This is a genomic window from Chryseobacterium sp. ERMR1:04, assembly GCF_001297705.1.
In the GTDB taxonomy this organism is placed as follows: domain Bacteria; phylum Bacteroidota; class Bacteroidia; order Flavobacteriales; family Weeksellaceae; genus Chryseobacterium.
In genome coordinates, this window is sequence record NZ_LIRF01000005.1 from 576,713 (window position 1) to 634,383 (window position 57,671).

The window sequence follows — 57,671 nt, forward strand, 5'->3', positions numbered from 1 at the left end:
TTCGCCTTTTGTGATCATTCCGTTTGATAAAGCGCCTATAGCATTGGATTGGCTGTTGGTGGGCACCCCATCGATAACAATCAGTGGAAAACTCCCATCATAACGTAAGCTGTTTTTACCCCTGATCTGAACATCAAAGCCACCACCTGGCACTCCGCTGTTTTGGGTTATGTTGACACCAGACATTCTTCCCTGTAAGGTAGAAAGGACATTGTTTACAGGCTGGTTCTCTATTTCTTTTGCTGTCACCTTAGCAATACTTCCGGTGCGTTCTTTATCCTTTACAGCATAATAACCCGCATTCAGTGTAATTTCCTCGATTTTGGTTTCCCTAATAGAAAACGCTATGGTATCTTTACTTTTTTGCTGTATAGCCAACTGGGGAGTACTTTCCTCAATATCTGAAACAGCAGATACTTTCTTGATTTTCTGCCGGATTATAATGATATTATTAAAGATAAGTCCCTCAAAAGGTAAGCCTTTTAGTATTTTATTAACGCAATCTACTAGGCTTTCATTGCTGCATTTTACTCCCTGAATCTTATACTTTTCTAGCTCATCAGTAGAATAAGCATATGATTTGATCTTATTTTCAACCAGAAAGCTTTCAATTGCTTCCGCGGCTGAAATTTTTCCAGCCAAATAATTGACCTTCATTTTAGAAAGGTCTTGTTGCTGTCCTCTGAATAGACTTATCCCCAATATTAGGAATAGGACAGCCGTGCAAATATTTTTCATATTTTTGCATTGTATTAAAATTAGTAACTCAGTGAAGATTTTGTTTATTAGTTTGGTACGTGACCGGCGGTGGGACCCGTCGGTCTTTTTGTACTTCGCTTACAACTATCTATCAGGTATCATGGCTGGTGTCATCAAGCACCATAGCCTATTTTTCCAGTTCAAAAATTGAATCATTTTTTTGTTTTATATTTAAATTAAGCTGTATTGCAAGTGATTGTATAAGTGCTTCAGCAGTAGCATTAGGAAGGCTTAAGGTGATTTTAGCATTTTCCAGATCTTCGGGATAGTGTAGTGTTATCCCATAGGTTTTTTCTATAACCTTTACCACATCACTGATAGGGCATTTATCGAATGTAAAGGCTGCGGATTTATCTTTTATGGGTGCAGACTTCTTGTCCACTGTTTGGGTAACAGAAGCGACTTGGGGAATCCCCAAATTGCTGAATGTTTGTTGAGGTTTCAATACGATAGGCTCTTTGGAACGCCCTTGTTGGTAGACCATTACTTTTCCTTCATACAGATCAACATTGAAAGTCTTGCCATCTTGCGTTACCTTAAAAACAGTTCCGAGTACTTTTGTTTCATATCCTTTTCCATGAACAATAAATGGATGTTCCTTTGATTTTGCCACATGAAATACTGCATTACCTTCCAGAAAAACATCTCTGGTATCAGCAGGAAATGATTTTTCAACGGTCAGTTTACCGCCTTGTGCAAGGATTACAACAGAGCCATCAGCAAGTTTAATTTCAGAATTTTGTAGTTTGGCCAAATAAACATCAGGTTTGAAAGTGGCGTTGTAACCAATTAAACCAGCAATAGCCAACATAATTGTTGCAGCAACAGTACTGTAGATTCTTAATCTCCTCAGTTTCTTTTTTCGTTCGTACGTATCTATTTTACGATACAAATTTTCAAAGAAATGGTTTTCTTTTTCAGGCGTGAGCGATTTAACAGGGTTATTGAGAATATCTTCCCAAATCTCTCTGTCTTCTTTATTGTCAAAATGGGGCAATTGGTTGTCTTTCTCTTCCATAATATCAGGGCTATATTATATACTCTGAAGAAATAGGAAAAAGGACAGTGATTTTAGGTAAAGATTAACTCTTTTTAAGACTATTTAACTTTAATTAACGGTTTTGTGGCGGTTTTTGAGAAAGGACATTGCTTCTAAGATGTGATATTTAACTGTGCTTTTTGGAATATTTAATTCAAGGGCAATCTTTTCCTGAGTAATGCCTTCGAGTTTATGCATTTTAAATATTTTCCTACGTAATGGAGGGATTATAAGCACAATGCTTTGTTCAAGTTCGGTCAGCAAGCGGTCTTTATTTTTGGCTGAGTTTAGCTCATCAAATGAAGTATCTGCCAGATTGGAAGAAATATTTTCACGGGGAGGCTGTTTTTTTGAAGCTCTGTAATATTCAGCTATCTTATCCTTACATGTGGTAAAGATAATGTTTGCAGTATTTGTACTGCCCAAGCTTTTCTTGTATATCCAGAGGTGCATAAAGACATTTTGCAACACATCGAGTGCATCTTCTTCATTCTGTATCTTTTTAGAAATAAAAGAAAATACCTGATGGTTGTATTGGTGAACAAGGTTTTCATAGGAACCTTTTTCCGTGTTGATATGTCGGCGAGACAATTTCACATGGTCGTTTTTAGTTATTACAAATTTATATTTTTTTTAAATACGAAATTAAGTCTGTGCTTCCCATAGTTGGGATGGACTTATGGTTTTAAATGTTTTTCAATTCTGTTTAGATCCTGTTTAATGGAAAGGAACATTTCTTTGGTACTGTTGTCTGTAAAATCTAAAATATCATAATCTTTGAGCAGGCTATACTGATATTCCCAAACTTGAAGAAGGTCGTAGGCAGAAATTTCATAGGGTTCAAAATAGGTGTTATCTGATTTAACCCAGATAGAATTTTCTTCAATACTGGTCAGTTTCTTATAAACAAAACCACCTCGTGTTATAAGCAGGTATTTTTTCCCTACTTTCATTTCACTGATTTGTTCAACATACTTACCAATGATATAGGTACCATCCTTGAAGGGGGGCATGGAATCACCTTCGGCGGGGAATCCCCGATATATGCCATTGCGCAGGAATGGGAGAGAAATGTGTTGGAGTCCGCCTATATATTCTGGGTCGCTAAATCCGTTAACATAGCCCATCTGCGCCTTATAAGGCACTATTTGTATTTTATTTTCCCCTGTACTGTCCACGGTAATGGGTAGTAAGATCCGGTTGTCAGAAAGTTTCATCAAACTTTCTAAGGGATATTTTCTTAATTCCAATGTCAGCAAAAGATCTATACTTACTTTAAAATACCTGGATATTCTGACCAATGTATCATTTGGTGGCTGTGCATGAGCACTTTCATATTTCTCATAAGCACCTCGTGAGATCAAAAGTGCATCTGCAACTTTCTGTTGAGAAAGTTTAGTCTGCGCCCTGAGATATCTTAAGTTTTCTGATAAAATTGACATTGCGATAAATATGAGCAACAAAGTTAAGTCTTTTTGCTAAATATATTAGCAATTTTGTTGAGTAAAAATGAAGTGAGATGGAAAGAGCAATAGTACATATGGATTTGGACACGTTTTTTGTGTCCTGTGAACGAAAGAATAATTCGGAACTAATTGGTAAGCCTATCATTATTGGCGGGGAGAGCGGGGCGTCGTTGCATCCTGTTCTTACGAAAGCCGTTATTTTGGGGTACGGTCTGCTATGCCGATAAAAATGGCTTTGAAACTTTGTCCAGAAGCCAAAGTGATGAAAGGGGATATGGATCTATATTCTAAAATGTCCCACGAAGTCACTGAAATTATCGGGGAAAAAGTGCCGTTAATGGAAAAGGCAAGTATAGATGAGTTTTACCTCGACTTGTCGGGAATGGATAAGTTTTTTGGATGTTATCAGTGGACACAGGAAATTGCATCATCGGTAACCAAAGAGACAGGGCTTCCGATCAGTTTTGCCCTTTCCAATAATAAAACGGTTTCAAAAATTGGCACAGGGGAAGCTAAGCCAGATGGTCATATGGAAATAAAGGAAGCCATGATCAGACCTTTTTTAAATCCATTATCCGTGCGGAAAATTCCAATGGTCGGTGCGGAAACCTATAAATTGCTTTCCCGTATTGGAATCAGGACCATCCGAACCCTTTCGGAAATGCCAACGGATGTACTTCAAAAAATACTGGGAAAGAACGGACTGGAACTTTGGAGGAAAGCCAATGGAATTGACGACACCCCGATTATTCCATATTCGGAGAGAAAATCTATCTCATCGGAACATACCTTTTCTCAAGACTCGATTGACATTATAAAAATCAAGTCCTTGATAACAGGAATGGCAGAGCAACTTGCCAATCAGCTGCGTGCGGAAAAATGGCTTACCTCAACCATTGTAGTTAAAATCCGTTATTCCAATTTTGATACTGAGACCAAACAATGCCGTGTAAGTTACACCTCGGCAGATCACACCATTTGTAAATATGCCCTAGAACTTTTCGAAAAGATTTATAGCCGCAGAATGCGTATTCGGTTGATTGGGTTAAAACTGGCTGGCTTGGTGCATGGCGAATACCAAATGAATCTTTTTGAGGACACACAAGAGATGATGAGCCTTTATCAGTCAATGGACAACATTAAAAATCGGTTTGGGAAAAACGCAGTGGGTCGTGCCTCTGGGTTTAATTTTCAAAGCGCTGTTAAATAACCATTGTTATGTATCTTAATTGCCATACTTTCCACAGCCTGCGCTACGGAACAATTTCTGTAGAAGCCTTGGTACAGTCTGCCTCGGAATTGGGACTGGAAACACTATGCCTGACCGATATTAATACGGTCACAGCTATTTATGAGTTTTATAAATTGTGTAAGCAGGCAAATATAAAACCTGTTGTGGGCATGGAAATCAGAGAGGATGATGAACTGCTGTATATTACGCTGGCCAAAAGTGCAGAAGGTATAGCGGAGATCAACCAGATGTTGACCTCTTTTAACTGTGATAATATTCCACTACCAAAAACCAATCCTATTTTTAAAAATGTAATCACTATTTATCCGGTTGAAAATATACCCGAAATCTTTTCAGAGAACGAATACATTGGAATCCGGCCTGAGCAACTGAATCTTTTATACCGCGCGGAATGGAAACGCCTCTTGCATAAAATGGTGGTTTTGCAGCCTGTTACCTTTCAAACGAAACAGGAATATAACCTTCACCGTGTACTAAGGGGTATTGCTTTCAATACAATAGGAACAAAATTGGAATCTCATCAATATTGCAGAGAGGATGAGGTTTTAAAGCCGCTAAATGAACTCTTGAACCGCTACCAAGACTATCCACAGATTACTGAGAATACCAAAAATATTCTTGACGGGTGTAGTTTTGAATTTGCGTTTTCCACTCCAAGAAATAAAAAACACTATACCGGAAGCAAGGAAGAGGATTTGAAGCTCATTACCCGCTTAGCTTATGAAGGATTGGCGGAAAGATATGGGCTAAATGACGATGTTGCCAACAGGCGCGTGGAGAAAGAATTGAAAGTTATAGATGAACTTAATTTTTGCGGTTATTTTCTGATTACCTGGGATATCGTACAATACAGCAATTCAATGGGCTTTATGCACATTGGAAGGGGGAGTGGAGCCAATAGTATTATTAGTTATTGCCTTGGTATTACCAACATCTGTCCGATAGAACTTGATCTGTATTTTGAACGGTTCCTGAACCTGAACCGGAAAACGCCACCCGATTTTGATATTGACTGGAGCTGGCAGGAACGTGATACTATTTTAGAATATATTTTCAAAAAATATGGCAAGAACCACGTGGCCTTTTGCGGAACAAATGTTGAGTTTAAATACAAATCTATTTTTAGAGAGGTTGGAAAAGTATTCGGTTTACCGAAAGCAGAATTGGATGTGCTGGCTACTCAGCCTGAAGCAAACCATGATAAAAATTCTGTGGTCAAGCAAGTTTATAAGTATGGAAAGATGATGGAGAAATTTCCTAATCAAAGGAGTATGCATGCCTGTGGGATACTGATATCAGAAGAGCCGATTACCAATTACTCCGCACTGGAGATGCCTCCAAAGGGTTTTCCTATTGTTCAGTTTGATATGCATGTTGCAGAGGATATAGGGCTAGAAAAATTTGATATTTTATCGCAAAGGGGTATTGGTACGATCAATGATGCTGTGAAACTCATAAAAACAAATAAAGGGATTGATGTTGACATAAGAGATAACCACCTTTCCAAAGATGAAAAGGAGTGCAATAAATTTTTGAGCCAGGGTAAAACCATTGGCTGTTTTTATATCGAATCGCCCGCCATGCGTGGTCTGCTCCGACGATTGAAATGCGATAATTATAAAGTGCTGGTCGCGGCATCCTCAATCATCCGGCCTGGGGTTGCGCAGAGCGGAATGATGAAGGAGTATATTTTCCGGCACAACAATCCCGATCAGTTTGAATATTTCCATCCTGTATTCGAACAGCAGTTAGGGGATACATACGGGATTATGGTGTACCAGGAAGATGTGATTAAGATTGCCTTGCATTACGGCGGACTACCGGCTGCAGATGGCGATGTTTTACGCAGGGCCATGAGTGGCAAGGGCAGGTCGCTTGCCGCGCTACAAAAAGTAAAAGATCACTTTTTTGAATCCTGCAACAAGCTTGGGCATCCTGAAAATTTAAGTACAGAAGTGTACCGTCAGATTGAATCTTTTGCGGGATACTCTTTTTGTAAAGCGCATTCTGCATCCTATGCGGTGGAGAGTTATCAGAGCCTTTACCTCAAAGTTTACTACCCGATAGAATTTATGGTTGCAGCGATCAATAACGGGGGAGGTTTTTACCGCACAGAGGTTTATGTTCACGAAGCACGGATGTCGGGTGCTAATATCTTACCTCCTTGTGTCAACAAAAGTGACTGGGAAACTACACTGTACGGAAAGGATGTGTATTTAGGCTTTATGCATCTGCAAGCGTTGGAAACTAAAACAGCTTTATTGATTACCGCTGAGCGAAATCAAAATGGTAGTTTTAAATCACTGGAAGACTTTATTAAACGGATTCCAATAGGGGTAGCTGCCATGCAGATCCTTATATTTATCGGTGCTTTCCGTTTTACGGGAAAGCAAAAAAATGAACTTCTGCTGGAAGCCAGAATGCTGCTAAACGATTTTAAGCCGGAAAGAAGGATGGCGGCATTGTTTGAGGAACCCGTAAAAGAATATCAGTTTCCTGAACTCAAAAGAGCAGTTTTCGAGGATGCCTTTGATGAAATTGAACTTTTGGATTTTCCTGTTTCCTGTAACCCTTTTGATCTGCTGGTCACAAAGTACAGGGGTTCGGTAATGGCTAACAATCTTGTACAATATCATAAGAAGCAGATTAAGATGCTGGCGTACCTGATTTCACGTAAACACGTCCCTACTAAAAGGGGAACCATGTATTTCGGAACATGGATTGATGCAGAAGGCAATTATTTTGATACCGCCCATTTTCCCGATTGCCTCGAAAAATACCCGTTTAAGGGTGGGGGCTGTTATCTACTACTTGGAACCGTAGAAGTAGATTTTCATTTTCCAACCATTACCATTATTAAAATGGAAAAAATGCCATTTATTCCTGATCCGAGGTATGCTTATGATAATGATAAACAATATGAAGCGCACCAACGAATTAAGGAGGATGTAAGCATGACGCATAGATTGCCCTATCCGCAGGAACATGAAATTGGATTGGCCAGAATGAAAATGGATTAGAAATTTTAATCATTTTCATTCCCTGATCATGATTTTTTTTAATCTTAAATACACTAAAAAAGATTTTTAATCTATGATATTTCTGGTTTCGTTAAACTGGGTCATAAACCATCATCATACTGACCTAACGGCTGTTAGTAGTAGAATTACTACAGAATCTCAAATATTACTAAAAAAATGGAGTGGTTTAAAAATATAGTTTATCTTTATTACGAAAATCACCATAGCACGAAATATTAACTGTTAAAAGTTTTAAAATTATGATAAACTAAAAAGTAATTTAGATCTGAATAGGAGTACAATCAACAGTCTTATCAAATGATTTACTCCTTGAGTTTTATAATTAGTCAAAAAATATCGCCCCTGATATTCGGACTAAGAAGTCTCCCCGCCTGGAAACCAATAGCTCAACAATCAACAGACAAAATCAAGATACTTACAGATTCACTCGCTTAGGGTTTATCCTGGTTTTTTTGTCCTAAGAAAATTAAGCTAATTCAATTAAATATGCAGCCGTTATTACAGGTATAATCTGTACTGCAATTATATTTTAAGGATTAATTTCCTTGCACATAAACACAATAAGAAAAAATTATGCGATGTTTCAAAATAGTAAATCATCAAAAGATCAAGTTCCTAAACTTGGCCAAAGTTCTGATCCAATCAAACAGGTAACTGAAAATATTGGAAAAGAAACTTTAAATAAAATAGATCAGAAATTATCCGATAAAGTTCAGAAGACCGGGCAGACAATAAACCAGGCACAAACATATTCCAATATGTTTATGAATCAGGTCATCCAGCCCAACAATCCATCCATAACACCAGATAAAGTTTGGAAGAATCAGCCTGTCTCCAAAATACATAATGCCAAGGCGATTGCCGAAAATCAAATTTTAGGGATTAACCGTGTGGTTAAGCTAGAAATTGTCATTGAAGGTAAGGTAATAAAGCATTTCAAACATTTCAAATTAAAACAGAGTGCTGTAAAACACCATGAATTCAGTTTGATGCTGGCTCATGATACATTGGGCAGTGCTGAAAATCATAATCTTGAAGAGGCCCAAAATTTTTTGGGAAAACGAATTACCGTAATTTTTAAATATAAAGATGTAGAAGATGGCCCAGAAAGGAATTTTGTTGGCGTGATTACACAAGTTGGTTTCAGTCAGGAAAAAGGCAGTTTAGGGAATATTCTTCTTCACGGCTTTAGCCCTACTATTTTGCTGGATGCTGCGCCTCATATTCAAAGTTTTGGTGGCAAACAGGAAATCAGTCTCAACAGCCTTGCAGATCAGGTAATCAAAGAAGGATTGGGAGCAAGCAAATTTGACTTCAGGGTAAATGCACAGCATGGAAATATCTCTTATAGCTCGCAATATGAAGAAACCCATTATAATTATCTGGCAAGAATAGCCGAAGCTTATGGCGAGCAGTTCTTCTATGACGGTGAAGTATTGCATTTCGGGAAACTGCCACCGCAGGAAAAGCCTGTTAAGCTTACTTATGGCAGCACTGTAAATGATGTAAATATTATGATGAACGTGCAACATGTAAATCCGACTTTTTATGGTTATAACAGCAGCAAAAATGAAAAACTAGAAACTGGAAATTCAAAAATCAGCCATACATCAGACATCGCAAAACGTGCTTACGAAATATCAGAAAAAACGTTTTCGACACCTTCTTTAAGGGTAGCGCCTATAAAAGCATCTTCATTTATGGATATTGATGCTTCACAAAAAGGTACCGCCGGTAGTAAAGCCTCAGAAGTTTTTATAACCTCAGGAACTTCTACCATTCCATTTTTATACCCAGGTTGCATTGCAGATATTGAAATGCGCAAATCGGATAGTAACGAAACTAGCTATTTTACAAAACTTATGATTATAGATGTTAATCATGAAGTAGATGCAAGGGGTTACTATACCGGAACATTTGAAGCGATTGCATCAGATACCGGTTTTATCCCCCGTCCGGAGTTTCATGTACCTAAAGCAGAACCACAATTTGCAAAAGTTATATCTAATACCGATCCACAAAACCAGGGGAGAGTGCAGGTAAAGTTTGACTGGCAGAACGGAGATAGCATATCAGAATTTATCCGCGTGATGACGCCCGATGCCGGAGGCAGTGATAAGGTAAGTAAAAACCGAGGCTTTATGGCTGTTCCCGAAGTTGGAGATCAGGTCATCGTTAATTTTGTTCATCAGCATCCCGACCGACCGTTTGTAATGGGTGGCATGTTTCACGGTGGAGTTGGCGGCGGCGGCGGACAAAATAATAACGTAAAAAGTTTGAGCAGCCGAAGTGGAAATAAACTGGAACTGAATGATGGCGAGGGGTCTGTATTCCTGACCGATCAGGGCGGTGCCAATATGAAATTTGACGGTAAAGGAAATGCAACAACAAGTGCAAATATCAGTCATCATGTAACCGCCGGAAATAAGCATTCTACGAACGTTGGAAAGGGTCAAAGCGTATTAACTATGGGCGATGATGGTGTTATAGATCTGAGTGGAACCTCAAAGGTTATTTTAAAAGTTGGAAGCAGTACTATAACAATAGATGGCGAAAGTATTACCGTGAAATCTAAAACAGTAAATGTTGAAGGAACCTCTACCACTAATGTAGGAAAAGCCAAAGGAAGCCCTGGAATGATCGTGACAAGCGAAGTGAAAATTACCGGTAAAGATGTATTTATAAATTAAAAGTATGATAAACGATAAAAGAATCAAGATAAGACAACCCTTTAGGGATCAATATACACTTTCCATTGATGCTGAGGTAAATGCAATAGAATCTACTATCCTTTCTACAGTTGAAATACGATATGATTTTCAAGTGCTGAGCATAAAGGAAGATTTTGTAGAAGTAAGGCTTTTGGTGCTGGAAAGCAAAGTGGTAAAGGCAAATAATCCAATGGTTAAGGAGGTGGCACAGGTAAGCCAGGTTTTTGGGCGGATGTATAATGAACTGCACCTGCAAATAGCGCCGAGTGGCAAAGTACTTAAAGTGCTTAACACCGATTTTATTTTATCAAAATGGGCAGAGACCAAAGCAGAAATACAGAAACATATTTCAGGAAACGCAGAATTGGAACAAGCCATAACCTTACATGATGAAATTTTTAATAATGCTGATAAGGTGATGATCGCGGTTCAGGCCAACGAATTTTTCGCCATGTATTTTGGACATGTATATGATACCGATTTACCAGCGGCTAAAAAGATTTTTGGTACTAATATTTTTAATACCGCAAATCTGGAATGGAACCTTAAATCAGAATGTAATTCAACATTACCTGTTAAGGGCAAAGAAACATTGATTGTTAATACCAAGGCTTATCCGCAGTTGCCACTAAGTGATGGCTTTTGTAATGCTGCTTATCATCAATTTAAAGACAAAATTAAAATTGACCCTGTTCAGATCAAGATGATACAGGATGAGGAGCGTTTAGTAGAATATGAAAGCGGAAGACTAAGAAGATCTGATGTAAGTAAAATGGAGGAAGTAAATCCCGAAAAGCTATATCATAAATTTAAGTTTACGATGTTGAGCGATGGAGAAAAACAAACGCTTAAAAAAAACAAACACACCGAAAATGAGACAAAAGCTGCACCAGAAAATGATGAAAAAATATATGGCGTAAGATGGTCATGATATATACCCTGAAAGCATTTGTCAGAACAGTTAAATCAAGGGGTTTATCTAAAGTGAAAATAGAAAGGATTCGGATTTAAAAATATAATTATGAAACCTGCACATACAAAAAAATCATTTTTATACCCAGGAAAAAAATGGGAAAAGACTTTCCAGATATGGCGTATCAGTATTCGGATTGGGTTAACTAGAGATTTTGATACTTCGTCATTTTTTATTGAAAAGAGTTTTAAAAAAGGAGAGCACATCTTTCTTCGTCAGCATGTTTTTCAAAAAATATACAACGGAGACAAGATAAGATTGGCACATCATACACGAAAGCAAATATTGAAAAAAGTAATAAGTGGGCAATAAAAGAATCACTGAGAACGACTTTTGGCAGTGTACAAATGGCGCTGTACCCGCACAGCTGCAAGGCTCCAATAAAACCACCAAAAAAGCATCAGGAGAAAAATATATAACTGTAAACGATAAAGTAACCAGTAGTTGGATAGATTTTGGCTGTACTAAGCTCATGCTAATATATGCACTATTGGCAGCAGCTGTAGTTGTAATTGCCGCAATGACTGTAGCTACAGGTGGAGCAGCGCTGATCGCATTAGGTGCACTTGCTGGTTTAGCGGGTGCTGCCTGGGGAGCAGTTGTAGGCAGTATGCTCTGTGGCCATCTGGGTGCCAAAATAAGAAAATGGGTAGAAGTACCTAAAGCTAACAAAACTGTAATCCAGGGAATAACGCAGGTAACAGGTGATTTCAAAATGACTTGCATGATACCTGGCGGAATAGTTACCTTCAATCCTAAAATTAAAAGCTGGAATCAGGCAATTGCATTGGGTGCGTCCAATTATTTGGGAAAACTAATGGAGGGAATGATGGCTGGTGCTGCCGTAGGTATGGCAGGCGCATTATGGGCGGGAGGTGCATCGGCGTTTACAAGTGGCGGAATAAGAGGGATTGGACAGGCTGCTTGGCAATTTGCGAAGAGTTGCCCTATGAATATTGTGAAAAACATTGCGGCTTCCTTTGGGTATGCTGGCGCTGGAGCAAGCACAACAGCAGTGTGGACAACGGTTGGTACAGCAGTTGGTTTACGTACTGCTACTGCGACACAGGCTGGTTTAGGGCATTATGGTAATACTGGAGAATCGGGATGGGGAGCTGCGGGAACAGGTGTTTTTGCAATGGAGACCGGTATGTACGAATCTGGGCAGAATATGGCCGGCTCTGCATTAGGATGGAAAAAGGAGGATGGAACAGGATATTCCACAAGCTGGCAGGATGTTGCGGGTATGGCAATGCTTTTATCACCAGTACATAAGGCACCAGAAGAGCTGACTAGTAAGACAGAGCCAAAGAATAAAGTTGAAGAATCTGTAAAAGATGGTGAAGGTAAAAAGACTGATAAAGAGCAAACTGTTAGAGATGGCAATGTAACGGAAAACCAGGATAGTGAGCCAGCAGGCGAAAGAGAGGCATTCGAGATGAATGAAAGTGTCAGAGTTACTCCTGAAAGTTTGGGAATTGGTTTATTAAAAGACAGTCCGATTTTACTAGATATATACCATGCAACTTTAGAGAAGATGGCTAATTCTCCAAAAGATAATATTTACAAAAGATATATTGAAGCAAAAAATAATAATTTTGAAGGAATGACAAGGGAACAAATTCAAAAAATGTGTACAGATGTATGGAAAAATACAAGAAAAGAATTTGGCAAAGAAGCGAGAAGTAGAGGTATTACAATTGAAGGCGAAGTTCACCACTGGAATTATCCAAAATATGATAATCCTCATGATGTTTTAAATCCAAACCAATTAACTGAACCTGTTTCTCGTGATGTCCATCAACAAGCTCATGAACAAACAACATCTGACCCATCAAAAATTTGGGAAGGTCCAATTAGTAATGATCATGCTATTGTTCCTGAACCGTATAATTTACCACAACCCCGTCCAATTTCCCCTTAAAATATTAGTTTAGTTATGAAATTTTGTTTAAATTTAATATAAAATAATTACAATGGAATTGTTGAAGAAAATAGTTAATAAGTTAAATATAGATATTAATCTTCAAAATTTAATTTTTAGGAAAATTGACATACCATATCATGATGATTATAATTCCGTTGATACGTATTGGTATCAACATCCTCCTTGTTTAGTTCCTTTATTTTTAGGTTATGGAGCATCTTATAAGGGAGTTATTAATCATTTTTTTATTGATAGAAAGAATCCTTTTGTAGAGCTGGATTTGGAATATGGTTCTATAGTAGAAACTGCCTTTAATTTTAAACAGTTAGCAGTATGCCTAATTCTACCAATAATTATCTCTGAGGATGGTCTTACTGATGAAATTATTGATTTTGCAAACAAAATTAATTTTAAAGAATATCAGGAAATAGATGATTTTTCTAATCAATATGGAGATAATACAGATTATTTCAATGAATTAGTGTATTTTAAAGACAATTTGCCATTAGGTATTATTAAAGATATAACAACATACAAAGGAGATTTCCCATCTTCTTATGACAATTTTAATGAGCCACAGCTGACTAATTCTTGCTCGTTTGAAATTTCCCCCACCGTTTACGAAATTATAAAAAATGATAAAGAAACACCTAAATGGTTGATTAAAGAAACAAATAAAAAAGAGCTTTTTAAAGATTTTGTTCTTAACAACAAATTGAAGGAGGCTTGGCTAACGTTAAATAGTAAGGGTTGGTTACTGAAAGATGTCGCTGAAGGGTTAGAAATATTAAAGTCAAAAACGAATGATGAACTTTTTCATTTAATAGCTGACAATTGGATTGAAGGGTGGCAAAAATCGACATTCTTAGATAGCAATTATTAGTTGCATTGGAAAGATTCTAAAAAGTGGCGGAGATAATTACAATAATATGGTATGAGATAAAATTAAGCCACAAGAGTATTTTGATTTATATATTCAGAATACTCAAAAAAGGAAAAGTAAATATATCGAGAAAATAGAAGGATTAGATGATCTGCATTAAGGATACATAAATAGTGCTACCACATTAGATCTTTTTACAAGGAACCTATTTATAGCAAAGTATTCGGAAGGTTATGAAGTTTCACAACTACGACATGACTATGTAAAATCTATAAAATTGTTTGAATTAACTTATAATTCTACCTCTTTTTATGTTCAAATGTTGTGGATGATATCTATTGGAATAATGTTAGATATAGAAGCAGATGAATTTTCTAAACTTATAGAGTTAATTAAGAAAGATGATCCAAATGACTATTTAATAGATTTTCTCTTAAGTAAAAAAGTAAATTGGGACAAACAAGCTAAAAACTTTAAATTTCCTGATCCCTATCAGTGATTAGAGCAAGTTATATCTTTAGCGACGAGAGGTGAGAAAGAGAAGGCAGTAGAAAGACTAAAATTATATTTAGATAAAGAATGGTACAAAGGACATTCAGATACGGGATGGTACGCTAATCATAAAAGTAAACACGACACTTATGCAGGATATTGGAATTGGGAAAGTGGCGCATTGGTGCAAGTTTTAGGCTTAGATGATAGTTCTCTAAAGGATCAACAATATTACCCTTATGATATGGTTCATTGGAATGATTAGAAATTAATTTTAAGAATATTTGATTACATAAGACTACCTGGAATTTTATCAGGTAGTCTTTTTTAATACTCTGATAGCAAAAGGCGTAATATTTAAGGTCAAGAAAATGTTAAAAATGTACCTTTTACCATGTCCCAATATGCATGTGATGAGAGGAATGTGGGGGCAGTTCATTTTGATCAAAACTGCAATTATGGTTAATAACTTGATGGTAGAATTTTCATCAAACATTAGAGATTGCATCAACAAATATTTAACTTTAACTTGTTATTTGAATTAAATAAGTGAAATCCTTAACCATAATCGCTGAAAAGGAGTTGCTACTTCGGTTGCGGGATGGGGATTATACAGCTTTTGAGAAAATCTATTCCATTCATAAGGAAAAGCTAGCAGGCCGTCTCTTCAGACTGCTTAAATCATGGGAATTGGTTGAAGATATTTTACAGGAACTTTTCATAAAATTATGGAATAACAGGGATATAATAGATGGAGATAAACCGCTTGAAGCTTATCTGTACCGTATTGCATCCAATCTTGTAAACGACTATTTCCGGAGTGTCTCTAAAGACAAAAATTTGGCGGATGAATTATGGCATCGCATTTCAGAGGTTTATAATCCTTTTGAAGAAATCTCACAGGAAAGCGCCGACCAGGAACTCTTTCGTTCTATAAACAAACTTCCTGAGCAACGAAAAAAGGTTTTTCTCCTATGCAAATTGGAGAAGAAAAGTTATGCAGAAGTAAGCAAGCTTTTGCAAATTTCAGAAGCAGCAGTAAACGACCATATTACAAAAGCAAACAAATTCTTAAAAGATAATTACGATAAGGCGATTCCTTTTGCTGTTATTGTATTCTGTCATTATCTCATTAGTTAGTTTTTTTTAAGCTGATAATCAGTTAGTTGTAATTTTTTAAAATTTTTATAAATATTACAGCTATTGGTTTAGGTACCATAAGCGTATTAGTTAAAAAGCAACCTTGGAAACTAACCACTATATCAAAGAACTCTTTAATAAATATCTGGATAATACCATTAATAAGGATGAGTATGGTGTTTTGCTAAGGTATTTTGGAAAAGAAGAGGGTAGTGAGGAAATTCGGGATCTCATCTTCGAAAACTTATCTAGTGATGTTGCAGAAAATAATGCAGTAGGACTAAAAAATACTGTTGATGCGGTCCAGGATAAACTGCGAAATAAACTTCAGCCTAAAAAGAAATTAAAGCTGATACAAAAATATTGGCCATACGCTGCTCTTGCCCTTTTGGGTTTAGCATTTGCTTTATATTTTTATCTGAGTAAAACACAAGATCATTTACCAGTTCTAATAACAGATAATCAAATTAGGGTTAATCCGGGAGGCGATAAAGCTACGCTTGTCCTGGATGATGGCAGAACAATTTTATTAGATACGGTTTCAAATGGCCGTTTACTTGAGCAGCCCGGTGTAGATATTTCTAAGGTAGGTAAAGGGCAGTTACAGTATAATGCTACTGATATCGCTTCTCGATTAGTATATAATACTATAAAAACGCCAAATGGAGGGCAGTATCAAGTTATTTTGCCTGATAATACCCATGTATGGCTAAACGCGGCATCATCTATCAAATTTCCGACAGCTTTTATTGGAAATAGCCGTGAGGTTATCATCACTGGTGAAGCGTACTTTGAAGTTGCGAAAAATAAAAACAAACCTTTCAGGGTAAAAACAGCAGACCAAACAGTTGAAGTACTAGGGACACACTTTAATGTGAATAGTTATGCGGATGAACCAAGCACTGTTACTACGCTTGCAGAAGGTTCAGTACGTGTAAACCTTTCCAGTAGTGGTAATAATTTTATCCATGCTATAACTATCACGCCGGGACAACAAACTACTACAACAAAAAATAATATTACTACAGGAACAGCCGACTTAGAATCTGCACTGGCATGGAAAAATAACCAAATTTATTTTAAGCAAGCCAGTATTCAGACCATCATGCGGCAGGTTGCACGCTGGTACAATATTGATGTAGAATATATAGGAAAAATCCCTGATAGGAAATTTACAGGTGGTATATACCGTACAGATAACTTGAATGATTTACTGAAAATCCTGATGCTAAATGATCTCCATTTCGAATTAATAAATAACACACTAATTGTTAAACCTTAAATCAGTGCCTATGCAGTAGAAGTTAAATCAAATTTTTAGTATTAGTTAATGATGCCCCAAAATAAAAAGCCGGTAATGCTGTCGAGAGCATTAGCCGGCAATAGGGGTAGTCATGATAACACCGTAAAGCAATTATTCAACTAACCCACAAACAAAAATATGAAATTTTTCACATGCTTTCGGCATGCACTTATGCGTGCCCGAAGTCACCCTACAAAACCACTTCTGGTTATGAAGCTAAGCGCAATCCTCATACTGATCTCTTATTTTCAAGTAACGGCAAGCGTTTATGCTCAAAAGATATCATTGGCAGTTACACAGCAACCTATAGCAAAGGTATTTGGCCAGATACAGAAGCAGAGCGGATACATCTTTTTTTATGATGAAAACATGATTAAGGATGCCAATGCTGTAACCTTAAATGTAAAACAAAAAAACCTAACTGAAACATTGGATTTGCTTTTTGAAGGGCAACCTTTTACCTACGAAATGGTTAAGAAAACCATTGTTGTAAAAGCAAAAGCTTTTGTAAAACCCAGAGCGAGTGCTAGCCCCAGACAGCAAAAGATTACTGGGCTTGTAACCGATGAAAAGGGTGATCCTCTGGTGGGAGCAACCGTCTCTGTTAAGGATACCAATCTAAGTGTAATTACAAATATAGAAGGAAGATTTACTATTAACAATGGTCCAGAGAATGCAATAGTAGTTATATCTTATATTGGATATCAAACAATAGAAGTAAAAGCCGATAGCAATAGTAAGATAAACATAAAGTTACAATTAGTAAGCTCAAACCTGAATGATGTTTCGATTGTCTCAACGGGTTATCAAACAATTCCCAGAGAAAGATCTACGGGTTCATTTGTTCAGGTTGACAATAAATTGCTTAACAGAAGAGTTTCTACTGACATTATAAGCCGTTTAGAAAATGTTGTGCCTGGCCTTTCCTTTAAAGTAAATAAAACTACAGGAAAATCTACCAATATGAATATCCGTGGACGCAGTACCATATTTGCCAATGATCAGCCGCTTATTGTGGTCGATAATTTTCCTTATGATGGGGATATTGCAAATATTAACCCAAACGATATTGAGAGTATCAGTGTTCTTAAAGACGCGGCAGCGGCCTCAATTTGGGGAGCGAGGGCTGGAAACGGAGTAATTGTACTAACCACGAAAAAAGGTATTAAAAACGCCCCCCTTTCAGTGAATCTTAACAGCAATATAACCATTGGTGAAAAACCTGATTTATATTATAGCAGACGCTCGATGAGCTCTTCAGATTTTATTGATGTTGAACAGAAATTATTTGACTTAAATTTTTATAATTCCGATCAGACAAATGCTAATAAACCTGTTATTTCTCCCGTTGTCGAAATTCTAATAAAAAGGAAAAATGGAACCTTATCTGAAACAGATGCGAATAATCAAATTAACGCATTAAGAAAATTTGATGTCAGAGATGATTATAGTAAATACTTATACCGAAATAGTTTTAATCAGCAATATGCACTGAATATGAACGGAGGATCGAAAGATATCAGTTATTATTTTTCTGGTGGTTTTGACAAGAATCTTTCTAATGCAGTAAATAATGATTTTAACAGAATTTCCTTAAATGCACAAAGTACCATTACCCCTTTTAAAAATCTGGATGTACTTGTCGGCATTAGCTATGTTATGAACAGAACCCAAAACAATAATAGTGGGTTCAATTCCATAGCGCCTAGTTCTACCAAAAATAATATATATCCCTATGCACAGTTAGCGAGTGCTGATGGAGCCCCACTAGCTATTGTGAAAGATTATAGAAGTACTTTTACGGATAATCCGGGAGCTGGCATGCTTGACTGGAAATACCGCCCTTTAGATGAATTGAATTTAGCTAACAACGTAAGTAAACTTACAAATACGCGCATAAACCTTGGCGCTAAATATACATTTATCCCTCAACTAAGTGCCGAGGTAAAATATCAGTACGAAAAACAGTTTGTTACCGGCCGAAATCTCTATGACCAGCAGACCTATATGGTTAGAGATTTAATAAATAAATTTTATGATCCTACATCTACAATTAAATATCCTGTGCCTGTTGGGGGCATTTTAGATCAATCTCTTTCCGATCTAAATTCATATTCATTCCGTTCACAGGTAAATTACAATCAAAACTGGAATCAAAAGCATCAGTTAAATGCTATTGCAGGTGTTGAAGTGCGAGAGGTCAAAATTGATGGAAGTACAAACAGGCAATATGGCTATGATGATGTTTTGGGGACAAGTAGCAGAGTAAATTATGTTGACCTTTTTCCTGCATATTATAATACTTCAACGCGGTTATCTATTCCAGTAGGCAGTGGGGTTTCAGGTTCATTAGATCGTTTCTTCTCCTACTACGCAAACGCGGCTTATACTTTTAATAACAAGTATACTTTTAGTGCAAGCGGCAGAAAAGATGCATCAAATTTATTAGGTGTTAAAACAAATCAAAAAGGTGTACCTCTATACTCTGTGGGCGGCTCATGGATTGCAAGCAAGGAAAACTTTTACAATCTTAAGTGGCTTCCTTATTTAAAACTGAGAGCAACGTTTGGTTATAATGGAAACGTTGATAAATCTACTTCGGCCTATGTTACCGCATTGTATGCTAACAGTACGCGAACAAATCTTCAAACTGCTCAAATTACAAATCCTCCAAATCCAAGTTTAATATGGGAAAGGACAAGGGTTGTTAATCTGGGGTTAGATTTTGCCACAGCGAATCAACGTATATCAGGCACTATAGAATATTTTAGTAAAGCAGGACTTGATTTAATAGGGAACGGGCTCGTTGCACCATCGAACGGTATCTCAACATTTAGATCAAATTTGGCAAGCACCAAAGGACATGGTACTGATATCACCGTTAATACCCAGAATTTAAAGGGACAATTTCAATGGAATACTGTTGTGCTTTTCTCATATGCATTAGATAAGGTTACTAAATACGAAACAAAAGATGTCCCCTCCAATTATATCCTTTCTGGTGATATTGATCCAACACCATTTGAAGGCAGACCGTTATTTTCTATTTATAGTTATAAATGGGCCGGGTTAGATCCTGCTACTGGCGATCCGCAAGGCTATCTTAATGGAACAGTGAGTAAAAATTATGCTTCCATATTAACAACTATGAAACCAGAAGATCTTGTTTACAACGGACCATCAACTGCTCCTTACTTTGGTTCGATTCGCAATTCATTTTCTTATAAAGGATTTGAATGTAGTTTTAATGTTAGTTACAAATTTGGATATTATTTCCGAAAGTCATCAGTTGATTATGGAAGTCTTTTTAATGCGTGGTCAGGGAATGTAGATTATATAAACAGGTGGAAACAGACCGGAGATGAACAATTTACACAGGTGCCATCATTCCCTACGTTGCCAAATAATGTTAATCGAGACGCCATGTACAAGGGCTCTGAAATCCTTGTAGAATCTGGTTCCCATATCAGGCTTCAGGATGTTGGCCTTTCTTATTCTTTTAATAAAAATAGCGATAGTAAACTGCCTTTTAAAAAACTTGAGATTTACAGTTACATAAATAATCTTGGGCTATTATGGACAAAGAGTAATCAGGGGATAGATCCCGATGCAGGTGTTTATCTCCCATTCGGAAAAACCTTTTCAATAGGAGTAAAATGCACTTTTTAGTTCTTTATTTAATTATTAATAAAAAATATTATCATGAACTATAAACCTTTAATTTATATATTAATTTTTTCACTTTTTTCTTCTTGTACAAAAGAGTGGCTTGATGAGAAACCAAGTAAAAGTTTAGTGGTACCAGAAACCATTACTAATTTTCAAGCATTGCTAGATAATGAAGTAAAGATGAATGGTTTTAGTAGTGGGGGAATACCTGCTTTGGGTGAACTCTCAAGTGACGATTATGAAATGCTAGACAATACTTATACGACTGTAGCATCAGCAATTGAACGGAATTGCTATACTTTTAAAAGCGATGTATACGAAGGGACTACCGGAGTTGGAGACTGGAATGCCCCATACGAACAGATTTTTTATGCTAATGTCGCACTAGAAGGACTTGAAAAGATAAATCCGTCATCAGGTGATCTGTCTGCTTACAATAATGTAAAGGGGAGCGCGTACTTTTTTAGGGCACACGCCTTTTTTCAATTGGCGCAGTACTTTTGCAAGCCTTATAATGCTCAGACTGCGGGCTCTGATCTAGGTATTATACTTAAAACAAAATCGGATATTGGAGCTACATCAAGATCAACTGTTGGGGAAACTTACAGCCAGATTATCAGTGATTTATTAGAAGCAGAAAAATTACTGCAGAATGTTCCATCAATACCAACCCGTCCTTCAAGATCGGCAGTATTAGCATTATTATCACGAGTATATTTAGTGATGGGCGATTATCAAAATTCTTTAAAGAACGCTAATGTTTACCTTACATTTAAAAATAAGATTCTTGATTTTAATTCTATTAGTACCACAGCTACAATTCCATTTCCAGCTTTTAATGAAGAGGTTGCTTTTACATCAAATCTGTATAGTTATATAGTAATTCTCTTCAGTCAAAGTAACAGGCTCGTAACCACGAGCCTGTACGATCAATATGATGCTAATGATTTAAGAAAGACAGCATATTTTCGGTTAACTAATGGTCGGTACGCATTTAAAGGGTCATATAATGCTACTTATGGAGGGAATTTCGCTGGACTTGCGACTGATGAGGTGATACTTAACAAGGCTGAATGTTTAGCACGGAATGGAAACATCAACGGAGCAATGAAAGATCTTAACGATTTATTAGTAAAAAGGTACAAAACTAATCCTCTTACTAATTCTACCACTTATGTAGATCAGACGGCAACAGACGAAACGGATGCGCTAAAAAAAATATTAAAAGAGCGCAGAAAAGAATTAATATTTCGGGGTATCAGATGGATGGACTTAAGAAGACTAAACACAGATTTCCGTTTTGCTACATCGTTGATTCATACCGTAAATGGTCAAGTTTATATCTTATCGCCAAATGATCCGCGCTACATTTTTCCAATACCAGAGCGGGAAATGCAGTTGAATCCTGTTCCACAAAATATTAGATAGAATCATGAAGATTAAAATAAAAAAAATAATTGCTGTAATTGGGTTAGTATCATGTTTTAATTCATTATATACTCCTTTAAATGCACAATCTCACAGTCCAAATAAGTCCGTTGTTATATACGGACAAATAATGCCTGCGAAGGCTGGTGAGAAATTGGAAATAGATACTATCACCGTAACTTTTTGGCAAACTTATAATCGTAATGGGGGTAAGTTTCCAGAACCACAAGTAATAAAAACAGTTACCCGAATCGGTGGTTTCTTTGCGGCTTTGGGACAGACGATTTTTAATGTTAGTGTTCCCAACGTGAGTGATATTGGGTATTTGAGGGTTTCGACTAACAATGATGTTCTTCTCTATGATTACTTGGTAGAACCTGGTGATAGTGTCAAGATTTTGTTCGATCAACGATTTAGGCGCACAGTTTTTGCTGGGCCTTCAGCAAAAAAGTTTCAATGTTTTAATGATCTGGAAGAAGCTAATGCGATTGAGAAATTTGAAAATAAGCCGATAGTGTTCACTAAAAAAATATCTGACGTATTGAGAACAGATAGTTTAATAGAGGCTTATAAAATAAATAGTCTAAAGCAATTTGGCAATATGTTTCAGATTACTCTCATATATAGTGCGGAATATGTTAAGAAACTACGTTCAGATCTTGACAAAAAACCAACTCAGCTAAACGGATGGGATATAATTGAACATTATAAATACCATATAACGAACAAAGCATATTCCACATTGCAGTCAAATATTGTGGGTAATCATCTGTCAGTAAAATATTCAGAATTTGACAGACTTTATCAAAGTGCGTCAAAGGACAATAAAAAACAACTGCTAGATAGCCTTAATCAAATTTATTATGATGTGATAGAGCCTACTCCACAGCTTTTTACAGACAGTATAATTGTCTCCTCATCTTCATATCCATATGCATTATTAACAAAAGCGTATATTGGTTCGCGAATTCTTAATAAGCCTATCTACGAACTGCTTAAGAATAAGTATACAGGAATACTTAGAGAAAGATTAGTTTTAGCATATTTTTCAGAAAAGCTAGGTAAAATTGATAATGCTTCAGAGCTTATGGCAGATGCCCTTAAATATTTTAAAACAGATGTGTTTCGGAAGTCGTTAACTAAATTGTATAATTCTACAACGGTAGGGGCAAGAGCTTACGACTTTTCTCTAAAAGATGTCAGTGGGAAAGTCGTTAAACTAAGTGATTTTAAAGGTAAGGTGGTATTCATTGATTTTTGGTTTACAGGCTGCTTGTCATGCAGTGCGTTTTACACCAAACAATTATACAAAATGGAGCAATATTACAAAGGTAATCCCAATTTTGTTTTTCTTTCTATTAGCTCTGATAAAGATCTTAATGGATGGAAAAAAAGTATTAACGGTGGTTTATATACTTCAAAACATACGCTAAATTTATATACAAATGGCGAGGGTTTTACCCATCCCATTCTTAATGAATATGGTGTATTTACCTATCCTGCACAGGTGCTTATTGATCGTAAAGGAAAAATAGAGCAACGTGCAAATTTAAGTGTCCCCTTCGAACAATTAATCCAAATTATTGATTTCTCCCTGGCTAAATAAATAAAGGCAGGCTCACTAGAAAGGAGTCTGCCTTTATTGCCTGTTTTTAAACTAATTTGGTACAAAATTCCCGTAATCAAGAACTTGTTCAATTCCTTGAGCTGGGTCATCGTTTTTCATAAGAACTTTGCAAGGTGGCGTAGGCTCGCCAATACATTCATCGTTGTCATCTGCTACAACCCAGCCACTTGGTGTATTTCCATACACAGGTCTGTCATCATGCTTATTTACATTGGTAAAAGCACTTCCTACAGCAAAAAGTACTGCTGTAGCTAGTAATAATTTAAAATTTTTCATGGTGAAAATATTTTGGTGTTTTTCGCCTACTCTTTGTAAAGGTTTTCGGCTTCTCCTTTTATTTCTGGCCCGAAATATTCATGGTTATCGTTATTTAGTTATTGTGTGTAGGTAAATTGATGTAATGCATTGCGGTTGCTAAACCTTAGTGCTACACATGTAATTACTACAAAAAATAGATTAAAAATTAAATGCTGCGGCCATGTGAGATGTTTTATTACCCCTCCGCAACTGCAAGGCACATATTCAAACACATGTAGCAGAACAAGAGCAGTATAAATGGTAAACAAGCTCATCAGTACGAGTGATGCAAGTAAGCCAATTGTTCTGGTCCTCTCAAACAGGAGTGTTGATACAATCGCAATTTCAGTAATTGGTATAAGCCACCTCAAAGTAGGTGTAAAACTATTTGGAAAGGGTTGGTTGTTTAGGTCATATGTAAAACCCTTAAAATCCATAAACTTGCTTAAGCCAGTGTACAGGAATAGAATGACGAGTAACAGTACCACAATTTCAATGACGAGTTTTTTGTTTCGCATGGTTTTGTTTTTTTTTAATTACCTCATTATCGATTCGTTAAATCTTTCCAAGCGTTCGCTTTCAAGAAATAACACAACTACTTTGTGATTTTCCACTGGCCACCATCCTTAGGCGGGGGATCAGTTTCTTTTGTACCATCAAGACTTGATTGTTGTGTTAGCACAATTGTATTGATGCTATCAGAATCTTTGTTTGTTTCCTTCATTGATGATTGCCTGCTTTGGATTTGTATGTCCGCAACTTGGTCTTCATCCTGTTCTCTACAGGAGTGTAGAGAAATAATTCCTGCAATTGTTAAAAGTAAAAGGATAATCTTTTTCATGAGTTGTTCGTTTTGAAAATTATCCCGGCCGGATTTTAGTAGAATTCTTGAATCGAAGGTATATGATATTTCATGCTGGAAAAAGTGGTTGTTGCCCCAAAGGATACATTAGTACGTACTAATGTATCTTCTAGTACAACTTTAATGTATTGGAATTCAATGTTTTGTGAAATGTTTTGCTCTGGTTTTGAGATTACCCTAAGAGCGGACTGTAATTGGCTTAAATTTCATAATTTTGATGTAGAAACTTTGCCATGTCGATAATTATTCGTCCTCATTTTTATGTTTTTATACTATTAATTGTTCTCGTTCAACCTCTTTATGCACAAAAAGAGGGATATAGTGGTTATTATCTGATCAAGCGGGAATATGAAAACAGGGCAAATAATGATTCGAGTGCGCTACCCTTAATCGAGAAATATATTGCTAAAGCTAAAGGCGAAAAGAATTATCCGAGACTTGTAGAGGGGTATCTTGATGCCATCCAGTATTCACCACATCCAAATGCTAAACTGAAATATGCCGACAGTGCGATCTTGGCAGCAAATTTAACAAAGAACGATAGTATATTAAGCAGGGCGTATCTGCACAAGGGAATCGTTTATTATTTTAATTTTAAAAAATATAAATTGGCCTTGGCTGAATATATGGTGGCCTACGAGTATTCAAAAAAGACTAATGATCAGTACCACAAGAATAGATTGGCCTATTTAATTGGTGTTGTTAAAAGTTATATTGGCCATTATGATGAAGCACTGGTATTATTTAAACAGACTAAAACTTTTTTTGAGGCGGAATCCCGCAAGAACATAAATCGTAATCTGATCTATGGAAGCATTAGGGGATATTATAACAGCCTGCACCAAATGGCTGTCTGTTACCGTTATCTCGGTATTCCCAAATCAGCGGATTCATTGACGAATATTGGTCTGTCGCTCACCACGGGAAATAAGGACTTTAGCCAGGAGTACGGGTATTTCCTTAAGGAAAAGGGCATCAGGCAATATTATGAGAAAGACTATCAGAATTCCATAAAATCTTTAAATGGTTCGCTGATCTCGATTGCCAGTGCGGATGATTTTGCATGGGCGACGGTATGTTACTCCTATATTGGAAAGTCATATCAGGAACTTGGTGATCACAATAAATCTAAGCTTTATTTCCAGAAAGTTGATTCCGTTTTTCAGAAACATAATTTTATACTTCCCGAACTAAGAAATAATTATGAGCAGTTAATCGCTGAATATAGAAAGGAAAACAATCCGCAAAAGGAACTGTACTATACCACGCAACTAATAAAAGCCGATAGCATTATAGGTCAGGATTTTGCCTATCTCTCATCCAAGATTCACCGCGAGTATGATCTGCGGGACTTGAGGGAAGAAAAAATGAGGCTGGAGCAAAATTCCACTGTAAGTGCGTGGGTGAATCGCACTTTAGGGATTATTGCTGGCATTCTTGTAATTGCCTTTGTTATAAAATATAGGGCTGAGAAGCGAGTACGGGAGAAATATAGGATTGTGGAACAAAAAATCCTCAACGGAGATCTTGTTCCTTCAAGAGATGAAAGCGTGAAAAAATCTGACATCGAAAAAGAAATTGTGGATGATCTATTGGATAAACTTGATGACTTTGAAAACAACCTGGGTTTTTTGGAAAGTGGAATTACTTTAAACAAACTGGCCCTCAAATTTGATACAAATCATACGTATTTATCACAGATAATTAACGAGTATAAAGGGAATAATTTTAAAAGGTATCTGGTCGAGTTACGTATAGCCTATATTACAAAGAGACTTTATCAGGAAGAAAAATTACTTTCCTATAAAATCGAAACATTGGCAGAAGAATGTGGAATTGCCTCGCGAAGCAATTTCTCAGATTTATTTCAGGAGATCAATGGAATACGCCCTAAAGATTTCATAAGGAAGCGGTGGGAGGATATTGCCAGAGAGAAAAAAGCTTTTGAGGTATAATTACCAATCAGATTTCTGTAAAACTTATTCTATTTAACCCAGCACCGTATTACAGTTTGTTTCTTGCAAATTTTACAATGTCTTCAGGTCCGGTAATCTCAGTTAATGGAATATTAAAATAGAAAGTTGTTTTTTGTGAAACAGGAATACCAAAAGCGTTATTGGCCTTATATTCATGTGTAATTTTCCAGCCGTTAAAAAATGGTCGGTAGTGATTTTTTATGTAAGTAGTTTTTTTGCTGTAAAAATCAGCACTATCATTGTACATGGTTTGCTTTGCCGAAGCTTTTAGCATTACTTTCCATGCTTGCTTTTTCTTAGCCTCGTTTTTAATCGTATCGGCAGTGTAACCTACTGCTGCCAATTCTGTAAAAGCAGCAGTGCTCATGTCCAAGTAGTGCGAAACGGTATCTGCATAGGATTGGTAAGTAGAATCATCCTGATACGTTGTAAAAGCACTGTCCAATTTGCTAAATGTACCTGCTTCATATCCATAGGTATGATTTTTTCTAGCTGCAAATAGTTTTGCAATCAAAGCTTTTGCTTTTTCATCGGGTGTATGTGGCGTTTTATTACAGCCACTATAAAGCAGTAGCAGAAGGATACAAACAAGTGAAAGGTATTTTATTTTGCGATGCATGCATGTTTAATCTATACTTTTAAAAGTACAAAAAAAGAAATGATAATAATTTAATGGTTATCATTCGCTGTTCAGGGAGAAATATGTGCTTAAACAAAAAGCCAAATATTATTTTTATTGGTATTTACCTGTTTAAAAAAGGCATTTGGATTAAGTGTTGTGAGGTTCTTGAAGCTTTTGATAAAATGAGATTGATCGTAAAACATATTTTCATAGGATAGTTCTGTTAAATTTTTGAAGTGTTTCTTAGTAGCGACTGAATTTCTGAAGCGTTGTATTTTGCGATATTCAGAAGGCGACTTTCCAAGATTTTTCATAAAGATCTTATTGAGGTATTGCCTGCTGATATTATGCTTTAGTGCTATTTCTGCAATTTTATAATCAGATTCAACATCTTGTAATACATTCCTCATTAAGTTGAAATTCTTATGCAATAGTTTAGATAGCCAATATTTTTCGAGTTCCTGAATTTGATATTTTCTTTCTTTATAATTTAAAATCTTTTCCATCTCTTGTTTAAAATCCGGAAAGGCGTTGAATTGTACAATGTTGTTCTGCCGAAGAATATCACCAAAATCCTTTATGAAATGGTTTAGTCCTAGTGGTTTAAAGTAAATGGTAATTTCAGTAACGGGTTTTTCATAAAATATTTCCACGGGAGAAACGTATCTCCAGACCAGATCAGCAGAGACGTTTGTTTGATCTGTTGGAATAACTGTAATTTTATTCGCTTCCAATAATACATCTGTGTTAAGGCTTACAGAGATGATACAGTAATTATTGGGGAAAGTCCAGTATTTTAGTGGTTCTGCATTTTCATCGTGCAGGATGAAGTAATATCCTTTAATATATTTTTTAAGGATGCCGTTTTTTGGTTTGTAAAACTTGATTTTCATTAGAGGCCATTTTTCAAGTTATAGTTTATAATTATGCCTAAGATCTCTCTAGATGAGAGACTTTTAAACACAATTGACTTTTCTACACTTTTGAATCCGGCCAGAGATAGGGAGTGAAAAAAATTATCTTTATGCAAATATAAGCTATAAATCACATAATTGAGATAAAATGGCTGATTGTGTCGTTCCGTTGATTTGAAAACTGAGGATTAGCGAATTATTGGGTTTGTTAGAGGATAGCGAAAGAAATGAGCAAATATTTACCAAATTGTACAAAGCGGTTCTGCCACAAAAGAAGCAGTAAAAACCAATGGGAATAATTTTATTTAGATCTATCCATTTATAATGTGCGGCGTTCTTTTGCTTCTTTTCTTTGGCCGCTGATGTGGAAAGAAAAGAAGTTCCTCCAAATGTAAGAAGGGATATTTGGAATATCCCACGCAAAAGTCCGCAACTGTATTCGGCAATTTCGGGGAATGTGGCAGGAAAAATTGATGAATGGTGTTGCTCCGATTTTGGCGTGCAAAGATGTTCCCGAACACGGGGTGGGGGTATCTTTGTACCAACCGCCATTTGGCGGTTCGTTAAACTTTTATGGGTTGTGCGCGAAAATCTTTAAGATTCAGGAAAAAGCCCCTGTTTTCGGTAAATCCATTTCTAAACAGATTCCACAATAAAGAGCAACCCATTTGTGCGAGCGTGGAATTGATGTATAAATCCTGTTTTTCCAATGCTTCGGCTAAAGAACAGCTAGGCGTGTCGTCTTCGGATTCCGATTGTTTTAGTAAATCTCCAAATTCCTCGGTAACAAAAGGCAGATGGGCAACCGTTTCATATTTTTCGGATTGTGGTTGTTCTAACTTTTCTATAGTGGATAGTATAACCTGTCCTGTAAATTTCCCATTTCCAAAATCGAGCCAATACTTTGGCGTATTACGATAACCCCATTGGTTATTGATGCCCCTCAAAATTTCAGCAATTTCAAAACGTGCGCTCACCGTATCTACGCAGGAGATGTAAATGTTTGCCTGTGCATTTTCGGGTGCTTTTCCCAATGTATTTTTTTGAAATTTTATGGTTTCTGCTTTCCAGTTTGTTCCTGACCATCGGTTAGCCCTGTTAATGAGGGCAACCGATTTATACAATCCTACCTCACACTGCGCAAATCGTTGTCTGCCTAAATTGGCTTCGGTAATGATGTCATCATCCCACAATCTAACCGACAAGCCTGCATGTCCCAAGTCAATCAAACTGTGGTTCATTTCAAGCAGGGCAGTGAGAACCTTTGATCCTGTACCGCCTGCACCAATAAGGTTTACTTCAATCGGATTGGTTGGGTTCAGCAGGTAGTTATCTGTAAAATGGATTCTCATTTTTGGTATCATCGCAGTACATTTTTAAGGGTTCTGTTGGTTTTTATTAATTTTTCTTTTGGGAAAGGCTTATCCGTATGGATTAACTTTTTAAAAATACTGACCAGATTGCCGTTTATCGGGTTATGACTAGGCATTAAATGGCTGAAATAGGAGTTAAAAAAATAGTTTTCCCAAGCGGTGGTAAATTCTTCTAATGAAGCGGTTTTCTTGATGTTCACATCCACCGTTCCCATACATACCGCTCCATCTGAATTGACATTAAAAAAAGGAGCATGGTAAAGCGGGGTTTTTTCTGTTGGTCTGTTGCCCGTGTTCAGGGCGTAGACCGAAATCCTGTTTCTGTTAGCCACCCAAAGAAGAGGGGGCAAATTTGCCTTCCCATTTGGAATACCCAATTTTTCTATAAAAAGCAGATTTCTTAATTGTGCTTTACTGTACCATATTACAATACCATCGTGCATGGGGTCAACCTGTAGTATATGACTGCCTATAACTCCATCTGATTTTAAAAATGGCTTTTTATCGCTAGACTCTATTGTTAAGGATTTAGCTAAGGCACTAGCTTCACGCAGGGTTAAAGGATGGGCGTTAATTAAGTTTCCGTGTTTATCCATATCGAATGATTCTACATAGCAGTCGGGATTTCCCGTTACGGTTTGATAGAAAACCAAAGCCGATTTGGGGTGGTAAAGTGTACCAAAATTTTCAGTAAGGTCAGTTGAGGTGTCCATTTTTTGTTTTTTTATAAGTGTTTAGGAGATAAATTAATTCATCCAATACATCGAACAGACGATTTTCAAAATTTAGGCTGTTAGCTGATATTGGGCGACCATCGAAGCATTTGAAAATTTGGGGTTCCTGTACATCGCCATATTCATTAAATTCATTGTTGATACATTCCGAAAGGCTTTCAGAGAGCCAACCCGTGCTATCTGCCCAAAAGGAAATGTACTTCTCCATAGGTATAGTTTCCTGCTCGTATGCATCATAATCGTTACTATCATCATGAAGCGGTTTTGCATTTCTAAAGATATTCTCGTCAGGGTATTGGGTATAAAGTTCAAAGGCTTCTTTTGCCATTCTCAGGCATTCGATATCAAATTCATCAAGGGCTTTAAAAAGGTTTAAGCGGTGTTCAAAAGCTGTTAAGGTTTTGCGGTTGTAGATTTTTTGTTCCACAAGGTCGCCAATGCGCTCTGCCTGTTTGAGTTCATCTTTACAGTTTTGATTATCCACATCTTCTTCATCCTGTTCAATCCAATCACTCATCATTTCGTACTGCCAATACAGGTATGAATCTTCCTGCCTGTAGTAGGGAACATCAACAATATGGTATAAGTAACTGCAAACCGATAGGAGTAATTGTGCCGTTTTAGTTCTTCTTTTATCTTTCAGCATTGAAAAGAGTGGGACTACGGGAATGTAGAATAAAGTTAATCCAACGTTGCAAGATTCCTTAGCCATTAGGAAATGTTTCTTCGTCTCCTGTACAAACTGTAAGTTTTCCAGATTATTGACTTTGTTTTTTAACTGGGTTTTTGCATTCCAAAGGGAAAGCGCTATATTGTACGGATAGGAAAATTGCCCTGTATCAAGTAACTCAATCCCGTAGTGCTTTGAAAGTCTCGAAAGGGAAATATAAAATTCCCGTTCCATTTTACTTGTTCTCTCACTAGCTTGCAGAGATTGCGCTGTTTTCAGTTTGGGCAGGAACTTGGTTTTTAGAAAACCATTGGAAGCATGGCTATCGGCACAGACTGGCGTTTGTCTTTTCGGATTTCCTGTGCATCCCTTGTCCGTTCCATCCATTTTGAAAACTCGTAAAGTTGCCTGTTCAACTGTCTCTGCCGTTTTTCTTCGGGTGTTTTTATTGTCCCCGATATGATAGGTTGTTGCATGGTTCATTTCTTTAAATTTTTAATTTAACCTTTAGTGCCAATCACGCTTTCAAACTTATATTGTACTTTATCATCCTTAATTTTAGGTGCTGATATTTTAGCAGTTGTTAAAATGGGATAGGTGTTGGCATAGAAATTCAATACGCTTTCAACGCTCCATTTCGGTTCGGGGTCGTTCAGGGTAATTTCCTGTTCTTTTTCTTTAAGAATAAATACTCTTTCGAGTTGGGTAGCTAATAACATGATCGTTGATTTTTGGGATTAATTAATTGTTTTACTCCCCGAATAGGCTAGGGGCAAGAAATTTTTCTAGTTCCGACATTCTTTTGCGGATGGCTTCGTTGTATTCGGGAAAGTCTGCGATTTTTGGCAGTGCTGTCCAAGATTCCTTGTACTTGTGTTCTTTTTCAAGGTCAGCAGATTTTGACATGGCTTCCTGAAATTTTTTATTTTTCCCCTCTTTTTCTTTTTTCTCCTTTTCGGTTTTTTCCTTCTCTATTGCCGAATGTTTTTTGGCTTCCTCCATCTGTTTCATAAAGAATTCCATATTAACCATCAGTCCGGAAGCCATTTCAAGTGGTGAGGTGATGGTTCCAAAAAAGTCCTCGTCCAATTCCTGTGCTGTTCCCCTAAGCGTACAGGGTACGATTAAGTGTTTGGCATTATCGCTACAACTTTCGTTTTGAAGCAATACCGATACTATCCAATTGCTTTCTGCGCCCTTTTTGATGGTGATTTGCAAATCTCCTGTGATATTCATTTGGGCTATCTGATTGAAAAAATTAGTTCGTTCCATAATTGAGAATTATTTTTTTAGTCATTAAGTTTAAAATGCTTTCTTCGTCATGTCCGATTGCACGAAGACGTTTTTCATAGCTTGCCATATTTTCGGCATATTCTACTCTTCCTTCTTCTCCGCGCAGTATAAGCAGGTGTGTATTCCAATCGGGCAGGGCGTTTCTAATGATGTTCCTTAATTTTTCAGCATATTTTCGTTCCCTCTGTTGCCATTCATTAGGAAAGGCTTGGTCTACGTAATTTTTTAGTGTGGACATATTTTCTAACCTTGATTTTGCCCGATAAATTTTTCAATAGAAAGTCTTGCTTTAAGGTTCATTCTATCGGCATATTTTTGGGCTTCCTTTCTGGTTTTAAAACTGCCGTGGGCTGTTTTCCATGTTACTTTTGTTTTATGTACCAATGAAGGTGTTTTGTAAGCATCGTAAGTAGTCCCTAAAATTTCAACTTCGCGCTTAACCCTTAAAACTTGAATGTATTCAGCCTTTATTTGCGTATCGGGATAATGGGTGGATAGTAACAAATTTTCCTTTTCGTCAACGATTTGGAATTTAACATAATCGCTGTCGCTGAGCATGATGTTGAATAAATCATCTATGATGAATGTACAATCCAGTAAAACCCGCTCTGCAAACTTTTTGTAGGTGATGATTCCAATTTTCATAATTATTTTTATGTATTATTTTACGTTTAGTATCAATGTGCTATGGTTATTTATCAGTTAGGGCGTTTTAAATGACTTTTGCTTCGCTGAAAAGAAAGTGTATTCCCTGCCTTAGTTTTAAGTTACATTCTGCCGTAGAGGCGTATTCGATAAGGCAATGAATGGTGAATAGTGCGTTGTAACCATCAAATAGCTGGTCGGCAAACCATCGGTGATTTTTATGCAGTTTGCTACTGCAATGTTTTATGGCCTTTTCAACATTTCGCACAAGACTGTACCAAAAATTGGCGGTTAGTAAAGTTCCCTTCCAAATACTTTTCTTATGGTCTTCATTTTTGAGAAATCGCTCTATTTCTTTTGAAATAAACAGGGTTATGTTGGGCAGTTCTTCGGGCAATAGGTCTGCAAGCATTTTTCCCTTTTCTACGTTATTCATTCGCTCTAGTGGTTTCATATCGTTGCTGTTTTGTCGTTATTTTGATATTTTTTTTATCTTGACAATGGCAGATTCGGGGGCATTTCTCGGCTGTCATTATCTTTTCTTTTGCACCCTGCTCGCCACTAAGAGAAACTACGGAGAGGTTTATTTTTCCTGTATCGTGTTTGAGGGTGGCTCTATAGATTTCTATTTGCATTGGATTTTTTTTGAAGTGTAGATTTACATTTTCCAGAGTTCATCAAGGTTATATCCTGCATCCTGAAAAGCTGAATTAAGGTACTCCGCTACGGTATCCATATCGTAATTGTCAGATTGCTCGGTGTCAATATATTTTGAGTTGGTTTTAATGATCCATTTGCAGACGGCAACGGCATCTTTCCCTTCATCTGCGGTTGTACCTCCTGAAAGTTTTATCGAGAAAAAACCGTTTGTAAACCAAAAGAAATTTTTACTCAGGTGTTCGGGCGTGACAGGTCGTTTCAGTCCAGGACATTGTTTTTTTCCTTCCCTATCTTTGTTCATAAAATTGGCTTCCTCCTGAAGCTCGCACCACGGATTGAATTTCGTAGCGGTATTTGCACCATATTCATTTTTTAGTTCTTCATTAAGCATTAAAATGAAATGGTCATCTCTATTTTGCTTTTTTAGCATAACACTCATATATCTTCCCATGACTTTAGATTTTAAAGGCAACCACCTTAAAGGCGGTTGCCAATGGTTAATATTTAATTGAAACAAAGGGCATCAATGCCATTTCCTGCAAATGAGGTACATAAATCGAATGCTTTTTGTGCTTTTCCTTGCGCTGTACCGCCCATGATGATGGATTGTACTTTGGCTTCGCTGTCCTTGTAACTGCGTACATTCTGATAGTAGCCTGTCACGGCATTGTATGCTCCAAACAAGGTTCCTTTTGTGGTTTCCATTTGTTGGGTATCTGATAGCATGGCGTAAGCAAATGCATCTTCAACGGTATTTTTGAATACGGTAGAAATTTCATCTTCATTGCCTTTGTACAGATGGTCAAGGGTTTCTTTGTTGGGGCATAGCGCCAATTGAATAAGGCGTTTTACTTCTTTGTCATTTACACGGACTTTCGCCCATTGGTTAAAGATTCCTTCCAATTCGGTACTCATTTTGTTAGCGAGTCCCATTACTTTGTGGGCATCGTCCAAACGTTGTTTAGCGCCTGCGGTATGTTTGATGCGCACGACATTGGACATACTGCGCAATGAAGCGTTAAGGGTGTTCTGGCAAACGATGCGAATAGGAGTAAATGCGGCAGTAATACTTCCGCTACCATCGTGGGAGGTGGTTAAGAAAATATACTTTTCGGTTACATCATCGCCATTACCTACACGGATATAGTCGGGGAGTTTGGCTGTTATAAAAATGCGTTCCCCGTTGCCCAATGCTCCTGCTGTCTCGTACAGGATTCCATCCCCACCGCCTACAATGGCATCAAAGAAAGAAAAGGCTTCTCTGTTTTGAACGATATGGTAGTCTTTACCTACGACACCGAGGGCAGTATTGGTGTCGGTGCGTAGTGTTGCAAAATTGTTAGGTAGTAAGATGTCGGAAGGTTCTTTGATTTCTCCATCGTTATCAATCGACATTGTACCGCCTTTGGTAAACAAAGGTGCTTTGATGACTTCGTAATCCAATCCTGCGTGTTTAATCGCCTCTTCACTTGTGGGATAATCTTCTACGATTTGCCCTAATCCGTGCCATGCTTTCTGCTGAACAGAAAAAAATGAATACTTACCTGTTTTGTCGTTGAAATTTAAATTGTGTGCCATGATATTGAATATTTTTTGTTAAAAATTACTTTGAGATTGCTCGTAATGAATGTTAAAAATTGGACGGTTAAAATGGGAGGTCATCGTTCTCAGGATTGCTACCACCCGTGTTGTAGTTATCCTGCATGGATGCTGTTTCCACTTCTTTTTTATCACCCCTTTTTAAGACTTTAAATTGTGAAGTGTGAAAATTGATTCTTGCTTTAGGTTCCCCGCTTTGTGTTGTCCATGCCCTTGCAGTTGCCCATCCTGTGAGTTCTACCAATGTACCCTGCGTGAGTACGGGTATTACCTTTGGCGATTGCCAAAATGAGCAGTCTACGTACTCGGTTAGGTTTATCCACTCACCCTGTTTGTTTTTGTAGCTGTCGTTTACCGCAATGGAAAAGTTTACGACTGATCTTTCGTCTTTCAGGATGCTTGCTTTTGCATCCGCTGTTAGTCTTCCGATGATGTTCATGTCTTTAGATTTTAAATGTTATACAATACTGTTAGCTGTGCTTTTCATTGTTTTGCCGTTCCGCCTTCCAAATAATTTTTTCAAAAGAAAAAACGGAAAAAAAGAAAGCAGACAACTACTGCGGTCAACAGCGAAAAACCAGAAGGAAACGGAATAATTGGAGGGGACCCATTTATGGGGAGGAAACCGTTTATGCCGTAGTCTTTTGGTGGGCATAAGGGTAGGCTGACCGCATTACCTTGGCTGCCTTTTTGTCCGTTTCGTTTGAAAATATATCATCGCTAATTTTTAGCTAATCACTAATATCAAAGGATGTTAAGCGGCGTGAAACTCTGTAAAATATATAAGGAGATATCCCAAGCTAACTGGAACTATTAAGAAAGCTAAAAGATCACTGAGCTTCTTTGGAGTCATGTATTTTTACCAGAAGAAATATTTTTTATTCCGTATATTTCAGCGTTAGCTACACTATTATGACCAGCATTATATCTAAAGAAAATAGAGTTAAGGAATTATTGAATTTCGGAATACCAGAAGTATTTTTGGGAAATATTGGAAATATTCCCGAATTAAAATATCGAATTGAAGATGTAGAGGGCGCATACTTTTATTTGCCAACCGTACTGAATTATAAAATACTAAATGGAAAACGGATTGTTCCTATTTTCGATTGTGGAGAAAGTTTTACTGTTCTTATCATTGACAACGAAGTCGAAAAAATAATAAATTTTGAACTTGAAAATGACCATGTCTATACAGATTATGGAAGCAACGTGAACTTGATGTTAATGGATATAATGACTGAGTATTTTGACGACCATATTGATGATGAAATTGATCTGGAAAAATATATTTCTGTAGGTTCAAGAATTGGCTTTAACAAATCAGAAGATTTATTTCACTTAAGAAATTTGCCAATAGACGACTATAACTCAAAATCAGAAGATATGGACAATTGGAGATTAGAAATCGCAAAAGAATTAAATATACTGTAGCTAACAAGATTTTCGATCCAGGGGGAAAGTGCAAAGTTGAACAGCTGGACTTCTATAGAATTTTGTCCAAGACTGAATACTTTGCTTCGATTGCTCTACCATCACAAAACTCAAAAGGGCTAGCGGTCAGGCTAAAAACCTGCTGTATTATACAAATAAGTTAAAGACCAAAATATCAATAAATGCAAAATTCAGAAAAAGAAAACAGCGAAAGGACCTTAAGAAAAACCATTGTTCGAGCTTTTGCTTATTTATTCTGTGTATTCCTCATTTGGCTTGGATTTTATACATTGACAAGTTCTCCGACGACTCCGAAAGATAAATTGCGTGGAATTGGAGAAATTGTGGCTGCCTGTGTTTACTTGTTTGTAGACATCAGGATTTTAATCACAAAAAATAAACGTTCGAACCGATAACAGCTGTTTCAAAACTATCTAAAGGCAAGGACAAATAGATCAGGCTTAAAAACAAATAATTAAAAGTTCAGATGGTGACATCGGGTCAATGCTTTGCGGTTTTCCCACATTTGCAAAAAGTGGGGTTTCGCACTCCGAAGACAATTTTTTCATAGCCGAAAGTTTAGTTGTCCGCATCAATACCTGTGGGTGTTATCCCGGGCATTTAATCCCATCAGCTTAAACTCTTTAAGGGCATTAAATAAATACATAAAAAGTCTCAAAAAACAAATATATTTAGGTTAAATTCTAGCCATGACAATACTCGAAGGACAGGTCTACTGGGGCTACAATTATGCCTTAAATGATAAAAGCAGTTTTATGAAGGGTGTAATGGGGTTATTTTCTTTTACTCCACCGTTACACCAATATTCTGGGCGTGCTATTTTAACAAAAAGTGAATTACTCTTTTTAGTGGACTGTGAACTCAGCCTGCCCTTATACCGGATTGAGGAGGTTTATATGGGGTTTGATGAAATCTTTCCTGCCTCGAGCGTTAAAAATTTAGGTTTGTTTTGGCAACCGTTACGGGTCAAATTTAACGGTGATCAGACGATCTACATCGTATTCGATTACAATGGGATTTATACCAATAATCAAATTTGGTTTACAACATTAAAAGAAATGTTGCAGTAAAATACACCTTTTCGTGGACATTGGGCCAGTCATGTGAATTTACTGATGTCAACTCATTTATGATTTTTTGACAGTTAAAACTGAAAATTTTGCAGCTAACCTGTAAAAATTTCTGCGGTTATAGTATTAAATCCTTTTGGCATTCCAGTTGTAATATTAAATGCGAACGTAAGTTCAAAGAGTTTAATTAATTATAAGTTTTAATCATTAAATCAAATTAAGGAGGAAAAACCCATGACATTGGTTAAATTTAATCCAGACAACAAGAGAAATTCATTAATGCCAGGCTTTAATGATGTTTTTGATTCCATTTTTAATGACACTTTCTTTGCGGACCTCATGGTTACACGCGTGCCAGCTGCTAATATCAGTGAAAGTGCAGATCATTATCACATTGAATTAGCTGCTCCGGGACTTAAAAAGGAAGATTTCAAGCTCACCCTTGAAAGGAATGTTTTGAGTATTTCTGTAGAGCAACGTACAGAAGACAAACAAGAAGGAAGGAATTATTCTAAACGTGAATATAGCTATAGTTCTTTTGTTCGTTCCTTTACCTTACCTGAAAGTGCCGATGAAAATAGCATTCAGGCAGCTTATAATGATGGTGTTTTAGCGATCAATATTCCAAAAAGAGAAGAGGCAAAAACAATAAGCCGTCAAATTGAAATTAAATAATTTTTCGAAATTTAACTTCAAGAGCTACCATACGGTAGCTCTTTTTTTTGATGTATTATTGTGGAAACTTCATCCGAAATTCCATAAATATGAAAACCTTTGATGGTAACGCGACTTCATATTCACAAAATCACTATTACGTAAATCCAGTCAACTTATTGACCAATGATCTTTAAGCGGACAAGTCGATAATTTTAATAACCAAACGAAAAAAAAATATCTCACTGATGTGATATTTTTTCTATATTAGCTATTCAATGATCTAGAAGTAAGTGGATTAAAGAGAGCTGATGAAAACCGGATAATAAAAGAGTTTTATTGTCCACTAACCAAAATATACATCTTATGAAAAACATCACGTTAAAAAAAATGGCCAAATCGTTAAACAGGGTAGACCTTAGCAAAATTAGCGGTGGTAAGCAGGCGCAAACTGTTTGTCAGCGCTGGCTGGAAGCTGATTATGTAACATGCTTTAATTGTTGTCTTACAGCCTTCGTGGATGAAATTGAACACTGTGACAATATTTGCTAGTAACGGCAAATAATCAATTGATCAAACTTTACCATTGCTTAGGCAATGGTAAAGTCGTTTTAAATGGAAGATTTTACAGTAAAAGATGAAGATATTACTTAGATTATTTTTTTTGTGCCTGCCGTTTACATTGAACGCGCAGTCCATTCATTATAAAATAGAAGGCGTTGTTAAAGAAGGGGGGATGCCAAATATGCCTATCTGGCAACTCCTCTTGATGGTAAACTGTTTAAAATGGTTCCCATCGTAAATAACACTTTTACCTTTTCAGGCACCGATAGTATTGGAAGGTTATATGTCCCCACTTGCCTGTTTATTGACAGCAGAGATAACATCACTAAAGAAGAGCTAAAGTCCAAAATAACCCAGATGGTGTGGTATATGGGGCGTAGCAGGCTCAAAAGAATTTTACTGGAGGATGTTAAGTTCAGCATTGAGAATAAAGAAATCATGAATACGGCAAAAATTATTGAGGGTGGAAGGCTGACCAGGGAATGGGATGAAAAAAATGAATGTGTCAGCAAAGGAGACCGTAGTCTCATTGACTTTGTTCAAAAACATCCTGATTCGCCGGTGAGTTTAATTGCCGTTTTGGAAATTGCTAAATTCTGGAAGCTTCCCATTAAAGAGAAAATAACCAACAAATGGGGGACACCGAATGAGTTATTTGTTTTACTTTCTAAGGACTCGCAGAACAGCAGCATGGGTTTATCAATAAAACAGCTGATAGCGGAAGGAGATAAGTTATAAATGAAAAGACTGTGCATATTTACTTTCTTAGCCTGTTTGGTCCAGGTATGCGCTGCACAACGTCAGTCCGGTAACAATCTATTTCTACGGGCGAACTTGTCTAATACCAGTCAATCGCTCACCAAAGTTACTGTAGGGAGAATGAGTTTGGGCAGGGTCACTAAAATAACCGATACATGTTTGGTAACAGGGAATAATTTCAGTTATCAAGCTCATTTGAGCGAGCCCGAATATTTAATTTTGAATTTTTATTGGCAGAACGGAAAATCAACCAGGACGGCATTCTGGGCTGAGGCTTTAACATACAATTTTAACATAGGTGAGAACCTGAGGGCTACTGTTGCCGAACCTGAACATGGGGTTGCCAGACAATTAAAAAAGCTTGAGGAAAGTATTGTTTTGAGTAAAAAAAAACTGGACAGCCTAATAAAAAATGTTAGTTACGAAAATCAAAAGATAGAAGATGTAGAAAAGAGGATAGCTTTTTTGCGGGATTCATCAGAGTTGGCGGATGATAATAACATCTACTACCAAACTATCCTAAATTCTTTAAATTCTCCATTAGGACTTTATGCGCTGATTAAGTACGCTGACCGCCCATATGAAAACCAACGTTTAAAAGCAGAGCCTGAAAGGATAGAAAAATTGTTAAAACAGTTGTCACCCGAAATAAGGCAGTTGCCCTCTGCAAAGCTGCTGCAAAATAAGCTTGCGACCAGTAAAAAGATGTCGATCGGCCAACTGATGCCTGCCGTTTCCCTGCCGGATACCGCAGGAAAAATTCACAGTATAAATGACTTCAAGGGCAAATATATATTGGTCGATTTTTGGGCGAGCTGGTGTATTCCCTGCAGGGAAGAGAGCCCCTATTTATTGAGTGCTTTTAAAAAATATAAAGCTTCCGGATTTCAGATCATAAGCATAACTATTGATGAGCCTTCGTTAAAAAAAGCCTGGGAAAATGCAATTCAAAAAGATCAGATGTATCAATGGACACAATTAAGTGATTTTGAGCGCTTGGCGCAAAATACTTTTGATATTAAATTTATACCGGCTAATTATCTGATCGACCGCAAGGGGAGAATCATAGCAAGAGATTTGCGTGGTGAGAAATTAATGCAGTTTTTGGAAGGCTTAGCATGGTAGTGGAGTAGATTAGGTTATTTTCAGTACCTTTTAATGTAAAAAGGCTGTTGTGACAGTCGAAAAGTTTGACGCAGAATTTTTTTATTTGCTCGATAGCAAAACAATAAAGCTGGGCTGACGAGGCGTGATTTCCACTAGAACGCCAAAACGCGAAACGTTATCTACAAGCATTTCCAAGTATAATCCACAGACCGAACGATGAAAAAATTATTTAGCGCAATAAGGAAAAAAGAAATTAATGAAGTTTCTTCAATTCTTGACAATAAACCAGAATCAGTAAATTGTATAGCAAAAGGAATATCTAAACGCGATGATGGAGAAATTCCTTTACAGACTGCAATTAAAACTGAAAACTTTGACATAGCTAAACTATTAATTGAACGTGGAGCTAATGTAAAATTTATGGAAACACAGATTGAAGATGAAGAATGGAGAAAACCGGTTTTACATTATGCAATTGAAGCAGTTATAGCCAATTCAAGAGATGTAATTTACACTCCTAAATATAGCCCACAAAATAATTCTGGATTTGTAGGGTTATTCAAAAAAGACCAATGGACGGTAAAAAGTGAACCGACAAAAAAATATCAGGAAGCATTTGAAATTTTGAAATTGCTCATAGAGAAAGGTGCTGAAATTCATTCAACTAACATGACTAATAATTACCAAATCAGTGCTGTCGAATTTATATGTAATAGAATTGAAAATTATCAATTTGATCATAAAAGACCACTTGTTAAAGAGACACTAGATGATCTAAATCCGATATTTAAACTATTCAAAATAACGAAAAGTACCGACTTCGATATACTTATTTCTAGCGCAAAAGGAAATACTGTTTATAAGCGTTATAAAAATATAATTGACCAATTTTTTAGGTGAAAATATGCCTGCAAATAACACAGGATTTGCTAATTTTTGGGGGAGAGACGACTTAAGTTTAGTTTTTCAACTTATCTTTAGTGCAAGGTTAAGCTAACTTTATGTGATTGAACTAACAACGTAGAGCACAGAACCCTTATGCGATACCTTAACAACCACTAGATAACTAACTAGAAAATGAACGAAATCATTCTAACTTTAACTGAGAAAAATATTCTAGATAGTTTACTATATTCTGCATCCAAATCGGATCCGTTAAAAAAATCACGAAAAACTGGTAGGATTCTTTTTGGAGCAATTTTTCTATTATTGACTTTGATATTTTTGTTTCTAAATAAATTTATTGCAGGTGTAACTTTTGTAGTTGCATCAATTACTTTTTTTTTGTTTCCACAATATTTAAGAATTTATTATAGAAAATATTTTACTAAACTATCTAAATCTGAAGAAAATAAAAAACTTATTGGTCTTGAATATAGAGTGACATTTAAAGACAACTATCTTGAAACCAAAAACACTTATGGAGAATCGAAATTTTTTTATAGCAATTTTGAGTATATATCGGAGACCAAAGAAAATTTTTTTATAAAACTTAAAACTCAAATTATTATAATGTTTCCCAAATCCCAAATTGAAAATATAAATGAACTAAAGAGCTATTTTCAAGAGGTTTGTTCCAGAGATCAAATTGAATATATTAACGATGAAAATTGGGTTTGGAAGTAGTCTAAAAAGCAACGATAAATGATCAGATTAGATTTCCCCTAGAGCACGTCTGATGGTAAAATTACTTACGCAATTATCCAGCAAAAGAGGAATAGCCTATATTTTATTTATGTTAAAGACACACTGATTGGTAGTATGCAAAAGTGGATGGGAATTGGGCGCAAATAAGCGGTGAAGAGCTTTTAGGAGAAATCGTCCAGAATATGGGCATGTTTATTCAGGAACGAGCAAATATTGCGGAACTACCTGGTGAGATCAAAGCACTTTGGCCAAGGGAAGTGGTTGCTGCAGAAATGATATCAGAATAAGTCTATCTGATCATCATCGGTGATGAAATTGATATCGCAAAATTTGAAATTGAATTTCGCGATCAGATTACCAACTGGGTTGACCAGTAATGGCAGGTTAAATTTCAGGTTACTAAAAGAATCAGCGAAGACAGTTTTGAGGTAGATGTAAATTAGCTCACGCACGATGTGCTGTTAAACAAAAAAAACCTTGTCTATAAACCGTCTTGAAGCGGTATCTTCCGATTTTTTCCATCGGAAATTTAGCGTAAAGGCGGACTGCTGGAAGCGAGGTGCAGTAACATTCCTTTCCCAATTTTGAAATTTTTAGGTTTGCCTGGATATGGGAATATGAAATCTAAAACATTTTGGGGGTAACAAAATAAGCGGCAACAAGCGCTACTATTCCGGTTAGAAACAGTTTAAGGTACATATTTCGGTCAGGGGGTGTTTTGCTGATAAGACAAGCGACGAGCATCCAGAGCATCCACACGGCAATCCACGCAAAAAGCACCAGACCGTATATAAGGCCAGACAAATCATATGCGCCGCCACCGGTTTGTCCGCCAGATTGACTATCAAGCACTACCAAAGTCAAGATGATAAAGGGAACAACAAGAAAAGCTAATCTTAAAATTAATTTCATACTGGTTTTGCTCATAGACATAAGTATTCTTGGTTACAGATCTAGTGAATATTTGATCGTTTAAATTTATAAAAAAACTAAATGCCAAGCTTAACTTTAACAAATATTTGAAAATCAGGAAGGTATAATTATTGCATGTTTAACACAAAAACCTTTAACTATGAATATTCTTCAAAACGCAATTGTAGTTTTCGCCCTTACCTTTTCAGTATCAAGTTGCGCTGATTCCAATAAAAAAATCAAAGCGGAAATAGATGAAGTGAATCCTAAACTTACGAGCTCAAACTATGTAAGCACCATTCTGAGTTCGGTAAAACATTCTTCCAATGAACCCTTTTATTATCTGTTTGTAAGCCATGAAGCTTGTTATTTCGAGATCCTGGTGAATGGTTTACCCGTATATCATAATTTCGACCTGGGACAAGTTGTAACGCCTATTGATATTTATTCTGCAATCAATAAAACAGGTAAGCAGACCATTACCTATAAATTATACCCTCAAACGGAAAGCCAGGAAGGAGAAGGTGTTAAAACATTGGTGGATTTTACCAATATAAAAATAGAAGTCTTTCAACGCAACAAGGCGAATACATGGAAAAATGCCTTTGCAAACGAGAAACCAGTAATGTCGCATACCAGTTTAACTGAAGCTGACGGCCGAACCTTTGTAGGGAAGGGAAAAGATTACTACGAATACAGTTTTACTTTTGATGCCGCCGTGCCTTATGAAAATAAGGGGTGGGAAAATAGTACTGACCTGAGTAAAATGGATCAGAAAGAACTACTGGCTAAAACAGAAAATGCCTACAAGCAGGTTTGGGAGATGCAAAATCAAGAAAAAATTGATGATTTTTTTGCACTCCTGCATAATAAAGAAAAAGAAAATGCACAATGTGAGTACAGCACTAAAAATGATTTAGAAGAATCATTGGAAAACTATAAAATACCCCCGTTAGCAAAAGGCTACAAGATGCAGCCACTGGAGAATTATAAAATGGTTTTGTATGGAGGAGGGCGATTGGTTCGCTTAGAGCAAACTTCTGTTGATAAAAGGTTAAGGAGTGAATCGGCACTATGGGCAAAATACAAAGATGAGGATGGAAATGTGATCGCAAATTTTATCAGCCTGTATCTTCATATTCCAAAAGGGAAAACAAATTTCGAAATTATAAGATAAGCGTAATATTAAACCCTCTAATTTCCAAATTGTCGGGTTTCATTTTGAAAATATTTTCCTACTCCTGCAACCCCCACTTTCACCCAGTTCAATATCATATTGCATGCTTTCACCCACATCTGCAAAGCATTTCATCGAGAAAATACATCCGAATATCTTAAAAAATACGTTCTTAAGAGCTCAGAACCCATCGAATAAACCAGACAACATATTGGACACAATTTTAATACTTGAAACTTTTTTCTGGCCTGAACTTAAAAAATTAAAGGGAATTACTCATAGTGAAAATTCTGATCCTTCAGTAAGCGCGTACAGATTTGCTGAAGTAACCACATATAAAAACGATGGATGGTGAATCATCTGATGAAATCAAGCTATCCATCAGATTTTACATATTTTCATGAATAATTACATTATGAAATTTTTTGTCAAGAAGAAAAACTTTAACATAATGAATTTGTGTCCCCAAACATAAATCCTTATTTTTAATCATGTATTGGTGAATTTTACATGTATCGAACCATTAAAATAATTTTAGGCTGTAAATAAGATCTGAAGATTTACGGCTCTCCGTCAATATTAAGCTTTGGAGCTTGTAGCGTTTCCTTAGTTAGAATCGTTTTAGATATAAAAATATTACTTAATTAAAACTTTTTTAGCTATGAAATTAAATTTTTTCCTGACACTTAGTATTTGTCTATTTTTCTTTGGCTGTGATAACAAAAAGATTCAAAATCCAAATTGTTTAGCTGTTATAAATACATTGGATTTAAAATTCAATATTGTTGATAGAGAATCAAAAAAAGATTTATTCTTTACAGAAGGTGCCGCATATCAGATTAGTGATTTAAAAATTTATAAGACTTCGGATATAAAACATGAGCAATCTTTAAAAATTGAAGTAGAGGGGGAGCCTGGTAGGAAAAACTTTTCGATTAAGCTCGATGGTGATTTGATCACTAAAGAAGGTTCCTTGGATCTTTTGATTGGAAATGCGATCAAACATAGGCTCAACTACACTGTCTTAACAGAAAAAAAACCATGCCCAGAGTATAAATTTGACCAAATAAAGTTTGACCAAACTGTTGTTACATCCAATACGGGCATATATATGTTAACTAATTAATTTAAAACTAAATACTTATGAAAAATCTAAACGCTCTCTTTAGCTCAGGTAATGAACGTTTTTATTACTTTCGCAGCGAAAAAATTTATTTAAAAAGACTTAGAAACAAAATTTTTTTAACTTTTAATAAGCCTATCATAAATGCTGATTTACCAGAAATACTTCGAAACTTAATCCGGCAGGATAATATTCTTAATCTGGACAAGACACTTTCGGTGACCGACTCCAATAGCCATACGAAACATCTTTTTGTAGATCTAAACACAGAAGGTATGAAGTCGTTCATTGAAGATACTTTAGATTTTAAAACAGATCTAATTGCTTCCATCAGCGAGGTTTTCGAAGATAACGAAGGTAAAAACCTTTTAGCATTGACAGACCAATTATATTTGAAACTGAAAGAAAATTTGGATGAATCAGCTTTGGAATTATTACTGGCTCAAAGCGGTGTTATAAACCGAGATAGGATCCAAGACAAACTTTATCACCTTACCATTAAAATTAATAATGAAATTGATGCTCTGGATTTGTCTAATAAATTGTCAGAGTTTGATGGCGTTGAATATTCTAATCCAGATTTCTTTAGATCTGTTGTACACAATTACGTTCCAAGTGATCCTTTATATCCAAACCAATGGTATATACCCCAAATTAATGCAGATTGGGCGTGGGGTTCATATACGGGAAACAGTGCAAATATTGGGATAATGGACATAGGTATAGATTTGTCACATCCCGATTTAGCAAGTCAGGTCTATGCTAGCTTTGATCAAACAGGTCAGCCACTGGGAGCAGATAAACACGGTACATTATGTGCTGGCGCAGCACTGGCCATTGGAAATACACTTGGTGGAATAGGGGTGGCTTTTCGCGCCAAATTATGTCAGTTGCGAATTGGCTACAATCCTACGACCGATCCAGATAATACTAGTTTTTACTCGTTGGATTCTTGGGTTGTAAATGCCTTCAATTTTGCAAGATTAAATTTTGTAAATGTAGTAAGTTGTTCTTTTGGCCTAGGATCCCCAACAGGCGCAATAGAAAGCGCAATAAATAGTTATATTACGTCAACTGCTGCTCCCGGTTTAACGACAGGAGGGGTTGTTGTAGCAGCAACGGGGAATAGCAATGTAGAGTCTATTAATTATCCTGCTTCAAGTAATTTAGTGTTTGCAATAGGCGCCTCCGGTTTATCAAAAGAAAGAGCTTCATTCTCTAATTATGGTGACAAATTATTATGTGTTGTGCCTGGTATAAATGTCACTGCAACAGTTCCTGGAGGATCTTATACATCTTATTTTACGGGAACATCTGCCGCTGCCCCCATTGCTGCAGGAATTGTTGCTATGATCGTGGAGAGTGATTTTACATTAACAAGGGATCAAATTTTTAATAAATTTGTGACCGGGTGTGATTTCATTGAATCTATACATGGCACTCCAACAGGATTTGGACCGAGAAATAAATTTGTTGGGTATGGCATTGTTAATTTAAAAAATATATTCTGAATTATATTGCTGTTAAGTGGGGCACCAGCAGATAAATGTCTGTTTCCAGCGCATAGATTTTAAAACAATTAGCTTGATAAGCATCAAGATCTTTGCTGAAAAAGTCTGATTTCAATGCAATTTGAAACATCATCAGGCGGGATTAACGGATGATGTTTTTTGTTCACATAATAATAAATCTTAGGATATTCGAAAAGATGTTAAGGGCAAGTCTTGAATATCTTTCACTTTCATACACTGTCGAATTCAATTATCTTTATCGCCTTGGATCTTTACAAAAAAAGCTACGAGAACTTTAATCAAACCTTAGTAGAGTATAATTCAATCTATAATGGTGGTTTTTCCACAAGGGGAGGAACGTGATTCTCAACGAAATTATTGAGTTGGGTAAGCTAGGAAATAATCTAGAAGCATTAGAGGAGAAAAAAAATGATATGCTCCTGTACAAAGAAAGGCTAGCTGTAAGGAAATTTTTAGTCAAAAAAAGATAGTTTCAAGTTTCGATCTTAGAAATGAAGAAGGCAATCATAAGGCCATACCTGTACGCCAGGTAGAATAAAAAGCATTTCCAATATGCCCATATGTGATAATGTCTATCAAGGTTAAGTTGACTTCCCTAATGGCTTGAAAATGGATATTAACAAGAATCTTTCTCCTTGTTGAGATATGACTGGGAATTCTGAAATCAGGTGATGAGAGTCGCTTGTTGGAGTGGTTACTATCTGCATTTATGCCAAAATGATGGAACTGTTACTAGACACAGCTCCTCATTTATTATAAAATGTTAGTTTATTGTCTATTCCAGTAAACCAGTTGATTGCTAACTAAATGTTTTTTGTGAAATGGGGTCATTGCTTTGTGTTTTTTCCGCTGTGTTACGGAAATCCGTAAAAAACATCTTTAATATTTACCTAACTTTCTGTAGTCTTATATAAGACCATAAATTAAAATTTTAGATTATTATGGAAGCAATCAAACCTGGGCCGAAGCCTAAAACTGAAGAGGGTAACGACGATAAAAGAAGAAGAGTTCTCCCCGAGACCAAACCAAAACATCCTGATCTGAAACCTCACATTCACAAACCAAAGGAGTAGGTTACAAATGTGGGCTTTTTTGCCCCTGCTTTTCAAAAATGGGAAGTCCGCCACGATTTAGATATTGGAATAATGGATAGTAGGTGTTTTCAGTGATATATTAACTCATGACGGTGTACTATGGCTAGAAAATTCGCTTACAATATATATATCATCTATAATTCCTGAATTTATAATCACTTCTCTAGAGATGCAGTTTATTTTTTTTATTGAGAATTAAGTTAATAGGTTGCGTAAACTGAATATAAGTTTGCTTTTTAAAATTATCTAATTAAACAAACAAGGGGGTACATGAATTATAGAATTAACAAAGAAAGAATTAATAGATTGGTTGGCAAACTAAACGAATCTTATAAGCCTACAGAGGAGAAGCCACTCGTTAAGATTGCTGAATTAACATTGATTTTACCCGCGCTGGGACTTTTTTATTTATGGCAATTTTTTAGCCAGTACGGAATTCATTATTTCATCTATTTTGACCTAAAGGATGCAATTGCAGTTCTGTATGAAAACCTGATGCCGATAATATATATTAGTGTTATTTTGTCTCTAACCATTACCATTCTTATACCTGACATGCTAAGCAAGAAATCTAGTGAGAATGTTGGAGAGGAGAGTTCCGCTGAAACTATTGCAGGGCATAGAAAAGGGCTTTCGAAACTTGCCGTTATAATAATTGTTATTATTGTCCTTATTGGATTCTATGTTTTGCTGCAGACTTACCAGTTTCAGAAACTACTTACTTTCATATTTTTGACTTTTGTTGCTCTATCCTGTTATTTATATCTGTTCGTACATAAGAACCTTGGATTTGGTGTGGCTATTTTACTGGGTTTCATGTACATGATCACGGCAGCAAAAAAGGATGCTAAACATAATACCATTTTAAAACCTAGATTTAATATTGTTCTTAAAAATCACGCAGATACTCCAATACTTACGGAAGACGATAAATGTCGATATTTCATCTATAAAACTTCAAATTATTATTTTATTAAGGATGATTGTAAGAAATTAATTTATGCATATTCAGTGTCTACAGGTGAGGTGACTAGTTTTACTGCAAAATAAAATTTTTTCTTTGTAGGAAAGGGGTAACGATTTCACAGCATATCATATATAATCCACTTCTCCATAAAAACAACTTCAGGAGTTTAAGCGAACTATCATAGTGGGATAAGCTGTAAACTATTTAATTCAGGTTAATCTCTGCGTAGTATCATGTTTACATGATGGGAATTTTGATAGTTTGAAAGAAAAATGCTGGCTTGACAATAAAATTATTAATATGCTGAGTCCTTTAATAATGGGGATTTATAAGGCTAGTGGTTTTTTTACTTTATTTTTCAGCTTAGATAGCTAATTAACGGTTGAGGAGATTATTTATTAAAGTAGTACATTGAAAAAAAAAACGCTTTATGACTACAGCCCATACGGCAGAATACCCTGCCATTCTATTCACTCTTCTCTTCGGTATTACGATGTACCAATTGATGACGGATAGGTTCCGAATTAATGTTGATCTTACATTCAGGGTCTCAAAAAGATGGTTTGGAAAAAAGACATGATTCAACTCGATCACGATCTCTGGATAAGATTACAAATTGGTGCTGATTCAATAAGTTTTATTGAAGTCAATGTTGATATGACTTTTGCATCAAAACGAATAAAGACATTTGTATAAAATTAAATAAAGCTGGTCAAAAGTGCTTTCTTATAAAAAAGATATACTAGAAGTACGTTCTTAGGCAAGTCGAAATTATTAAATCTATTTTAATATTAACCTCACAAACTAATCAACCAATGCAAATTCATTATCTGTGGATCAATAACTCTTACTATTTAAAGGATGCCGGCATCAACCTATCATCTAGGTTCATCTTTGAAATGGAACTATTAAATTCTAGCCAGGCAAACCAAACCAGAACATTAATAATTTACGAAAACCCGGATTATATTCCTGATTTTTTTGAAAAAAAAAATATAAAAAATGTAACCGCTATTATTGGGAAAAATGGAGCTGGAAAATCCAGTATCTTAAAGTATATAAGACATCATTTGCCAGATGGTATTAGTGCAAATTTCCATGAAGATGTAATTGCTTATGAGATGGAAGAAGAAAATGAAATTTTATTTTATCTGCTGATTCCGGATCACCTTGGGTTAGCGATAAATGATAAGACTGAATTATTCACGATTCAACGCTTTGGCGATATACCGATAGAATCATTACGCTTCTCAGGTATCCCGTCTGCCGACTATATACATTATTCCTATTTTTTGGAATATAATGAAGATATGAATAACTATAGTGGGTTAATAAATATTTCCACAACTGCATATCTTGAGGCTGCAAGAACCCGAATTATTGAAGAAAATTTGGGTAACAAAAATGTCCAATCTCAATTATTAGCAAAAACCAGCGATCTGCAAAATTTATATCTTGACGAAGTTGCAAGGGCGATACAGTTTTTGGGAGCAGAAGATTCCCGGCGTCTTCCTTTTGAAAGACCTACTGAACTGACAGTGGAAATTAATTTGGATGACAGCATTTATTTTGAGGACAATAAAAAGCATCTGGAAATAAATGATCTTTTGGAGGAACTATATAGAAGAAATATATCAAAAAGGAAAGAAGATCGTTTAATTAATAACTTACTCTTAGCGATTTTCATCAATTTTCAGATTGATGAAAAAAAGTACTCAATAAATAATCCATCGAAATATCAGATTCCTCTAAATGAAACTGAATCGGCATTCGAATATATAACGCGGTTTTTTGAAGAAATGAAAGGATATCAAGTTCGTATCGAAAATGACGAAGTTAGGATTACAAGATACGATTTACTCAGTAGCATTATTCCGGAATTTATTGAATTTATGGAAGATCTGATTAAGCGGAAGATCATAAAAGTAACTTTAGGTGAAGGCACTCAATTTAATTTACCACTAACAGAGGAGACAGAAGAAATCTTTCAGCGTCTTAGGGATTATTATTTAAAGGTGAAGGGTGTCAGTACCTTTTTTAATTTCCGATGGCGTTCACTTAGTACAGGGGAGCAGTCCTATCTGTCCTTTATGTCTCGTTTTTATCATATCAAGCATCATGAACATCATAAACTACAGAAAAATTTGGTAATTATGATTGATGAGGGAGATGCTTGCTACCATCCGGAATGGCAGAGGCAATTTTTCAACCTAACACTCAATTACTTGAGCGCGTTATTTAGCGAGCATACTATTCAGTTAATTTTCACAGCAAATACCCCATTTTTGTCATCTGATCTTCCCAAATCGAATGTTTTATTTCTTGAAAAAACAGGAAAGAGAACTTCTTTATATCATTCAAAAGAAAATAACAGAATTCAAACTTTTGCGGCTAATATTCATACCCTATATTCTAATTCGTTTTACATGGATGGCATTTTAATAGGAGCATTTGCGAAAAACAAACTAGATAAGATTATTAAATACCTTAACGATAAAAAGGTTACAAGCCGTAATGAGGATTATCTCAAAACCATTCGATTAATTGGAGAGCCAGTGCTCAGGAGAAAATTACTGGATATGTGGGCCGAAAAGTTTGGATTAAATGAAGAGCGGTTAAGATTACAGGAGCGTCTTGATGAAATTGATAAACTGATCAAAGAAAACAATAAAGGAACTCAAAATGATTAAAAGCCCTTATAACCTTGTAGAATTAGATGCAAAGGCGCTACTATACTATAAGGATATCACAGCTGTATTTGGTTTGAGAGCTAAATTAGCAGCAACTCCTAATGATGAGCTGAAGCCGGTAATGAATTATCTTCATGCCAATTTGCGTGAAATCTTATTAGGTAAACCGGACAGATTGGAATTTCATGCAGCTCTATTAGAGCCTATGATTGATGGAGCAAAAGCACAATATCGCGCACATAATCCTGTAATTACACTCGCTGGCGTTCAACTTACACCCGCTAAGATGACTGTATATATTAATAACTGGGCGAAAGATTCGATAAAGGCGATTTTTAATTATGATACAGATAAAACGACCTCTTTTACCCGAAGAGATAATGGGGCTGTAGCCTATAGACATGCAAAACGTTTAGCTATTAGTGCATGCCCTTATTGTAATGCACAGTTTACATTTACTATTAGAAACAAACGTATTAAGACGCGTCCTGAGTTTGACCATTTTCTTAATAAAGGAAGATATCCTTATCTAGCTCTATCATTTTACAATCTGATTCCCTCATGTTCACTATGTAATTCCGGTGGATTGAAGGGGCAGAAGCCATTTTCAATAACTACACATCTTCATCCTTTTATTGATAATATCGAAGGTTTGTATGAGTTCAGGACGAATATCGGTGCAGTGGATTTTCTTGTAAACGGTGATGATTTCTCCTTGACGTTGCAACCTTGTTTAGGGGTTAGTAGGACAGCAAGATCGAGGGCAGAAAAAAGTATTAGTGTTTTTGCTATTGAAGATCGATATAGCTTTCATAAAGATTATGCCGGGGAAATTCTGACTAAAGCTTACGTCTATAATAATTCAACGATTGAAGCGCTGTTTACCTCATTTGATATCGGTGGGCACAACCTGTTTGCTTCACCGGCTGAAATAAAGGAGTTAATCATGGGCAATTTTTTACATCCTGACCGTTTTCACAAAAGAATTTTATCTAAACTAACTAAAGATATAGCCGAAGAGTTTGGTTTAACGATTTAACTATGGATAGAAAAAATATTGACGCACAAAAGCTCGGTTTAAAGACAGATGAGTTCGTAAAGGCTCTGGAAGAGGTTACAGATATAATTTGGAAAAGTGAGAAATACCAAAAGGTGACAGATAGGTTTTATTATACCACATTTATGAAGGTTCGAATGCTTTTAGATGGTATCTTTCTTCAGGTTTATAATTTGGACAATAAGCCACACTATAGTATAGGTGTGGCGCTCCAAATGAGAACCGCCATGCTTGATCTTTTGGGATTGTATTATGTCGTAGATGAAATAGACGATGAAGCTGCGCAGCTAACGCGTGTATATACAATAATGGCAGATCATGTAAAGTACACATGGAATGACTTTACTAAGGATCAAAAAAATCAGGTTAGACAGGATTGGCCGGATTTATTTGATGTAGATGGCCACCTTAAAAAATTTCCTAATGTTGGAACTAAAATATTTATGGCTGGAATCGTTAAACAAGTTCATACTTTAAAAGAAGCCGAAGTCATAAAACCAATTTATGATTTTTTTTCAAAACTGGAACACAATGGGGCATTTACTTTTGATCTGATCCATGATGCTTATTCTCCCCAAGGAAATGAAAAATTAAAGGGTTTAATCAAAAAAGCAATTGTCAACTGTGCTATTGCTTTAAAATTTCTTAGTAATCACTGGCTATTAAATAATGCTCCTATTATGTTAAAAATAGAAAGGATCATTGCCGATATTGATACTGCGTAAATTGGCGAAGTGGAACTAAACTTTATTAATCCTAAAGGGTTGGTCGTAAATTTGTTCCTGATATGTTAATCAATATTTATTAAATAGCGTAGAAAGTAAAGGCAAGTGTATTAAAAATTAGATAGAAAAGATTTTTATAATTTAGCATAAACTAACTATATAGATATTTAATCATGCAAAAACAAATTCCCAAACCTGCTAACTGGCAAGATTTTGAGTCGCTATGTAAGCTCCTCTGGGGAGAAATATGGAGTTATCCAGAAATAAAAAAGAATGGAAGAACCGGGCAGCCTCAATGTGGCGTTGATGTATATGGTAGATCCGATGGCGCTTTGATAGGTATCCAATGTAAGGGAAAAGATGACGCGATAGGAGCCATACTTTCGAAAACCGAGATTGATACGGAAATAGCCAAAGCGAAAAATTTCAAGCCGCAATTAAAAAAATTATATTTTGCTACAACGGCAAATAAAGATGTCAGGATAGAAGAATACATTCGTATCAAGGATGATGAAAACCAGTCAGCAAATTCATTTGAAATACATCTTTTCGACTGGGAAGATATAGCCGATCTGCTACGGATGAATAAAAGGTGCTATGAATGGCACATGAATCAGCAAAACTACCAGGTGAATTTTGATATTAATATTGGTTTTGAAGATGGGCAACATCAAATGGATATCGATATTAAAAGGGAGAAATACATCCACTATCTTAGCCACAAGCCAATACCACAGCCTAAATTACCAGCTTATTTTAAAACTCCTTCTGCACTGGGCTTTTTAAACAGTTCGACTTATAAAAGTCTTATGAGATCTGTGGATTTTATGCAGTCGCTGAACGAGAATAGAATTAACAGGTCTTATATAAATTTTTGTCTGAGAATAGAAAATAGTGGCGAAGTCCCGATATCCAACTATAAAATTGAGATAGCATTTGGAGGCGGTATTGAAGAACTCAAATTCGATAAGGTCTACGAAAAGACGATGATGGATTTTAATGGTAGAAATTTCACCATAAACCGGCCAGGAAATTTTACCTGGCAAATTGTGGCAAGGGCAAATGTACTTGTACCTCTAGATAAAGAGATTTACAGAAGCTTTTCGATAAGGCCTTCTGAAGAACAAGGAACACTGATCATGAATTATAAGTTATTATCCTCTGAATATACAAAAGAAGGAAAGCTGGAAATAAATTATAAAACAGTAAACATTGTAGAACGAAAATATTATATCATTCCTGCCGAAGAAAAAGAGCGACAGGAAATATCTTATAAGGATTATTTCGAAACGGAAAACGAAGATCGATGAATGGTAATATGCATGTAATAAACGCAGGAGCATTTATGAAGACAATTAATGATGTAAACTGCAGTGATCTTAAAATCGGCTTTTTGGATAGTGAGCATTTTGAACTGAGGTTTACGAATGTGCAACCGCCTGCCGAATATTCAGAACCTGAAAATTTTCCGGATTGTTGCACGTTTCATAAAAACATTCTCATCAAGATGGAATCATATTTTCAGCGATTCCCTTTGTGTTGTACAACTCATAGCAAACTTCCCTCACAGAAATGGTTCGATAAGGCTAATTATTCAAATATTCCCAATAAAACCCTTCATACGATACGTAGTTCGGAGTGTCAGGTCTTCTCAAAAATTGAAGCCGCTGACTGGTATGAGGATATAACAGAATACTTTGAATATTGCGTTTACAGCTTTGGTCAATTTCCTTCAGGATATGGTATTGCATTAGGCTTAGATTGTTACTTAAACGACCTGTCATGGTTCCTTGAAGATCACATAGAGCGTAATACTTTGCCAGTTGAGAAGCTAAGGAGACTTGTTGATTATCTTACCAAATATAGGGATAAAGCTAACTTAGCTGAAAAGTCTGATGTGAACATCCTTATAGGACTCTACAACAAATGGCTCAAAACATTTCCTTTTGAAATTTCCTATTTTACCCATCTGAAGGATTTGTTTGCAAACAATATTCCGCTATTAACAGGGCAGGTTTCAAACAACCGATATTTAGGAACCAGTTCAAGTAAAATTATTTCTTACAATGATTTACTTAAGTTCCTCACTGATATGACGAGTACTATTTTAACTTCATTTAATGCTTTGAAACTTGCTGACGAAGGCAAATTGGATAATATTGAAGTGAAAACTATCGAAGTTGCAAATGCTAAACGTCGGTTGGAACTACTGGAATTGAACGAAAAAATTAAAGGAGGAAGAAAACAGTACATTAAATTGATTAAAAAATGGTTAAAAGGCGAGACGGAGTACCTTCAGATCATTGGACCAATATTAAAAAAGTCTATTCAAAACAGCATCTTCAATAACTAGGAATAATTTAGAGTATGTATAATACGCCTAACTGTGGGAGCTACTTCTACGGTGCTTCTAGTTATTTTTTTCTGGATATCGTTTTAACTTCTTTCCATTCCTCGTCAAAATTATGTTGTGCTCTGTAGTTGCAAAAATTGCTGTTTTTGACCATGCAATTTTGAATTGAATTGATCATGACTTCTAAAATTAATAGGTGTAGGAAAAATCCAACCTACATAAAAAAAAATAGATGTCAATTTAAACTAAAATTATATGATCACGCAAAATTGAAATTTAGCGATCAAGGCTACTAAATTTTGCAATCCTAAAACTTATTTCACTAATATATTAGATAGTTTTTTCCAATCTTCACCAGTGAGGTGAGAACCAGGTGGTACGACAGAATTCCACTCGCTACTGCTTAATTCGTTGATTTTCAAGCGTATTTGGGTTAAACTCAATGTTTCATTTTCGGGAATTATTTTAGAAATAGATTTAGCTAGTCGTCTAGGTATTCCTGCCATTCGCATTAAAAGGGCTCGTTCCGTGTCAACACCATAATAAACCATCGAAGGAATATATGAATTATCTTTTAGATCGTCGTTATCACTAGTTACAATACCTTCTAGCGCTCCCAGACCCCAAGATGCTTTAAATCGTGTACTATTAATATACTTCACAAAACTATTAATTCTTTCAGAATCATTAGAATTGTTAGCGAATGTTGGATGATAAGAAGAAACCTCGAACAATTGATCTCCTTTAACCCAACTAATAAGCACATTTGCGACTGCCTCTTCATTAAAAGAATTACTGTGAGAATCCGTCCCCAAACCAGTCTCTTTTAATTTTGCAATTACTTTTATCTTTTCTTTTAGATATTCAGTATTAAAATTAAAAAGATTATCAGGATTCCAGCTTTCTGCTGAGGATATTGACGGATTGTTACGGTTCTCCTGCTTCATAATTTCTAACACAGAAGGTACTGAGAAACCTGTTTTATCAGCAAACCCTAATGTTCCGGGGTTAAATTTCTCTTGCAACTCAAGATAAATCATCTTGCAGATTTTAATGAATTTTTGTTTATCTGAAACATCAAGTTGATAATAACCCAAGCTATCTTTAAATAAATCACTTATCTCTAATACGCTTTCATTGCCAGACTGATTAAGCACATGAATTAAATATTGGACCAGAGGCTCTAAAGAATCTGAGTATTTATAAGCAAGTTTAAAAATCTGACTATCTGAAGATTCTAATGTCTCTAAAATATTATCTGCGTTAATAATTAGTTCCAAAAGCATACTGGCGATTCCCTTCGAACTTTCACGAATTAAAGATTTTGCACTTTCCGCATTGGAAGGGGAGTCAAACGGAAATATTAATTTACCATAATTATCTACAAGAGTTCTACCTGCTCTACCTGCTATATTCCAAAAATCGCTTGA

At 36.1% G+C, this 57,671-nt stretch carries 56 protein-coding genes and 1 pseudogene (2 of these 57 running past the window's edge); 34 read left to right on the forward strand and 23 right to left on the reverse strand.

Going from position 1 to position 57,671, the window contains the following annotated elements; translation table 11 throughout:
- The 4 genes from AMQ68_RS12910 to AMQ68_RS12925 all read right to left on the reverse strand — a co-directional run.
- Positions 1–738 carry the start of a SusC/RagA family TonB-linked outer membrane protein gene (locus tag AMQ68_RS12910; protein WP_071254799.1) on the reverse strand. It extends 2,340 nt beyond the left edge of the window, so only the first 738 of its 3,078 coding nucleotides appear in the window; the start codon lies at positions 736–738; the stop codon falls past the left edge of the window.
- Positions 739–886: 148 nt separating this feature from the next.
- Positions 887–1,777 (reverse strand): FecR family protein, encoded by an 891-nt coding sequence (locus tag AMQ68_RS12915; RefSeq protein WP_054511033.1) that lies wholly within the window; start codon positions 1,775–1,777, stop codon positions 887–889.
- 90 nt (positions 1,778–1,867) lie between these two features.
- Positions 1,868–2,395 carry a sigma-70 family RNA polymerase sigma factor gene (locus AMQ68_RS12920; RefSeq protein WP_054511034.1) on the reverse strand — a complete coding sequence of 176 codons (528 nt, stop codon included), beginning with the start codon at positions 2,393–2,395 and terminating at the stop codon, positions 1,868–1,870.
- A gap of 80 nt (positions 2,396–2,475) precedes the next feature.
- A complete protein-coding gene (locus AMQ68_RS12925; RefSeq protein WP_054511035.1) occupies positions 2,476–3,240 on the reverse strand; it encodes a LexA family transcriptional regulator in 765 nt (254 codons plus the stop codon).
- Between the two features lie 77 nt (positions 3,241–3,317).
- On the opposite strand from AMQ68_RS12925, the pseudogene dinB reads away from it, so the two are divergent.
- From dinB to AMQ68_RS12985, 14 genes and pseudogenes are all read left to right on the forward strand, one after another.
- Positions 3,318–4,474: pseudogene (gene dinB / locus AMQ68_RS12930) on the forward strand (DNA polymerase IV).
- A gap of 8 nt (positions 4,475–4,482) precedes the next feature.
- On the forward strand, positions 4,483–7,536 hold the full coding sequence (locus tag AMQ68_RS12935; RefSeq protein ID WP_054511036.1) for a DNA polymerase III subunit alpha: 3,054 nt from the start codon (positions 4,483–4,485) through the stop codon (positions 7,534–7,536).
- A gap of 599 nt (positions 7,537–8,135) precedes the next feature.
- Positions 8,136–10,247 carry a type VI secretion system Vgr family protein gene (locus AMQ68_RS12940; protein ID WP_054511037.1) on the forward strand — a complete coding sequence of 704 codons (2,112 nt, stop codon included), beginning with the start codon at positions 8,136–8,138 and terminating at the stop codon, positions 10,245–10,247.
- 4 nt (positions 10,248–10,251) lie between these two features.
- Entirely contained in the window at positions 10,252–11,199 is a 948-nt protein-coding gene (locus AMQ68_RS12945; RefSeq protein WP_054511038.1) for a hypothetical protein, read from the forward strand.
- A 90-nt stretch (positions 11,200–11,289) separates the two neighbouring features.
- Complete coding sequence (locus AMQ68_RS12950; protein WP_054511039.1) at positions 11,290–11,553, forward strand: hypothetical protein; 264 nt, start codon at positions 11,290–11,292, stop codon at positions 11,551–11,553.
- A 160-nt stretch (positions 11,554–11,713) separates the two neighbouring features.
- Entirely contained in the window at positions 11,714–13,165 is a 1,452-nt protein-coding gene (locus AMQ68_RS12955) for a hypothetical protein (protein WP_123905694.1), read from the forward strand.
- 52 nt (positions 13,166–13,217) lie between these two features.
- Positions 13,218–14,051, forward strand: coding sequence for a hypothetical protein (locus tag AMQ68_RS12960; RefSeq protein WP_054511041.1), 834 nt, complete (start codon positions 13,218–13,220; stop codon positions 14,049–14,051).
- Positions 14,052–14,262: 211 nt separating this feature from the next.
- Positions 14,263–14,550 carry a PoNe immunity protein domain-containing protein gene (locus AMQ68_RS24935; protein ID WP_241775129.1) on the forward strand — a complete coding sequence of 96 codons (288 nt, stop codon included), beginning with the start codon at positions 14,263–14,265 and terminating at the stop codon, positions 14,548–14,550.
- Positions 14,551–14,562: 12 nt separating this feature from the next.
- A complete protein-coding gene (locus tag AMQ68_RS25945) occupies positions 14,563–14,808 on the forward strand; it encodes a PoNe immunity protein domain-containing protein (RefSeq protein WP_082384068.1) in 246 nt (81 codons plus the stop codon).
- A 284-nt stretch (positions 14,809–15,092) separates the two neighbouring features.
- A complete protein-coding gene (locus tag AMQ68_RS12965) occupies positions 15,093–15,683 on the forward strand; it encodes an RNA polymerase sigma factor (RefSeq protein WP_054511042.1) in 591 nt (196 codons plus the stop codon).
- Positions 15,684–15,786: 103 nt separating this feature from the next.
- Complete coding sequence (locus tag AMQ68_RS12970) at positions 15,787–16,965, forward strand: FecR family protein (protein WP_054511043.1); 1,179 nt, start codon at positions 15,787–15,789, stop codon at positions 16,963–16,965.
- A 231-nt stretch (positions 16,966–17,196) separates the two neighbouring features.
- Positions 17,197–20,655, forward strand: coding sequence for a SusC/RagA family TonB-linked outer membrane protein (locus AMQ68_RS12975; protein WP_160317989.1), 3,459 nt, complete (start codon positions 17,197–17,199; stop codon positions 20,653–20,655).
- 33 nt (positions 20,656–20,688) lie between these two features.
- Positions 20,689–22,083 carry a RagB/SusD family nutrient uptake outer membrane protein gene (locus tag AMQ68_RS12980; protein ID WP_054511045.1) on the forward strand — a complete coding sequence of 465 codons (1,395 nt, stop codon included), beginning with the start codon at positions 20,689–20,691 and terminating at the stop codon, positions 22,081–22,083.
- 4 nt (positions 22,084–22,087) lie between these two features.
- Positions 22,088–23,689, forward strand: coding sequence for a TlpA disulfide reductase family protein (locus tag AMQ68_RS12985; RefSeq protein WP_054511046.1), 1,602 nt, complete (start codon positions 22,088–22,090; stop codon positions 23,687–23,689).
- A 51-nt stretch (positions 23,690–23,740) separates the two neighbouring features.
- Here the strand turns inward: AMQ68_RS12985 and AMQ68_RS12990 are convergent, their stop codons facing one another.
- From AMQ68_RS12990 to AMQ68_RS13000, 3 genes are all read right to left on the reverse strand, one after another.
- The gene (locus AMQ68_RS12990) at positions 23,741–23,986 is read right to left on the reverse strand and encodes a DUF6520 family protein (protein ID WP_054511047.1); all 246 of its coding nucleotides are present in this window, start codon (positions 23,984–23,986) and stop codon (positions 23,741–23,743) included.
- Positions 23,987–24,084: 98 nt separating this feature from the next.
- Positions 24,085–24,525 carry a MauE/DoxX family redox-associated membrane protein gene (locus AMQ68_RS25950; protein ID WP_054511048.1) on the reverse strand — a complete coding sequence of 147 codons (441 nt, stop codon included), beginning with the start codon at positions 24,523–24,525 and terminating at the stop codon, positions 24,085–24,087.
- A 77-nt stretch (positions 24,526–24,602) separates the two neighbouring features.
- Positions 24,603–24,848: a hypothetical protein gene (locus AMQ68_RS13000; RefSeq protein ID WP_054511049.1), complete on the reverse strand. Its 246-nt coding sequence runs from the start codon at positions 24,846–24,848 to the stop codon at positions 24,603–24,605.
- Positions 24,849–25,102: 254 nt separating this feature from the next.
- On the opposite strand from AMQ68_RS13000, the gene AMQ68_RS13010 reads away from it, so the two are divergent.
- Positions 25,103–26,824, forward strand: coding sequence for an AraC family transcriptional regulator (locus AMQ68_RS13010; protein ID WP_054511051.1), 1,722 nt, complete (start codon positions 25,103–25,105; stop codon positions 26,822–26,824).
- Positions 26,825–26,873: 49 nt separating this feature from the next.
- Here AMQ68_RS13010 and AMQ68_RS13015 read toward each other — a convergent pair whose 3' ends face one another.
- The 14 genes from AMQ68_RS13015 to AMQ68_RS13085 form a co-directional block, all read right to left on the reverse strand.
- Positions 26,874–27,464 (reverse strand): hypothetical protein, encoded by a 591-nt coding sequence (locus AMQ68_RS13015; RefSeq protein WP_054511052.1) that lies wholly within the window; start codon positions 27,462–27,464, stop codon positions 26,874–26,876.
- A gap of 89 nt (positions 27,465–27,553) precedes the next feature.
- Positions 27,554–28,360, reverse strand: coding sequence for an AraC family transcriptional regulator (locus AMQ68_RS13020; protein ID WP_054511053.1), 807 nt, complete (start codon positions 28,358–28,360; stop codon positions 27,554–27,556).
- Positions 28,361–28,944: 584 nt separating this feature from the next.
- Positions 28,945–29,745, reverse strand: coding sequence for a PRTRC system ThiF family protein (locus AMQ68_RS13030; RefSeq protein ID WP_054511055.1), 801 nt, complete (start codon positions 29,743–29,745; stop codon positions 28,945–28,947).
- The gene (locus AMQ68_RS13035; RefSeq protein WP_054511056.1) at positions 29,742–30,467 is read right to left on the reverse strand and encodes a PRTRC system protein B; all 726 of its coding nucleotides are present in this window, start codon (positions 30,465–30,467) and stop codon (positions 29,742–29,744) included. Before AMQ68_RS13035 ends, AMQ68_RS13030 begins: the two co-directional genes overlap by 4 nt.
- Complete coding sequence (locus AMQ68_RS13040) at positions 30,451–31,641, reverse strand: hypothetical protein (RefSeq protein WP_054511057.1); 1,191 nt, start codon at positions 31,639–31,641, stop codon at positions 30,451–30,453. Before AMQ68_RS13040 ends, AMQ68_RS13035 begins: the two co-directional genes overlap by 17 nt.
- A 17-nt stretch (positions 31,642–31,658) precedes the next feature.
- Complete coding sequence (locus AMQ68_RS13045; protein ID WP_054511058.1) at positions 31,659–31,877, reverse strand: PRTRC system protein C; 219 nt, start codon at positions 31,875–31,877, stop codon at positions 31,659–31,661.
- 31 nt (positions 31,878–31,908) lie between these two features.
- Complete coding sequence (locus tag AMQ68_RS13050) at positions 31,909–32,430, reverse strand: PRTRC system protein E (RefSeq protein WP_054511059.1); 522 nt, start codon at positions 32,428–32,430, stop codon at positions 31,909–31,911.
- Complete coding sequence (locus AMQ68_RS13055) at positions 32,417–32,689, reverse strand: hypothetical protein (RefSeq protein ID WP_054511060.1); 273 nt, start codon at positions 32,687–32,689, stop codon at positions 32,417–32,419. Before AMQ68_RS13055 ends, AMQ68_RS13050 begins: the two co-directional genes overlap by 14 nt.
- 5 nt (positions 32,690–32,694) lie before the next feature.
- On the reverse strand, positions 32,695–33,096 hold the full coding sequence (locus tag AMQ68_RS13060) for a hypothetical protein (RefSeq protein WP_054511061.1): 402 nt from the start codon (positions 33,094–33,096) through the stop codon (positions 32,695–32,697).
- Between the two features lie 67 nt (positions 33,097–33,163).
- Positions 33,164–33,550 (reverse strand): hypothetical protein, encoded by a 387-nt coding sequence (locus AMQ68_RS13065; RefSeq protein ID WP_071254801.1) that lies wholly within the window; start codon positions 33,548–33,550, stop codon positions 33,164–33,166.
- Entirely contained in the window at positions 33,525–33,731 is a 207-nt protein-coding gene (locus AMQ68_RS25335) for a hypothetical protein (RefSeq protein WP_054511063.1), read from the reverse strand. The genes AMQ68_RS13065 and AMQ68_RS25335 overlap by 26 nt, the downstream gene beginning before the upstream one ends.
- A gap of 23 nt (positions 33,732–33,754) precedes the next feature.
- Positions 33,755–34,207 carry a hypothetical protein gene (locus AMQ68_RS13075; RefSeq protein ID WP_123905695.1) on the reverse strand — a complete coding sequence of 151 codons (453 nt, stop codon included), beginning with the start codon at positions 34,205–34,207 and terminating at the stop codon, positions 33,755–33,757.
- A 53-nt stretch (positions 34,208–34,260) separates the two neighbouring features.
- The gene (locus AMQ68_RS13080; protein ID WP_054511065.1) at positions 34,261–35,334 is read right to left on the reverse strand and encodes a DUF932 domain-containing protein; all 1,074 of its coding nucleotides are present in this window, start codon (positions 35,332–35,334) and stop codon (positions 34,261–34,263) included.
- 67 nt (positions 35,335–35,401) lie between these two features.
- Entirely contained in the window at positions 35,402–35,794 is a 393-nt protein-coding gene (locus AMQ68_RS13085) for a single-stranded DNA-binding protein (protein WP_054511066.1), read from the reverse strand.
- A 473-nt stretch (positions 35,795–36,267) separates the two neighbouring features.
- Here AMQ68_RS13085 and AMQ68_RS13090 point away from each other — a divergent pair, with 473 nt between their 5' ends.
- The 8 genes from AMQ68_RS13090 (at position 36,268) to AMQ68_RS13125 (ending at position 42,590) form a co-directional block, all read left to right on the forward strand.
- Positions 36,268–36,789 (forward strand): hypothetical protein, encoded by a 522-nt coding sequence (locus AMQ68_RS13090; RefSeq protein WP_054511067.1) that lies wholly within the window; start codon positions 36,268–36,270, stop codon positions 36,787–36,789.
- Between the two features lie 182 nt (positions 36,790–36,971).
- Positions 36,972–37,205: a hypothetical protein gene (locus AMQ68_RS13095; protein ID WP_054511068.1), complete on the forward strand. Its 234-nt coding sequence runs from the start codon at positions 36,972–36,974 to the stop codon at positions 37,203–37,205.
- Between the two features lie 294 nt (positions 37,206–37,499).
- The gene (locus tag AMQ68_RS13100) at positions 37,500–37,880 is read left to right on the forward strand and encodes a hypothetical protein (RefSeq protein ID WP_054511069.1); all 381 of its coding nucleotides are present in this window, start codon (positions 37,500–37,502) and stop codon (positions 37,878–37,880) included.
- A 234-nt stretch (positions 37,881–38,114) separates the two neighbouring features.
- Positions 38,115–38,555: an Hsp20/alpha crystallin family protein gene (locus tag AMQ68_RS13105; protein ID WP_054511070.1), complete on the forward strand. Its 441-nt coding sequence runs from the start codon at positions 38,115–38,117 to the stop codon at positions 38,553–38,555.
- Positions 38,556–39,320: 765 nt separating this feature from the next.
- Positions 39,321–39,836 carry a hypothetical protein gene (locus tag AMQ68_RS13110; protein WP_054511071.1) on the forward strand — a complete coding sequence of 172 codons (516 nt, stop codon included), beginning with the start codon at positions 39,321–39,323 and terminating at the stop codon, positions 39,834–39,836.
- A complete protein-coding gene (locus tag AMQ68_RS24945; RefSeq protein ID WP_082384072.1) occupies positions 39,837–40,982 on the forward strand; it encodes a TlpA disulfide reductase family protein in 1,146 nt (381 codons plus the stop codon).
- A gap of 198 nt (positions 40,983–41,180) precedes the next feature.
- Entirely contained in the window at positions 41,181–41,864 is a 684-nt protein-coding gene (locus AMQ68_RS13120; protein ID WP_054511073.1) for an ankyrin repeat domain-containing protein, read from the forward strand.
- Positions 41,865–42,041: 177 nt separating this feature from the next.
- Positions 42,042–42,590 carry a YcxB family protein gene (locus tag AMQ68_RS13125; RefSeq protein ID WP_054511074.1) on the forward strand — a complete coding sequence of 183 codons (549 nt, stop codon included), beginning with the start codon at positions 42,042–42,044 and terminating at the stop codon, positions 42,588–42,590.
- A 645-nt stretch (positions 42,591–43,235) separates the two neighbouring features.
- Here AMQ68_RS13125 and AMQ68_RS13130 read toward each other — a convergent pair.
- Positions 43,236–43,523: a hypothetical protein gene (locus AMQ68_RS13130; protein WP_123905696.1), complete on the reverse strand. Its 288-nt coding sequence runs from the start codon at positions 43,521–43,523 to the stop codon at positions 43,236–43,238.
- A 160-nt stretch (positions 43,524–43,683) separates the two neighbouring features.
- Between AMQ68_RS13130 and AMQ68_RS13135 the strand changes: the two genes are divergently transcribed.
- From AMQ68_RS13135 to AMQ68_RS13180, 11 genes are all read left to right on the forward strand, one after another.
- The gene (locus tag AMQ68_RS13135; protein ID WP_054511076.1) at positions 43,684–44,700 is read left to right on the forward strand and encodes a hypothetical protein; all 1,017 of its coding nucleotides are present in this window, start codon (positions 43,684–43,686) and stop codon (positions 44,698–44,700) included.
- Between the two features lie 103 nt (positions 44,701–44,803).
- On the forward strand, positions 44,804–45,055 hold the full coding sequence (locus AMQ68_RS13140; RefSeq protein ID WP_054511077.1) for a hypothetical protein: 252 nt from the start codon (positions 44,804–44,806) through the stop codon (positions 45,053–45,055).
- Positions 45,056–45,361: 306 nt separating this feature from the next.
- A complete protein-coding gene (locus AMQ68_RS13145; RefSeq protein ID WP_054511078.1) occupies positions 45,362–45,826 on the forward strand; it encodes a hypothetical protein in 465 nt (154 codons plus the stop codon).
- A gap of 17 nt (positions 45,827–45,843) precedes the next feature.
- Complete coding sequence (locus tag AMQ68_RS13150) at positions 45,844–47,334, forward strand: S8 family serine peptidase (RefSeq protein WP_054511079.1); 1,491 nt, start codon at positions 45,844–45,846, stop codon at positions 47,332–47,334.
- 1,385 nt (positions 47,335–48,719) lie between these two features.
- Positions 48,720–49,499: a hypothetical protein gene (locus AMQ68_RS13155; RefSeq protein WP_054511080.1), complete on the forward strand. Its 780-nt coding sequence runs from the start codon at positions 48,720–48,722 to the stop codon at positions 49,497–49,499.
- Between the two features lie 347 nt (positions 49,500–49,846).
- Positions 49,847–49,996, forward strand: a complete 150-nt coding sequence (locus AMQ68_RS25340) for a hypothetical protein (protein WP_160317990.1) — start codon at positions 49,847–49,849, stop codon at positions 49,994–49,996.
- A gap of 235 nt (positions 49,997–50,231) precedes the next feature.
- Positions 50,232–52,106, forward strand: coding sequence for an ATP-binding protein (locus AMQ68_RS13160; RefSeq protein WP_144423942.1), 1,875 nt, complete (start codon positions 50,232–50,234; stop codon positions 52,104–52,106).
- Positions 52,099–53,145 carry a hypothetical protein gene (locus AMQ68_RS13165; protein ID WP_054511082.1) on the forward strand — a complete coding sequence of 349 codons (1,047 nt, stop codon included), beginning with the start codon at positions 52,099–52,101 and terminating at the stop codon, positions 53,143–53,145. Before AMQ68_RS13160 ends, AMQ68_RS13165 begins: the two co-directional genes overlap by 8 nt.
- 2 nt (positions 53,146–53,147) lie before the next feature.
- Positions 53,148–53,888, forward strand: a complete 741-nt coding sequence (locus AMQ68_RS13170) for a hypothetical protein (protein ID WP_054511083.1) — start codon at positions 53,148–53,150, stop codon at positions 53,886–53,888.
- Positions 53,889–54,061: 173 nt separating this feature from the next.
- A complete protein-coding gene (locus AMQ68_RS13175; protein ID WP_054511084.1) occupies positions 54,062–55,198 on the forward strand; it encodes a hypothetical protein in 1,137 nt (378 codons plus the stop codon).
- On the forward strand, positions 55,195–56,241 hold the full coding sequence (locus AMQ68_RS13180; RefSeq protein ID WP_054511085.1) for a hypothetical protein: 1,047 nt from the start codon (positions 55,195–55,197) through the stop codon (positions 56,239–56,241). Before AMQ68_RS13175 ends, AMQ68_RS13180 begins: the two co-directional genes overlap by 4 nt.
- Positions 56,242–56,555: 314 nt before the next feature.
- Here the strand turns inward: AMQ68_RS13180 and AMQ68_RS13185 are convergent, their stop codons facing one another.
- Positions 56,556–57,671: the 3' portion of a DEAD/DEAH box helicase gene (locus AMQ68_RS13185; RefSeq protein ID WP_054511086.1), read on the reverse strand. It continues 2,010 nt past the right edge of the window; 1,116 of the gene's 3,126 nt are visible here — the last part of the coding sequence; its start codon lies off the right edge, out of view — the gene reads right to left on this strand; its stop codon occupies positions 56,556–56,558.

Coding starts and splice junctions, on each gene's coding strand:
- AMQ68_RS12915 (WP_054511033.1), bottom strand. CDS start 1,777: ATGGAAGAGAAAGACAACCAATTGCCCCATTTTGACAATAAAGAAGAC.
- AMQ68_RS12925 (WP_054511035.1), bottom strand. CDS start 3,240: ATGTCAATTTTATCAGAAAACTTAAGATATCTCAGGGCGCAGACTAAA.
- AMQ68_RS12935 (WP_054511036.1), top strand. CDS start 4,483: ATGTATCTTAATTGCCATACTTTCCACAGCCTGCGCTACGGAACAATT.
- AMQ68_RS12940 (WP_054511037.1), top strand. CDS start 8,136: ATGTTTCAAAATAGTAAATCATCAAAAGATCAAGTTCCTAAACTTGGC.
- AMQ68_RS12945 (WP_054511038.1), top strand. CDS start 10,252: ATGATAAACGATAAAAGAATCAAGATAAGACAACCCTTTAGGGATCAA.
- AMQ68_RS12950 (WP_054511039.1), top strand. CDS start 11,290: ATGAAACCTGCACATACAAAAAAATCATTTTTATACCCAGGAAAAAAA.
- AMQ68_RS12955 (WP_123905694.1), top strand. CDS start 11,714: ATGCTAATATATGCACTATTGGCAGCAGCTGTAGTTGTAATTGCCGCA.
- AMQ68_RS12960 (WP_054511041.1), top strand. CDS start 13,218: ATGGAATTGTTGAAGAAAATAGTTAATAAGTTAAATATAGATATTAAT.
- AMQ68_RS12975 (WP_160317989.1), top strand. CDS start 17,197: ATGAAGCTAAGCGCAATCCTCATACTGATCTCTTATTTTCAAGTAACG.
- AMQ68_RS12980 (WP_054511045.1), top strand. CDS start 20,689: ATGAACTATAAACCTTTAATTTATATATTAATTTTTTCACTTTTTTCT.
- AMQ68_RS12985 (WP_054511046.1), top strand. CDS start 22,088: ATGAAGATTAAAATAAAAAAAATAATTGCTGTAATTGGGTTAGTATCA.
- AMQ68_RS12990 (WP_054511047.1), bottom strand. CDS start 23,986: ATGAAAAATTTTAAATTATTACTAGCTACAGCAGTACTTTTTGCTGTA.
- AMQ68_RS25950 (WP_054511048.1), bottom strand. CDS start 24,525: ATGCGAAACAAAAAACTCGTCATTGAAATTGTGGTACTGTTACTCGTC.
- AMQ68_RS13000 (WP_054511049.1), bottom strand. CDS start 24,848: ATGAAAAAGATTATCCTTTTACTTTTAACAATTGCAGGAATTATTTCT.
- AMQ68_RS13010 (WP_054511051.1), top strand. CDS start 25,103: ATGTCGATAATTATTCGTCCTCATTTTTATGTTTTTATACTATTAATT.
- AMQ68_RS13015 (WP_054511052.1), bottom strand. CDS start 27,464: ATGCATCGCAAAATAAAATACCTTTCACTTGTTTGTATCCTTCTGCTA.
- AMQ68_RS13020 (WP_054511053.1), bottom strand. CDS start 28,360: ATGAAAATCAAGTTTTACAAACCAAAAAACGGCATCCTTAAAAAATAT.
- AMQ68_RS13030 (WP_054511055.1), bottom strand. CDS start 29,745: ATGATACCAAAAATGAGAATCCATTTTACAGATAACTACCTGCTGAAC.
- AMQ68_RS13035 (WP_054511056.1), bottom strand. CDS start 30,467: ATGGACACCTCAACTGACCTTACTGAAAATTTTGGTACACTTTACCAC.
- AMQ68_RS13040 (WP_054511057.1), bottom strand. CDS start 31,641: ATGAACCATGCAACAACCTATCATATCGGGGACAATAAAAACACCCGA.
- AMQ68_RS13045 (WP_054511058.1), bottom strand. CDS start 31,877: ATGTTATTAGCTACCCAACTCGAAAGAGTATTTATTCTTAAAGAAAAA.
- AMQ68_RS13050 (WP_054511059.1), bottom strand. CDS start 32,430: ATGGAACGAACTAATTTTTTCAATCAGATAGCCCAAATGAATATCACA.
- AMQ68_RS13055 (WP_054511060.1), bottom strand. CDS start 32,689: ATGTCCACACTAAAAAATTACGTAGACCAAGCCTTTCCTAATGAATGG.
- AMQ68_RS13060 (WP_054511061.1), bottom strand. CDS start 33,096: ATGAAAATTGGAATCATCACCTACAAAAAGTTTGCAGAGCGGGTTTTA.
- AMQ68_RS13065 (WP_071254801.1), bottom strand. CDS start 33,550: ATGAAACCACTAGAGCGAATGAATAACGTAGAAAAGGGAAAAATGCTT.
- AMQ68_RS25335 (WP_054511063.1), bottom strand. CDS start 33,731: ATGCAAATAGAAATCTATAGAGCCACCCTCAAACACGATACAGGAAAA.
- AMQ68_RS13075 (WP_123905695.1), bottom strand. CDS start 34,207: ATGGGAAGATATATGAGTGTTATGCTAAAAAAGCAAAATAGAGATGAC.
- AMQ68_RS13080 (WP_054511065.1), bottom strand. CDS start 35,334: ATGGCACACAATTTAAATTTCAACGACAAAACAGGTAAGTATTCATTT.
- AMQ68_RS13085 (WP_054511066.1), bottom strand. CDS start 35,794: ATGAACATCATCGGAAGACTAACAGCGGATGCAAAAGCAAGCATCCTG.
- AMQ68_RS13090 (WP_054511067.1), top strand. CDS start 36,268: ATGACCAGCATTATATCTAAAGAAAATAGAGTTAAGGAATTATTGAAT.
- AMQ68_RS13095 (WP_054511068.1), top strand. CDS start 36,972: ATGCAAAATTCAGAAAAAGAAAACAGCGAAAGGACCTTAAGAAAAACC.
- AMQ68_RS13100 (WP_054511069.1), top strand. CDS start 37,500: ATGACAATACTCGAAGGACAGGTCTACTGGGGCTACAATTATGCCTTA.
- AMQ68_RS13105 (WP_054511070.1), top strand. CDS start 38,115: ATGACATTGGTTAAATTTAATCCAGACAACAAGAGAAATTCATTAATG.
- AMQ68_RS13110 (WP_054511071.1), top strand. CDS start 39,321: ATGGTTCCCATCGTAAATAACACTTTTACCTTTTCAGGCACCGATAGT.
- AMQ68_RS24945 (WP_082384072.1), top strand. CDS start 39,837: ATGAAAAGACTGTGCATATTTACTTTCTTAGCCTGTTTGGTCCAGGTA.
- AMQ68_RS13120 (WP_054511073.1), top strand. CDS start 41,181: ATGAAAAAATTATTTAGCGCAATAAGGAAAAAAGAAATTAATGAAGTT.
- AMQ68_RS13125 (WP_054511074.1), top strand. CDS start 42,042: ATGAACGAAATCATTCTAACTTTAACTGAGAAAAATATTCTAGATAGT.
- AMQ68_RS13130 (WP_123905696.1), bottom strand. CDS start 43,523: ATGAAATTAATTTTAAGATTAGCTTTTCTTGTTGTTCCCTTTATCATC.
- AMQ68_RS13135 (WP_054511076.1), top strand. CDS start 43,684: ATGAATATTCTTCAAAACGCAATTGTAGTTTTCGCCCTTACCTTTTCA.
- AMQ68_RS13140 (WP_054511077.1), top strand. CDS start 44,804: ATGCTTTCACCCACATCTGCAAAGCATTTCATCGAGAAAATACATCCG.
- AMQ68_RS13145 (WP_054511078.1), top strand. CDS start 45,362: ATGAAATTAAATTTTTTCCTGACACTTAGTATTTGTCTATTTTTCTTT.
- AMQ68_RS13150 (WP_054511079.1), top strand. CDS start 45,844: ATGAAAAATCTAAACGCTCTCTTTAGCTCAGGTAATGAACGTTTTTAT.
- AMQ68_RS13155 (WP_054511080.1), top strand. CDS start 48,720: ATGAATTATAGAATTAACAAAGAAAGAATTAATAGATTGGTTGGCAAA.
- AMQ68_RS25340 (WP_160317990.1), top strand. CDS start 49,847: ATGACTACAGCCCATACGGCAGAATACCCTGCCATTCTATTCACTCTT.
- AMQ68_RS13160 (WP_144423942.1), top strand. CDS start 50,232: ATGCAAATTCATTATCTGTGGATCAATAACTCTTACTATTTAAAGGAT.
- AMQ68_RS13165 (WP_054511082.1), top strand. CDS start 52,099: ATGATTAAAAGCCCTTATAACCTTGTAGAATTAGATGCAAAGGCGCTA.
- AMQ68_RS13170 (WP_054511083.1), top strand. CDS start 53,148: ATGGATAGAAAAAATATTGACGCACAAAAGCTCGGTTTAAAGACAGAT.
- AMQ68_RS13175 (WP_054511084.1), top strand. CDS start 54,062: ATGCAAAAACAAATTCCCAAACCTGCTAACTGGCAAGATTTTGAGTCG.
- AMQ68_RS13180 (WP_054511085.1), top strand. CDS start 55,195: ATGAATGGTAATATGCATGTAATAAACGCAGGAGCATTTATGAAGACA.